Origin of the sequence: Nevskia sp., assembly GCF_021732705.1 — a bacterium.
Taxonomy (GTDB): domain Bacteria; phylum Pseudomonadota; class Gammaproteobacteria; order Nevskiales; family Nevskiaceae; genus Nevskia.
In genome coordinates this window covers 342,237-397,769 of record NZ_JAKFUM010000007.1, presented here as the reverse complement: position 1 = coordinate 397,769, position 55,533 = coordinate 342,237, and the positions used below count along the sequence as shown (strand labels likewise).

Genomic DNA, 55,533 nt, shown 5'->3' with positions numbered 1-55,533 from the left:
CGGCTTCCGCGCCGGCGACGTCGCGCTGCGGGATTACCTCACGGTGATTCCGGCATTTCAGGAAAACGGCAAGTTCTCCGCGCAGAAGTATCGCCAGTTGCTGGCGCAGGTCGGACAGACGCCGGATGGCTTCGAATCGCAGCAGCGCGAAGCCCTCATCGTCGAACAGCTTCGCGATCTCGTTCTGGGCACGTCGGTGGTGACCACGGACGAAGCCGCGCTCGCGACGCGTCTGGCCAAGCAGGAGCGCGAATTCGCTTATCTGCAGTTCGAGCCGGCGAAGTATCTGCCGGCGGTCGAGGTTTCGGCCGAGCAGGTGCAGGCGCGATATGACGAGAAGAAGGCAAGCTTCCAGGCGCCGGAGCGAATCAAGCTCGCGTTCGTCGAACTGGCGTTGAGCAAGCTGCCGAAGGCCGCGCCACCAACGGCCGAAGTCCTGAAAACCCTGTACGAGTCTGAAAAGGCATCGCGCTTCACGACGGCTGAGACGCGCAAGGCCAGCCATATCCTGATCAATTTCGGTGCCGACAAGGCTGCCGCCAAGAAGAAGGCAGATGATCTGTCGGCACAGCTGAAGGCGGGTGGCGACTTTGCGGCGTTGGCCAAGACCAGCTCCGACGATGTCGGCAGCAAGGACAAGGGCGGCGACCTCGGTACCGTCAAGCGTGGCGACAGCGTGCTCCCGCCGAAATTCGAGGCGGCGCTGTTTGCGATGGCGAAGGCGGGTGATGTCAGCGAACCGGTCGAGACCGAATTCGGCTTCCACCTGATCAAGCTGGAAGAACTGGTGCCGGGACGCGTTCAGGCATTTGAAGAAGCCGAAGTGCAGAAGACGCTGACCGATCTCTACATCAACAAGGAACAGCAGGCGAATCTGCAGGAAAAGACCAAGCTTCTCGAAGATCTGGCGTTTCAGAACGAAGGAACGCTGGAGCCGGTCGCCAAGGAACTGGGCCTGACGATCGAGACGACGGATTGGTTCACGCGTGCCGGTGGTGCCGGCATCGCTGCCACGCCGGCCGTGGTCGAGGCTGCGTTCGGTCAGGACGTGCTCAGCGACAACGTCAACTCGAAGCCGATCGCGATCGATGGCGATCGTCTCGTCGTCGTGCGCAAGGCCGAATACGAAGCGCCGCGTCAGCGTGAGCTTGCCGAAGTTGAGCCGGCCATCCGCGAAGAGCTTCGCAATGAACAGGCGAAGGCCAAGGCGGCCGCGGACGCGGCGACGGCGCTGGCGGAACTGAAGGCCGGCAAGAGCATCGACGACGTCGCCAAGGCGATGGGTGCGACCGTTCAAAATCCTGGCCCGAGCACGCGCGATCGCAGCGGCATTGGCCTGGAACTGCTGAAGTCCGTATTCAAGCTGCCGCGCCCGAAGGATGGCGGCAGCAGTTTCGGCGAGGCAACGCTCGAGGGCGGCCCGATTGCGGTGGTCGTGCTTACCGCCGTTCGCGATGGCGCGGCGAAGTCGCCGAGCGATACGGGCAGCGAAGTGGCGAGCATCCGCGATGCACGCGCCGGTGCCGAGTTCAATGCCTATCGTGAAGCGCTCAAGAAGCGCATCGCGGTCGACGTCAAGCCGCTGGCTGCCGAAGAACCGATCACTCCATAACGCTGCCGCCTCATCGGCAGCGGCCACCACTGACGCAGCAGGGATCGCATGAAACTTCACTGGCAGATTGCGATTGCACTGGGATTGGCGGTGGCCGTCGGTTCACTGGTTCCGGCTGACAGCGATGTGATCCGCTTCTGCGGCTTCATCGGCGGCCTGTTCCTGAACGGTCTGAAGATGGTGGTGGTGCCGCTGATCGTGTCGTCGATCATCGTGGCGCTGCTGGGCTTCGGCGACGTCAGCTCGCTGGGCCGGATCGGTGTGCGGTCGATGGTGTACTACATCGTCACCTGCTTCCTCGCGGTCGTCACCGGCCTGGTGATGGTCAACCTGTTCGAGCCGGGCATCATCGATGGCAAGCCTGCCGGCGAACTGCTCGGGTTGTCGGCGGGGGCCTCGAAGGTCAGCGAACAGGTGTCGAGCGCCAAGCTGGCCGACATCGGCGACGTCTTCTATCGGATGGTCACGCCGAATCCGATCAAGGCCGCGGCGGAAAGCGACCTGATCGGTCTGGTGTTCTTCAGTCTGCTGTTCGGCTTCTTCGCATCGCGCCTGCCGGGCACCATCGGCAAGACCCAGCACGAGTTCTGGGAAGGCGTGCGCACGACGATGATGGGCATCACCGGATTCGTGATGCGCTTCGCGCCGCTCGGCGTGTTCGCGCTGGTGGCGAAGGCCTTCTCGACGACCGGCATCGAAGCGATCCGCCCGCTGGCCTGGTTCTTCGTCGCCACGCTGTGCGGTCTGGCCATGCACATGTTCGTCATCATGTCGCTGGTCCTGTGGGGCGTGGCGCGGGTGTCGCCGCTGCGGATGCTGCAGGCGATGTTGCCGGCGTTGCTGACCGGATTCTCGACCTCCAGTTCGGCTGGCACGCTTCCCGTGACGCTGGACTGCCTGCGCAACCGCGCGCACGTGTCCGAGCGCGTCACCGGCTTCACCCTGCCGCTGGGGGCCGCGATCAATCTCGACGGCACGGCGCTGTACGAATGCGCCGTCGCAATGTTCCTCGCGCAGGCTTATGGGCTTCATCTCGATTTCACGACGCAGTTCGTGATCGTCTTCCTCGCCGTGATCACCTCAATGGGGGTGACCGGCATTCCGTCGGCCAGTCTCGTCGCGATCGCCGTCATCCTCGGCGCCTTGGGCTTGCCGCTGGAAGGCATCGGCGTGATTCTTGCTGTTGATCGGGTGCTCGACATGTGTCGCACCGCGGTCAACATCTACGGTGATGGCTGCGGCGCGGTGGTCATCGGCCGGCTTGAAGGCGAGCAGGACATCCTCAAAGCGCCGGCTTGACCCGCGGTGCGTGGCGCCGCCACGCACGCGCATCCGCGATTCGATGTTCGATCGCGTTGACCGTTGTTCCGGTCATTGCTGCCGCTGCGTCTATATGACGTTCTGATTAAGCGGCATCAATTGCGCGCTTGATCACTCGCAGTACTCTCCACGGGTAGGTTGTTTAAACCACCGGTTTTGACCGTTTCAAGCTTGAAATTGTTCAGGTTTTGTGAACGTCTTGATTCCGGCCAACGACACGCCAGTGATTAGGGAGAAACCATGGAACAGTATCATCAGGCCCCGCAACGGGCCCAGCGGCGGACAGCGTCACGCGGTTTTGCCGTAGCAGCAATTGCAGCTGGAATTTCGATGTTCAGCCTGTCCGCAGCCGCCAAGGACGGATTCCCGCAGCAGATCATCGTCAAGTACAAGGACAGCGCGCTGGTCTCCAAGAAGCAGGAGACGGCGATTGGCGACAAGCTTCGCGCCATTGGCGCGCGCCGCGGCATGCTGCTGCAGCGCATGCGCACGATGGGCACCGGCGCGGAAGTGATTCGCGTTGATCGCGATCTCGACGCTCGCGACCTCGCCGATGTGCTGGCCGAGTTCAAGTCCGACCCGCGCGTCGAGTACGCCGAGGAAGACATCATCGTCAAGCCGTTCCTGACGCCGAATGACACGCGCTACAACGAGCAGTGGCACCACTTCGAGAACGCGGCCGGCATTCGTTCGCCCACCGCCTGGGACGTCAACACCGGGACCGGCGCGACGATCGCGATCATCGACACCGGTCATCGCCCGCATGCCGATTTCGCGGGTGCGATCGTTGGCGGTTACGACTTCATCTCGTCGACCACCAACAATGACGGCAACGGTCGCGATTCCGATGCCAGCGATCCGGGCGACTACAACTCGGCCGGGCAGTGCGGTGTGGGCTCGCCGGCTTCGAACTCGAGCTGGCACGGCACTCACGTGACGGGCATCGCCGCCGCGCGCGGCAACAATGCGCTCGGTGTTGCCGGCGTGGCCTACAACGCGCGGATCGTTTCGGTCCGAGCGCTCGGCCGTTGCGGCGGTTCGATCTCCGACATCGCCGACGCCATCATCTGGGCTTCCGGCGGCACGGTCTCTGGCGTTCCAGCCAACCCGAACCCGGCGCAGGTCCTGAACCTGAGCCTCGGCGGCGGCGGCGCTTGCAGCGCAACCTCGCAGGCGGCCGTGAACAGCGCCCGCAGCCGCAACTCGACGGTCGTCGTGGCCGCCGGCAACTCGAACCAGAACGCTGCCAACTTCAATCCGGCCAGCTGCACGGGCGTGATCACGGTGGCGTCGCTGGGTCGTACCGGCGCGCGCGCGGGCTATTCGAACTTCGGCGCAACGGTTGAAATCGCGGCCCCGGGCGGCGATCAGTCGACGGGCACGGCGAACGGCATCCTGTCGACGCTGAACAGCGGCACCACGGTTCCGGGTGCGGACAGCTACGCGTTCTACCAGGGCACCAGCATGGCATCGCCGGTGGTCGCTGGCGTGGCCGCGCTGCTGTACGCGCAGAATCCGTCGATCACGCCGGATCAGGTCCTCGCGCGCATCCAGAGCACGGCCCGCGCATTCCCGGTGACGTGCAGTGGCGGTTGCGGCGCCGGTGTCATCAACGCGACTGCAGCGCTGACCGGCACCACGCCGCCTCCGCCACCGCCGCCGAGCTGCCCGACCGGCTACACCAGCTACACCGGCACGGTCAGCACGGTGAACGGTTCGGTCTACGCGCCGAACACCACCGGCTTCACTGTGGCCACGGGTACGGCGCTGAACGGCATCCTCACGGGCCCGGCCGGCACCGACTTCGACCTGTATCTGCAGCGTCGTTCGTCGACGGGCACCACCTGGTCGAATGTGGTGTCGGCGACGACGACCTCGTCGTCCGAAACGATCAACTCGACGGGCGGCTCGGGCTTCAACTACCGCTGGAGAATCTACTCGTACGCCGGCACGGGCACGTTCACCTTCTGCGGTCGTCCGCAGTAAGGCTCCAACGCGCTGAAGTGGTTTGAAAGACAAGGCCCGGGACAGTTCGCTGTCCCGGGCTTTTTGTTGCCCGGCAGTTCTTGCCGCGGCCGCTGCACGCTTCACATGCAAAACAAAAACGCCCCACCGGTTTCGCCGGCGGGGCGTCGGATGCTGCAGGCGTTTGAGGCGCTGGATCAGCCGGCGGCGATCGCGTCGAGCGAAAAGCCCATGATGCTGAAGCCGGCGTCGACATAGATGATCTGACCGGTGATGCCCGAGGCCAGATCCGACGACAGGAACGCCGCCGTGTTGCCGACTTCATCGGTCGAGACATTCCGCTTCAGTGCCGAGCCTTTCTCGGCATGGCTCAGCATGCCGCGGAAGCCCTTGATGCCGGCAGCAGCCAGCGTCTTGATCGGCCCGGCGGAAATGCCGTTGACGCGAATGCCTTCCGGACCGAGCTCCGCCGCCATGTAACGCACGTTGGCTTCGAGACTGGCCTTGGCCGGCCCCATCACGTTGTACATCGGCACCGCCTTCTCTGCCCCGAGATAGCTCAGCGTCAGCAGACTGCCCGCGCGACCCTGCATCAGCGGACGAGCCGCCTTGCCGAGTGCAGCGAACGAGTAGGCGCTGATGTCATGGGCGAGGGCATAGCCTTCGCGGGTCACCGTTTCCAGATAGCCGCCGGCCAGCAGTTCGCGCGGCGCGAAGCCGATCGAATGGATGACGATGTCGATGCCGTTCCACTGGCTTTTCAGCGTGTCGAACACGGCGCTGATCTCGGCATCGCGCGTCACATCCAGCGGCAGGACGATGTTCGAGCCCTGCTCGTGGGCGAATTCCTCGACCCGGCTCTTGAGCTTGTCGCCCTGATAGGTGAATGCCAGTTCCGTGCCTTCACGACGCATGGCTTCGGCGATGCCGGTTGCGATCGAGCGCTCGCTGGCAACACCGGTGATGAGTGCTTTCTTGCCCTGAAGGAAACCCATGCCGCTCCTCGTTCTTGCTGTTCTTGTGGGGTGCCGCGCTGCAACTTACTGCGGAATGAAGTAGATCGGGTAATCGGTGGTGTACACCGGCACGTTCTTGGCGCCGAAATTCAGCAGCTTCGCCCGCTGGACGATCTTGTTCTCGAAGTCCGGCTCGTTGTACGTGCTCGACACCAGGGTGCACGAGGTCACGGAGCCATCGGGGGCGATCACCAGCTTGATCCGGATGGTGCCGCGCGCGATGTTCGGATTCTCGCGCGAAAACCGGTTGAAGATCGCGTAGAACGGGCCGGCATTCTTGTCGAAGGTCAGCTTGATCTCGTTGAGCGTGCGGCCACTCGGCGGCGGCCCGCTGCCTTTGGGACCCGTGTTGCCGGTGGCCAGAGGACTCTTGACCGTGCCGGTGCGCCGACTGCCGACGCCACTGCCGCTCTGGGTCGACGTCACATCGCCGCTGCCGGCGCTGCCGATGCCGCCGCTGCTGGACGAGGCCGAAGCGGCGATCGCGTCGGCCGACGCGCCACTCGCGGCGCCAATGCCACCCTTCGACGTGATGGCCGACGTATTCAGCGGCTGATCGTTGGTCGCCGTCGACAGGCTCTGGTCGCGCAGCGTGCTCAGTTCCTTCGACAGCGCCAGCAGGCCGGACTTGGCCGCGACATCGCGGGCGGTTTCGACCGGCTTGGTCGGTGCCGGCGGCTTCTCGACCGGCTTGACCTGCGGCTTTTCCGGCGCCTTGGCCTGCTTCGGCGGCTCCGGATCATTGCGCTCGGCTGGAGCCGGCGTTTCCGGTTCCGGCGTGACTTCGCCGGCATCCGGCAACAGTTCCACGTACTGCGAGGTGTCGAACTGCGGCGTGGCCGAAACCGCGACATCGCCCTGGAACACGCGGCTCAAGATGACCAGCACGATGGCCGGAATGCCGACGTACAGGACGATGCAGCGGAAGCGACGGTCGGCTTCCTCGCTGAGCTGCCACGATTCCCAGCGGATCGTGTGATCGAACAGGCGGGCGTTCATCGAGCCGCTCCCTTGGCCAGCGAGCGATGGTTCACCGACAGCGAGATTCGCGCGAACTTCGCTTCGCCGCAGGTGGACATGATCTTTTTCAGCAGGGCATACGGGATGCCCTTGTCGGCGAGGATGTTGATCTCGCCCCGGGTCAGGGCCCCCGGCGCGCCGCCTTGAATCGAGACCAGCGGCGCCAGCAGCAGCTGCGCCTTCAACGGCGCCAGGACATTGCCGGCGCTGGCCTCGGCATCGGCCAGACTCATCACGGGCGTGCCCTGCCACAGGATGCCTTCCGGGGTCACCGTCAGCACCGGCGTGTCGTTCGGCGGCTGGCTGGTGGCCGACAGCGGCAAGGTCAGCGACTTCGGACTGCGCAGGGTCTGCACCGTCGTCGACGTCAGCATCAGGAAGATCAGCAGTGATGTGAAGATGTCGATCATCGGCACGAGGTTCAAGCCGACCGAATCCGGTCGCTCGGCCTTGCGCAGGATTCGCTTGCGCTTGGCACCGCTCCGCAGGCTCATGGCGTCACCTTCGCAGCATTGGCCGGCGCATCACCGAGCGAGATCAGTGGAAACAGCTCGACCGTCTGGGAACCGGTGGCAGTCAGATCGACGCGGACTGCGTCCATCGCCGACACCAGCACCTCATACGAAATGCCCGGCTCGGACAGCAGCGTGATCTTGGTTTCGCCCGGCAGTCGCTTCTTGGTTTCGCGCATCAGGTCGGCGAGGCCCGGGAAGTTGTAGGCGCCGTTCGCCGACGGCACGGACTTCACGATGAAGCCGTTGTCGGTCAACGTCAGGTCGTCCTTGCGGATCAGCACCGCAAGGTTGTGGGCTGGCGGTTCGGCCGACGAGGCATTCGCATCCGGCAGGTTGATGCCCAGGATCGAGACGCCGATCGAGTTCACCAGCAGGAAGAACATCAGCACGGTCAGGATGTCGATCATCGACACCAGATTGAGTTCGGTGCTGCGCTTGCGCTTGACGCGGCGCAGTGCGCGCCGCGTTTCGCGGGAAATTCCCTGCATCATCGGCTGATCGCCTTCAAGGTTCCGGGGGACCCGCAGGCCATTACTTCTTCAGGCCGAGACTGTTCAGGAACTTGACCGACGCCATTTCGAGGCTGTCGACCAGTTCGTCGGTCTTGGTCACGAGCCAGGCGTGAATCAGCAGCAGCGGGATCGCCGTCATCAGGCCGAACGCGGTGCAGTTCATCGCGATGGCAACGGCGGACGACAGCTGGTCCTGCTTCTGCGCCGGGTTGACGCCGGACACCGCTTCGAAGCCATTGATCAGGCCGATGATGGTGCCGAGAAGGCCGAGCAGCGTGGCGACGTTCGCGAACGTGGCGAGGTAATGGGTGCGGCGCTCGAGCTGCGGCGTGACTTCCATCAGGCTTTCTTCCATCGCCAGCTCGACGTCTTCGCGCGAGGTCGCGCCGCGCGAACGGGCGAGGCCATAGCCCAGCACGCGGCCGATGGCGGTGGTGGACTTCGAGGCCACGTTTTCGGCTTCGTCGTGCTTGCCGGCGTTGACCAGCGGCATCAGCGTCGACCAGACCTCGCGGTTCTCGGCCAGCGCCCGGCGCAGATACAGCACGCGCTCGATGGTGATGGCCAGACCGAGCACCAGCACGGCCAGGATCGGGTACATGAACTCACCGCCGGCCTGGAAGAAGCGGATGACGGTGGAAAAGAACTCCATGGGGATTCCTCGTTTGCAGGTTGCGGTGACGAAAGGGGACAGCGGAAGACGCGGACAGCTGGAAGCGTTCGATCAGGGGGCCGGTGCCGCATCCGGCGCAGCGGCAGGCGGTGCGGCCGGTGCCACCGCTTCGCTGGCCTGCTGCTGGCCGCGCCGGTAGGCGGTGATCGTTTCGTAATACTTGATCTGGCGGCGGAACGTCGCCGGATCGATCGGCTCCATGGCTTCATCGAGCAGACGAGCAGGCCGGTCGAGGCCGCGTTCGGCGAACTCGTCCTTCCACGGCGTGATGTACAGACCGATCGGCGACTCGGTGTCGCCGATGATCGTCGTGCCTGGATCGGCGGGGGTGCTGACCGTCTCGTCCGCCGGCTTGGCTGGCGAAGCCGCGGCCTTGGCCGGCTTGGCTGCGGCAGGCTTGCCCTGTGCCTGAACCGCGGCGTTTGGCAGTGCGATCAACGCGGCGAGGATGGCGATTCGGATCGGCATCATGGCGTGGCTCCAGCGGCAGGTGCGGGGGCAGCGGTCGGCGCCGCAGCCGGGGCGGGCGGCGGGACCTGGGATTCCAGATCGCGGATCCACGCGGCCACGATCAGACGTTCGCCATTGGTGATCCGCTGGTATTCGCGATAGTGCGTCAGCGCCGTCTGCGGACGACGGAGGTAGACGTCGTTCAGGATGCCGAGGTTCAGGTGAGCGGCGGCGTAGTCAGGCTTGATTGCGAGCGCCGATGTGTAAGCGGCCTCGGCTTTCGGGAAGTCGTTGCCTTCGCGGTACAGCGTGCCGAGCCAGTTCCACGCCAGCGCGTTTTGCGGGTTCAGGCGCGTCGCCTTCTCGAAGTTGGCGATCGCGAGCTGCGGCTGCTTCGCCTGTGCCTGGACGATGGCGAGGTCGGCGAACGGTCCGGAAAACTCCGGGAAGTCCTTGGCCAGGTTGAAGAACGCCTCGCGCGCTTCCTTCGACTGTCGATCCTTCAGCAGCTTCAACGCCGCCTTGAAGCGTTCGTCGGGATCGCCTTTCGACGGCGCGGCCGGCTTCTGGACCGCGACCGGCGGGCTTGGCTCGGCCTTCGGTGCTGCCGGCTTGCTCGCCGGCGCCTGGCAACCGGCCAGCACCGCGGCAGCCACGACGGTCAGCAGCCAGCGACTGGCTGCCGGATGACGCGAAGCGATTGGAAAGCGCATCGTTGGCTCAGCGCAGCGTGTCATAGGATTCCTCGCGGCTTTCGCGCTTGCCGTACTTGGCTGGCGCCAGTTCGCCCAGTGCCTTGGCACTCTTCGCGATCGATGCATTCCACAGGTCCTGCTTGACGCGCTTCAGGTTGGCTTCGTGGGCTTCGATCGCCTTCTGGTCGAACGGATCGGCCTGTTCCTCGAGCAGGATGTTGTACTGCTCCAGTTCATCGGCCTTCAGATTCTTCGGGCGCTCGGAGTCGAGCAGCGCGCGGCTGAAATCGCGATAGACATTGCCGAGTTCGTAGGTCGCCGCCGTCGTGGTGTCGGCATAGCCGTAAGCGGCGGCACGGGTCAGCGCCTGCACCGCAAGTTCGGTTGCGCCCTTGCGAGCCGGCAGACTCTTTTCGACCGGCAGGGTCAGCTTGATGTTGCGGGCATCGGCCGTCGCGATCAGCGCGAGTTCCAGGCTGGCCTGGGCGGCGGCGAGCTTGCTCACTTCGCTGCGGCCGGCACCGGCGTTGTTGTCGGCCGTGACCAGGTCGCGCAGCCAGTACTGGTAGCGGGCGCGGTCGTTGGTTTCCTTCGCGAGATCGGCCAGGCGCCGGCGTCCGGCGACACTGCGGTCCAGGGGCTGCGGGAAGTTCGTGACATAGAACTCGTAGGCACGCGCCATCGCCGGGCGATCCTTGGCCTGATCGAACAGCGTGGCCGCGAGCCACGCCGATTCGCGCCGGGTATCGACCGATTCCGAGGCCCGATTGGCGATGCGCGAATAGGCCGCCGCGGCCTGCGCCGGCTTGTTGTCCTTCTGGTAGGCCGCAGCCAGTTTCTTGTCGACATCGGCCAGCAGCGGGTTGGCCGGATAGCGCGTGCGGAAGGCTTCGAGTGTTGCCGTGGCAAGCGGCCAGTCCTCGAGCGACAGGTAGGCACTGGCGGCGTCGTAATCGGCATTCGGTCGGATGGCAGCATCCGGAACCGTGCTGCCGACACGCAGGAAGGCCTCGGCGGCGGCGCGCAGGTTGCCGGCATCGCGCGCGGCTTCACCCTGCTTGTAGATCGATGCGGCCAGCTGTTCGACCACCAGCTTCCGCTCCGGCGCGGTCGGCGCCAGCAGCTTCAGCAGCGTGCCGTAGGCGACTTCCGCTTCCGGATACTTGCCCTGTGCGTAACGGGAGTCGGCCACGACGCCGAAGGCGATCTTGCGCTCGTCGGCGGAGGCCGGCGGCGTGCGCGCGATCAGGCGTTCGGAGACGGCAATGGCTTCGTCCAGTGCCTTGATTTCGTAGAGATCCTGCGCGGCACGAGTGACATCGAGCGTCCACTGCGGATGTGCCGGGAACGTATCGGCGAGCTTCAGGCTGGCATCGATCGAGCGACGCAGCGCCGCCGGACGATCCGCCGCCGGCACTTCCTTCGCCAGCTTCTGCAGCGACTGCACGGCGGCATGTGCGGCCTCGGTCGCCTTCGGATGTTCGCCGTAGCCATAGGCGGTCTTCAGGTACTGCTCGGCGGCATCCGAGGTCTTGCCGCCATCGAGCAGCGCATCGGCGTACAGGAGATTCACTTCCGCGACCTTCGGATCGGCCGGGAAGTTGACCAGAACCTTGTTGTACCAGCCGGCGGCTGCGAGGAAATCGGCCTGCGCCGCCGGACGGTTGCCGGCCTGGGCACGCGCCTGATAATGGCGGCCGAGGTCCTCGAAGCTCTTGCGCAGTTCGGTCAGCACCTCGGGCGTCGGCTGCCGGCCGGCCCAGTACGCGGCCGATGGCTCGTAGGCGGTGACGTAGCGTTCCTTCTCGCGAATGACGTTGTCGTTGAAGCCGCCCTGATCGTAGGCGCCGATCACGCGGGTCTGGAACTTCGGCGCGCTGGGATGCTGCGGATAGCGCTCGATGAACGCGGCGTAGCTCGCCGCGGCATCGCTGAAGCGACGCTTCTCGGCGAACAGGCCGCCGAGCGCGTTGTAGATCAGCGCGTAGAAGCGTGGCTCGCCGCCGTTGCGCTTGAAGGTGTCGTTGATGGCCGAACCGCCGCCCTGCGCCGCGAACGACAGGCTGCAGACGCGCAGGCTCGAAGCCGCAAGATCGGCCTTGTTCTTGTCGACGGCCGCCAGCGCCGCATCCGGATCCTCGAGCTCGCCCGGCGGCAGTTCGCGATCGAGGATCGAGAAGAACACCGGCAGCGCCGTGTCGTACTTCGCCTGCTTGAACAGTGTCCAGCCGTACTTGTACTGCGCGGACTCGAAGAAGCTCGCCGTGTTGCCGAGGCCGAGCACGAACTCGTATTCCTTCTCGGCTTCCGCATAGCGGCCGAGGTTGTACAGCAGCTCGGCATTGCGGAAGCGGGCATCGCCGATCAGTGCGGAGGTCGGATACTCGTCGGACAGCTTGCGCAGCGTGGCGATCGCGTTGTCGGTCTGGCCGCTGTTCTCGTAAGCCCGGGCAAGCCGGTACAGCAGGCGGTCATTGTTCCTGTCGCCCGGGCGCTCGGCGATCAGCTGCCGATAGGTCTCGATCGAGCCGGTCAGCGCCTTGCCATCGGCATTCCCCTTGCTGTCCTCGACCTGCACCTGAAGGTCGGCGAGGCGGCGCAGTGCTTCCACGCGGGTGTCGTCGTCCGGCTTCAGCTTCAGCAGTTCGCGGTAGTTCGCGAGCGCCTTGTCCGGATCCGGCGCCAGCGGCTCGGAGCGGATGATCGGCAGCTTGTCCTGCGACGGTGCCGATTGCTTGGTCAGCGTCTTGATCGACGGAGTTGCCTTCTGGTCGACCGTGGTCGCGCAGCTGGCAAGAAACAACGCGGCAACCGAAACGGTCAGCGGCAGTCTGAGTCGGGCGTCCGGCCGCATCACTGAGTGTCTCCCTTGAGGTTGCGGTCGTAGATTCGGGCCAGCGCGAAGCGGGCTTCGATCAGATACTTCTCGGTCGTCCGGCGCTGTTCGGCAAGATCATCGAGCGCGAGCTTTTCGATCAGCTTGGCCTGCTGATCGGCAGCGGCCGAGACCTTCGGACGAACGGCAGCAATCCGATCCTCGATCTTCTGCAGGCGCTCGAAGATCCCGTCGAAAGCCGTCGGTGGCGGCGTCTCCGAGGTCTGCAGCGCAACGGCAGATTCCGGCGTCGGCGCCGGCGTGGCCGGTGCATCCGGCACCGTCAGATCCTCGGCCGCCTTCAGCTCGACCGGCGGGGTTGCCACCACCGGCAGGTCGGCGGCGTCATCGGCCGCGCCACGCTCCAGCTGGCGCGTGACCAGCACGTCGGCCGGCACGGCGGGCTGTTCGCGCTTGGCGTAGGACGCCTGCAGTTCGTCGATGCGCGCCGACCAGGCTTCGAGATTGCGCCGCATCAGCAGGCTGTCGCGATAGTTCTTCAGCGGTTCCTGGAAGCGGTTCTCGGAGATCAGCGTCTGCAGGAAATCGGTTTCCTGCGCGTCCGGCAGATCCTTCAGCTCCCAGGTCCAGCCGGATTCGGCGTCAGCCGTGCGCCGGACCATGGTCGTGATCATGCGGCCGCTGCGGACGTAGGTCGCGGTTTCGTCGATGCGCTTGCGACCGGATTCCAGCGCTTCGATCGCGCGCTCGTAGAACTCCTGCGCCTGGATGTGCGCGCCCAGACGGTCCAGCGTGTACGGAATCGCGAGCAGGCCTTCCTGCACGGCGGGGTCGCGCGGGTCACGGCTGACCAGTTCGATCCACGGCACCAGCGCACGCTTCAGCGCCGCTTCCTCTTCCTGCGAGGCCTTGCTCAGGCGGAACGATCGGAGACCGGCACGGCGGTAGATGTCGTCGTCGAGGAACCCCGGCCGCAAGAGCACGCCGATGGTCGAGAACGACTTGAAGGCATTCAGCTCGTTCGGCACTTCGTCGCCGACGGCCTGCTTCTTCTGGCGATTGCCGGTTGGCGCCAGATAGGCCCAGCCCAGGCCGAGCAGCGCCCGGTTCGACAGCGGCCCGTCGCTGCGGATGCGTTCGAACACCGGCACCGCGGTTCCGCCCTGCTGCTGACGCAGGAAGTGGTAACCCAGCGCGAGGTTCGCCTTGTCGCGAATCGCGAGGTCGTCGTCGTCCTTCGCCGCCATCTGGCCGATGCGGTCCAGCACGTTGATGCCCTGCGGCGCCTTGCTGTCGTTGATCAGCGCGACACCCAAGTTGAACCGCGTATAGGCGCGCTGCGGGCCGGCATCCTTGATTTCCAGCAGCACCTGCGCGGCGTCTGCGTAGCGACCCTGTGCGAGCAGCGCACGGCCGAGCGTGTCCTGCCATTCGAGGATCGCGGCCTTCGGCAGACCCGGACGCAGCGCGTTCAGGTCCTGGATCGCTTCGTCGTAATGGCCGCGCTGGTACAGGAATTCGGCGACGCGAATGCGGGCGCGGGCGAGCGCGACCGGATCGGTCGAATTGGCGCCGAGTTCCCGGTAGATGGTGTCGGCGCGCTGCTGCATGCCGAACGACAGCGTCGCCTCGGCCAGTCGCCGGTAGAACGCCGGTGCCAGCTGGCGATCGGGCTGTTCGCCGAGCTGCTGCAGCAATTCCGCGGCGGCGCTGAAATAACGTTGGTCGCCGATCAGGAAATCCGCTGACCGGACATGGGGATCGTTGTCGCTGCCCGGCACGTACAGATCGACGGCCTGCGCGCTGCCGGCCGCCACGAGGGCTGCCAAGGCGGCGGTGACAAGCCGTTTGACCGAGCCGGTCCCGGCGCGCGTTGGTGCGATCACTGAGCCGTTCTCCAGTCGCGCAGCTTGATCACGGGGACCTTGCCGTAGCCCTCGACGGCGATCAGCACTTCGAGATCGCTGGGCTTCGTGGTCTTTTCGAACACCGCTTCGTAACGGCCGCGAAACGGCGGCGTGTTCGGCTGGGCATCGGCATAGCGGGCGGAGAATTCGGCGCGGATGCGGTGTGCGCCCGGTGCCGCGTTCAGGCGCACGGCGCGGTACAGCCCCTTGCGCTGCAGGGCGATGGCTTCCAGCGTGTCGAACTTGCGCTGCGTCGGGGTTCCGTCATCGACGGTGATCGTCAGATCCTCGATCAGCAGGCCCTGCGCCTTGACGCCAGCGTAGATCGTCACGCGCGTTGCATCCGGATACAGGAATGCCGCCTCGGTGCTGAGCGCCCGCTGGTTGATGTCGAGTACTTCCGCCTTGAGCTCCTGGATGACCCGATCCAGTTCCTGCGATCCGGGATCGACCGGTTCCACCGCGGCTGCATGGGCCAGACCCGGCAGGCATGCCATCAGTGCGCACCGCATCAAGCGGTTCGACGGGGTAAAAACCATTTTGGTCCGGGGGCGGAAACGAGGAGGGCGCGAGTCTAGCAAATGGCCTGCGGACGACGGAAACCGACGTTCAGTTCACCGGACGCGTGGTCGATGTCCGTCTTTCCAACGGCGCAAGGCACCAAAAATCTCGATCGGATTCCCCAACTTTTGGCTGGCCTCCTCGCCAGCCTGCGCGACGACCGCGGCAGTCACCTCGGCGCTGCGCGCCCGGAGGAACGGATTCAGCCGGCGCTCGTGCGCGATCGTGCTCGGCACGCTCGGGACCCCGGCTGCCCGCAGTGCCTGAACGCGAGCCATTTCTTCGGCCAGCGCAAGGTTGTGGGGCTCGACCGTGGTCGCGAAGTCGAGATTCGACAGCGTGTACTCGTGAGCGCAGTAGACCGCCGTCTCCGGCGGCAGCGCGGCGAGGCGGTCGAGCGACTCGAGCATCTGCGCCGGCGTACCTTCGAACAGCCGGCCGCAGCCGCCGACGAACAGCGTGTCGCCGCAGAACAGCAGACGCTGCGTCGGCTCGAAGTAGGCGATGTGGCCGAGCGTGTGACCGGGCACCGCGATGACCTGCAGCGTGATGCCGAGCGCGTCGAGCCGCACCTCGTCATGGTCATCGAGCAGATGCTGCAAGCCCTTGATCTTGCTGCTTTCAGCGCGCGGTCCGTAGACCGCAGCGCCGGTTTCCGCAGCCAGCGCCAGCAGTCCGCCGATGTGGTCGGGGTGATGGTGCGTGATCAGGATGGCGGCCAGCCGAAGGCCACGGGCGGCGAGGCCGGCGCGAACCACCTCGGCATCGCCCGGGTCGACCACGGCGGCATGGCCACCGGCATCGAGCAGCCACAGGTAGTTGTCGGTAAACGCGGGCAGGGCAGTGACGGTTATCATGGCGGCATCCTGTCCACGCTCGTGCGGTGCGTCAACCATGCCCAACCGACTTGCGGTCAGCGGCGGTCAGCCGTTCGATCGCCAGGCCCTGCAAGCCTGGCTCACCAGCCCGCGCGGCAAGCGCCTGCTGGACCTCGAAAATCAGGAACTTCAGCGGGTGCTGCCGTCGTTGTTCGGGCGCCACATCCTGCAGATCGGCAACTGGGGTGGCCAGAGCCTGCTGGCATCCGCCGACATGCTGCACCGGGCCGTGCTCGGCACGCTCGATGACAATATCGGCGACACGCAGGCCGTGACCCAGCTGGAGTCGCTGCCGATCCTGAGCCAGAGCGTCGATGCCGTGCTGCTGCCGCATACGCTGGAGTTCACGCCGTCGCCGCACAACCTGCTGCGCGAGGTCGATCGCATCCTCACCGATCGCGGCCGGTTGATGGTGCTGGGCTTCAACCCGTGGAGCCTGTGGGGCCTGCGCCGCGTGCTCGGCCTCGGCTATCGCGCCTTCCCGCCGGGCGCCCGCTTCCACGCGACCGGCCGCCTCGGCGACTGGCTGGAACTGCTTGATTTCGAGATCAGCGAAGTTCGCCGCTTCGGCGTGGGCTTTCCGTGGAACCGGCCGCGCAGCGCCGGCGCGCCGTTCGATCTCGGCAGCCTGACCATGCCGCTGATGGAGTGCTACCTGATCGTCGCGAAGAAGCGCGTGATCCCGATGTCGCTGGTCACGCGCCTGCCGCGCGCCCAGGTGCGGCAGCTCGTCGGCCGCGCGCTGGGCGGCGTGGCCACCACTCCGGGTCCGACGCCGGACCTCAAGACCCCGGCTGAATGAAAGAAGTCATCGCGTACACCGACGGCGCCTGCCGCGGCAATCCGGGCCCCGGCGGTTGGGGCGTCTCACTGAAATACGGCAATCACATCAAGGAGTTGTGCGGCGGTGAAGCGCCGACGACGAATAATCGCATGGAGCTGATGGCGGCGATCTCGGCGCTGGAGAGCCTGCGCGAGGCCTGCGCCGTCAAGCTGCATACCGATTCCAAGTACGTGCTGCAGGGCCTGACCGAATGGCTGCCCGGCTGGAAGAAGCGCGGCTGGAAGACGGCCGACAAGAAGCCGGTCAAGAATCAGGATCTGTGGCAGCGCCTCGATGCCGCCGCGGCCCGGCACACGATCGACTGGTGCTGGGTCAAGGGCCATTCCGGTGATCCGGGCAACGAGCGCGCGGACCGTCTGGCTAATGAAGGGCTGGAAAAGCATCTGGCAGCGCCGGCAACGCCAGCCGCGCCGTCCGGAGCCCCGGCATGAGCGACCTGCGCCAGATCGTGTTCGATACCGAGACCACCGGCATCGAGAACAGCGAGCACCGGGTGATCGAGATCGGCTGCGTGGAGCTGCGCAACCGCCGCTTCACCGGTGACCAGCGCTGGTACCTGAACCCGGACCGCGACAGCGACCCGGGCGCGCTGGAAGTGCACGGCCTGACCACGGCGTTCCTGGCCGACAAGCCGCGCTTCGGCCAGTTGGCGGACGAGATCATCCAGTATCTGCGCGGTGCCGAGCTGATCATCCACAACGCTGCGTTCGATGTCGGGTTCATGGATCGCGAGTTTGAACGTGCCGGGCGGCCGGAACGGATCGCCACGCTGTGCACCGTGACCGACACGCTGCGCATCGCCAAGCGTCTGCATCCGGGCCAGAAGGCGAGCCTGGACGCGCTGTGCAAGCGCTACGGCGTCGACAACTCGCATCGCGAACTGCACGGTGCGCTGCTCGACGCGCGGCTGCTCGCGGAGGTCTATCTGGCGATGACTGGCGGCCAGTCGGCGCTCGGGCTGGTCGACGAGTCGTCGGCAGGAACCGCTGCGGCCAGTGCACGCCTCGGCATCGTGTCGTCCGACAACAGCCAGCCGCTGCGCGTGATCCGTGCCAGCGATGACGAGATCGCGGCGCATCTCGATCGCCTCAAGACGCTGGTCAAGAAGAGCGGCAAGTCGCTGTGGCCGGGCGAACTGCCGGATCCGCCCGCCGTTCACTAGGGCACCGGTCAGGGCCGGCAACCGCAGGATCGCCGCCTGAAACGAAAACGGGCGGCCCGAAGGCCGCCCGTCCTGTGCCGCGTGAAGGCTTACTTCGGCAACAGCACCTTGTCGACCACGTGGATCACGCCGTTCGACTGGTAGACATCGGCAATCGTGACCTTGCCCTTGCCGCCGTTCTCGTCGGTGATGATGACGTCCTTGCCCTCGATCGACGCGCTGAGCTTGCCGCCGGCCACCGTGGTCAGCGAAGCCTTGCCGCCGCCGGCCTTGATCGCAGCCACCACGGCCGTCGAGTCGAGCTTTCCGGCAACCACGTGGTACGTGAGGACGCCGCTGAGCTTGGCCTTGTTCTCCGGCTTCAGCAGCGTTTCCACGGTGCCGGCCGGCAGGGCGGCGAATGCGGCGTTGGTCGGCGCAAACACCGTGAACGGGCCTTTGCCTTTCAGGGTTTCAACCAGACCGGCCGCCTTCACGGCGGTGACCAGCGTGGTGTGGTCTTTCGAGTTCACGGCGTTGTCGATGATGTCCTTGGTCGGGGACATCGGCGCGCCGCCGACGATCGGATCAGCAGCAAAAGCGGACATCGACAGCATCAACGATGCCGCCGACAGCAGTACGAGCTTCTTCATGGGAGTATCTCCGGGATGGTTTCACGCTCTAGCGAAGGCGGGGGCCAGCGCTGTGTCATGGACACATCCGGGATTACGCGTCGCGTCGGCGATTGGACGCGCTAAATCCATGAATCTTTTGTGACTTTTGCATTTTCATTCACGGTTTCTATGCGCCGTGATTGAGCGTTTCTACTGCGGCTTCTGGTGCGGCTTCTGCGCCAGTGCGGTCACCACCTCGAAGTATGGCGGCCGCGGATCGCGCGACGTCACGCGGCACGATTCGACCACCAGACCGGCCTTGCGCAGCCATTGCTCGAGCGTCGCGGCGGTGACGCCGAGATTGACGTGATCGTAGGCCTGCATCGCGGCTTCGTGGCCGTGCTCGTTCAGCGTGGCGACGATCAGCCGGCCACCGGGCCTGAGGCAGCGCGTGGCCTCGACGATCGCCGCCTGCGGATCGCGGGCATAGCTCAGCGCGTGCATCAGGAACACGTGATCGAAGCGCGCACTCGCGAACGGCAGCGACGCCATGTCGGCCTGCGTGAAGTCGACGTTCGGCAACTCGCCGATGCGCCGCCGGGCGGCCGCCAGCACCTTGGCGCTGACGTCGGCGCAGGCCACGCTGCGGGCGCGTTCGGCGATCAGCTCGGCCAGCACGCCGTCACCGGACGCCACGTCGAGCACGTCGCCCAGATTCAGCAGGCCGATCAGCGCCCGCGCGGTCGCTTCCCAGGTCCGGCCCGGCGAATAGTGCAGTTCCATGCGGCCGGCGACCGATTCGGCCCAGGTCTGTCCATGCTTGCGCACCCGCACCACTTCGCTGGCGCGTTCGCGATCGACCAGCGCCTGCGGGTCGTCGAGGCGCTCGCGCATCACTGTCCACAATTCCGCGGCCCGCCCTCGATCCGGGTTCAGGCTGTACAGCGCGCCACCGCCGCTTCGGCTGGCCTGCACCAGGCCGGCGCGCTTCAGCCGCGCGAGATGGGTCGAGACGCGGCTCTGCGCAAGCCCGGTGATCTCGGTCAGCTCCGCCACCGACAGCTGATGCGCTTCCAACAGCAGCAGCAGGCGCAGGCGGCTGGCATCGGCCAGCAGACGCCACAGTTCGGTGCTTTGGGCGATGCTCAGTTTCATGCCGTCGGGTTAAGGGGCGCTGCAGACTTCATCGGAGCTTCATGCCTTGCATCGGAATGGCGAGTGAAACAAAAAGCCTGCCGACGCAGCGTCGGCAGGCTTCCGGTACGGCGGAATGACGGAGCTCAGCCCTGCGATTTCACGGCATCGGTCACCGTCGTCACGGCCTTGTCGACGGCTGCACTGGCGCTGTCGACAGTGGCCTTCGCCGCTTCCACCGCATTCGAGGCCGCGGCGCTGGCGCTGTCCACCACCTGCGTGACGACCTTCTTCGCGGCGCTGGTCGCGCGGCTGGCGCGCGAGTTCGGCGATGGCGTCGGCACGCGGGCGGCGATCTTCCGGGCCTCGGCAACGCCCGCCTTGGCGGTATCACCCACCGCCTTCTCGACCGACTTTGCCGCGTTCACCACCTTCTTCTCGACTGTCTTCACAGCCTTCTTCGCGGCCTTGACGTCGGTCTTGATCGTCTTCTCGATCTTCTTGACCTCCGCCTTGACGTCCTTCTTGACCGACTTGGCATCCGCCTTGAGCGTCTTCTCGACCTTGGCGACTTCCGACTTGATGTCTTTCTTCGCGTCCTTCACGGCCACGCTGGCCTTCTTGCCGGCTTTCTGAGCTTCGGCCTTGACCTTCGCGAGCGCCTTCTGCGCCGGCGCGATCGCCTTTTCCAGCTTCGAGACCGACACCGCGGCGCCATCGGCGCTGCCCTTGACCAGCTTGGCCAGCTCGGCGCGGGCATCGGCGACCACGGTCAACGACGCACGGGCGTTGCCGATCAGCTTGTTGACCGCTTCCTGCAACAGATCGGCCTGCTTCTGCGCCGTCGACTTGATGTCCTTGCCACCCCGCGCACTCTTGAGCGACGAGACCGCCGACTTGTAATAGTCGTTCAGCGCCTTCAGTTCCTGATCGGCGAGCTTCTGCACGCCGCCGTAGACGATTGTGTTGGCATTGCCCAGCGTGTCCAGCGATTGTCTGGCCAGCGCCAGCAAATCATTGATCGGCTTGGTGAAGGTCTTCTTGTCGGCCATGTCGCGTTTCCCCCGGCGGTGAACGAGCTTTGATTCTAGGGTGGCGCTTGCAACAGCGTCAAAATCCGGTTTTCGAACGGAAATCCGGGGTGAAGCCGGCTTCCGACGCCATTTTTCAAGCCTTCCGGTCGGCCGGCGCGCTGCCCGTCGCGATTCGGCCATCCGCCGGGCTGCGCGGCTTGCGGATTTCACGTAACCCGGCTTCGCGCGGCCAGGTCTTTCCGCGACCATGCTGCGGCACACCATCGTCGTCATTGCGCCGGTCGAACATGGTTATAATCCGCGCTCCATACGGTACCGAATGGCGCATGCACTGCCGCCGCGCTGCCGACCCGAACAACCCCACGAGGACGTACGCCCCATGTTTCAAGGCAAATCCATCCAGGTCACGCGGCTCGACGGCGATGTTGCCGAGCTGAAGTTCGACCGCACCGGCGAATCGGTCAACAAGTTCGATGCCGCGACGCTGGCCGAACTGAAGGAAGCGGGCAGCCTGCTCACGGCGGACACCTCGCTGAAGGGCCTGATCGTGACCAGCGGCAAGGACGTGTTCATCGTCGGCGCCGACATCACCGAGTTCGGCAAGAGCTTCCAGTTGCCGGAAGCCGAGATCGCCGCGTGGGCGGTCGAGACCAACAAGATCTTCTCGACCATCGAAGACCTGCCGTTCCCGACCGTCACTGCGATCAATGGCATCGCGCTCGGCGGCGGCTTCGAGATGGCGCTGTCGACCGACTACCGCGTGATTTCGGCCAAAGCCGCGATCGGCTTCCCGGAAGTGAAGCTCGGCATCATCCCGGGCTTCGCCGGCACCGTTCGCTTCGCCCGTCTGTGCGGCGCCGACAACGCCATCGAGTGGATCGCCAGCGGCGACCAGAAGAAGCCGGAAGCGGCGCTGCCGATCAAGGCGGTCGATGCCGTCGTGCCGCCGGAAAAGGTCCGTGAAGCCGCGCTCAAGCTGCTGGCGCTGGCCCAGAACGGCGCCTTCGACTGGAAGGCCCGTCGCGAGCAGAAGAAGGGCAAGCTCAAGCTCGGCCCGATCGAGTCGGCGATGGTCTTCGAGACCGCCAAGGGCTTCATCGCCGGCAAGGCCGGCAAGCATTTCCCGGCGCCGCTCGCAGCCGTGTCCGCGATCCAGAAGGCCGCCGGCAAGACCCGCGATGACGCGATCGCGATCGAAGCCGCCGCTTTCGCCAAGCTGGCCAAGACGCAAGCGGCCGACTCGCTCATCGGCCTGTTCCTGAATGACCAGCTGCTGAAGAAGAAGGGCAAGGCTTACGCCAAGATCGCCCGTCCCGTGAAGCAGGGTGCCGTGCTCGGTGCCGGCATCATGGGTGGCGGCATCGCCTACCAGAGCGCGGTCAAAGGCACGCCGGTGGTGCTCAAGGACATCGCCGATCCGGCGCTGGCGCTCGGCATGGGTGAAGCGAACAAGCTGCTGTCGGCGCAGGTCGGCCGCAAGAAGCTGACCCCGGAAAAGGCCGGCGCGGTGCTGGCGTCGATCCGCCCGACGCTGAACTACGGCGACTTCAAGGGCGTCGACGTCGTCGTCGAAGCGGTCACCGAGAACCCGAAGGTCAAGAAGATGGTGCTGGCCGATGTCGAGGCCGCGGTGCGTGACGATGCGGTGATCGCCTCGAACACCTCGTCGATCTCGATCGATGTGCTGGCCGAAGGCCTGAAGCGCCCCGAGAACTTCCTCGGCATGCACTTCTTCAATCCGGTTCACAAGATGCCGCTGGTCGAGGTCATCAAGGGCGCCAAGACCTCGCCGGAAGCGGTCGCCACGATCGTCGGCTACGCCTCGGCGATGGGCAAGACGCCGATCGTGGTCAACAACTGCCCGGGCTTCCTGGTCAACCGCATCCTGTTCCCGTACTTCGGCGGCTGGAGCCTGCTGCTGCGCGACGGCGGCGACTACCAGAAGATCGACAAGGCTGCCGAGTCCTTCGGCTGGCCGATGGGCCCGAGCTACCTGCAGGACGTGGTCGGCATCGACACTTCACACCACGTCGGCGACGTGCTGGCCGAGGGCTATCCGGACCGCATGGGCCGCGAATTCCGCACCGCGCTCGACGTGATGTACGACGCCAAGCGCTACGGTCAGAAGAACGGCATCGGCTTCTACAAGTACGAGACCGATCCGAAGGGCAAGCCGAAGAAAGTCGTCGTCGCCGACACCTACGAGCTGATCGCGCAGGTGCAGCCGAACGGTCAGAAGGACTATTCGGACGAGGAGATCATGGAGCGCCTGATGCTGCCGATGATCATCGAGACCGCGCGCTGCCTCGAAGAGAAGATCGTCGACACCGCGAACGAGGCCGACATGGGCCTGATCATGGGCGTCGGCTTCCCGCCGCATCTCGGTGGCGCGCTGAAGTACGCCGACGCCATCGGCCTCGCCAATGTCGTCGAGAAGTGCGCGAAGTACGCCTCGCTCGGCAAGCTGTACGAGCCGACCGCGACGATGAAGGCCATGGCTGCTGCCGGCCAGCGCTACTACCCGCTGTAAGCGCGGCCCCGAACCGAATACTGGAGACAAGAAATGACTGATGTCGTCATCGTTGATGCCGTCCGCACCCCGATGGGCCGCTCGAAGGGCGGTGTGTTCCGCAATGTCCGCGCCGAGGCGCTGTCGGCCGAACTGATCAAGGCGCTGATGAAGCGCAATCCGTCGGTGAATCCGAAGGAAATCGAGGACGTGATCTGGGGCTGCGTGCAGCAGACCAAGGAGCAGGGCTTCAACATCGCCCGTCAGGCGAGCCTGCTCGCCGGCCTGCCGATCGAAGTGTCGGGCCAGACCGTCAACCGCCTGTGCGGCTCGTCGATGACCGCGATCCACGCGGCCGTCGGCAGCATCCAGGCCGGTGCCGGTGACATCTTCATCTGCGGCGGCGTCGAGCACATGGGCCACGTGCCGATGGACTACAACTTCGACGGCAACCCGGAACTGTCGGTCACCACGGCGAAGGCCGCGGCGATGATGGGCCTGACCGCTGAAATGCTCGCCACCGCATTCCAGTTGCCGCGCGCCAAGCAGGACGAGTTCGCGCTGGCTTCGCACCAGAAGGCGGCGGCTGCTCTCAAGAACGGCGGCTTCAAGAACGAGATGATCCCGGTGGCCGGCCATGATGCCGACGGCCTGCCGATCCTCGTCGACTTCGACGAAGTCGTTCGCGCCAATGCCAACATCGAAGACCTCGGCAAGCTGAAGCCGGCGTTCAATCCGAAGGGCTCGGTCACCGCCGGCAACAGCTCGGCGATTTCCGACGGCGCCTCGGCGGTGCTGGTGATGAGCGCCGAGAAAGCCGCGGCGCTGGGTCTGAAGCCGCTGGCGCGCATCGTGTCGATTGCCTCGGCCGGTTGCGATCCGTCGACGATGGGCCGCGGCCCGGTGCCGGCGACCCTGAAGGCGCTGAAGCGCGCCGGCCTGACCCTGGCCGACATCGACTACTTCGAGCTCAACGAAGCGTTTGCCGCGCAGGCGCTGGCGGTGATGACGGAACTGAAGATCCTCGATCGGATGGACCGCGTGAACCTGAAGGGCGGCGCGATCGCCCTCGGCCACCCGCTGGGCTGCTCCGGTGCCCGCATCACCGGCGCGCTGGCGCATGTGCTGAACGAGAAGCAGGGTCGCTATGGTCTGGCGACGATGTGCATCGGCATGGGTCAGGGCGTGGCGACGATCATCGAACGCCTGCATTGATGCCCGGGCGGCGGGCGCGATGCCCGCCGCCGTGACGGCTTCGAACGGCCCCCGCATCGCAGGATGCGGGGGCTTTTTCGTGGCGGTGCAGGTTTGGAATCGGGAATCGGACGCCGGAATTCGAAGCTGCTCCAACATCCTTCCGCAACTATCTGATCGGGCAGGCGATGTACGGAGGTGACAGTTCGTACATTCTGGCGCTCAACTTGCTAAAGTTTCGATTGAGCCCATCGATCAACCGCCCGAACCGAATCCGCCGTGATTGCTCAATCTTCCGCTCGGCGACTGATTCGCCTGCTGTCCCGGTCGCTGACCTCGGCCGCCTTCATGCTCGTCGCGATCAGTGCCGCGCCGGTGGCTGAAGCCGCGTCCGTCGCCGCGACGTCGACCAAGGCGACGACGTCAGCTGCGCCGGGATCGTCGCGCAAGGCGACCTCCGTGCGTTCGACGTCGAAACGGACCGCCGCCAAGCCTCGCGCGTCGGCGTCCAAAGGCAAGAGCCGCGGCAAAAGCCGTCGTGCGCGCAAGCCGAGCACGCAGGCGACACTCGTTCCGGCCAATCTCGACAAGGACCTCGCGCTGAAGTCGAACGCGGCGTTCGTGGTCGATCAGGACACGGGCGAGGCGGTCGTCGCGAAGAATCCGGACACCGTGCTGCCGATCGCCTCGCTGACCAAGCTGATGACGAGTCTGGTCGTGGTCGAGTCGAATGCGCCGCTGGATGAACTGCTCGAAGTCACGCAGGACGATGTCGACACCGAGAAGCGCACGCACTCGCGGCTTGCCGTCGGCACCAAGCTCAAGCGCGAGGAAATGCTGCTGCTGGCGCTGATGGCGTCGGAGAATCGTGCCGCTTCGGCGCTCAGTCGGCACTATCCGGGCGGCCGTCCGGCATTCATCGCGGCGATGAATGACAAGGCAAAGGCGTTGGGCATGAGCTCGACCCGGTTCGCCGATCCCGCTGGCCTGTCGAGCCAAAGCGTGTCGACCGCGCGCGACCTGAGCCGTCTGGTCAGCGCGGCCTACGCGCAGCCGATGATCCGCAACTTCAGCACCCATCTCGAAACGACGGTTGCCGTTCGTGGCCGCGCCACGACCTTCGGCAATACCAATCGTCTGGTGCGGAGCGAAGGCAACTGGAACATCGAACTGCAGAAGACCGGTTTCACCAACGAAGCCGGCCGTTGTCTGGTGATGCAGGTCACGCTGGCCAGCCGCCGACTGGCGATGATCTTCCTCGATTCCGACGGCACGCTGACCCGGTACGCCGACGCCGCCCGCGTCCGGCGCCGGCTGGAACTGGAAGCGCTGCAACCGAAGTCGGTATCGACCTCGACGTTCTCGGCGAGCGGTGCGCCGCCGACCAAGGCAGCCCTGGCCCGCTGATCCTGCGGCCGTCGCACGCCGTCGGGTCTGCTGACGTCGCAGCGCGGCGCCGGCTGAACGGTGTCGGCGCGTTGCGCGCCGAGCCGTGCCATCGCGGCGCTGGCATGCTGTAGCGCTGATGAACTGCGAACACTTCCGCGCCGGCCGCTGCCGCTCGTGCACCGAGCTTGCGCAGCCGTATGCGATGCAACTTGCCGGCAAGCTCGAACACTGCCGCGCGCTGCTGGCATCGCATGCTTCGATCGACTGGCTACCACCGGTGGCGAGCGTGGCGTCGGGCTTTCGCAACAAGGCCAAGATGGTGGTCAGCGGATCGGCCGTCGCACCGATCCTCGGCATTCGCGATGCCGCCGGTCACGGTGTGGATCTGGGCGACTGTCCGCTGTATCCGGCGTCGTTGCAGCAGTGCTTTCCGGCGATCCGGGCGTTCATCAGCCGGGCAGCGCTGGATCCTTACGATCTCCAGACGCGCCGCGGCGAGCTGAAGTTCGTGCTGCTGACCGAGGCCCCGGATGGTGGCCTGATGCTGCGCTTCGTCCTGCGTTCGGAAGCGGCCATCGCCCGCATTCGCAAGCATCTGCTGTCGCTGCACGAGGACTTGCCGCAGTTGCAGGTGGTATCGGCCAACCTGCAGCCGGAGCACAAGGCGGTGCTTGAGGGCCCGCGCGAAATCCTGCTGAGCGCGCAGCCGCGGCTGCTGCTGCCGGTCAACGAGGTGCTGCTGCATCTTCGTCCGCAGAGCTTCTTTCAGACCAACACGGCGGTGGCGGCTGCCCTGTACCGGCAGGCGCGCGACTGGATCGACGAACTGCAGCCGGCGGCGGTCTGGGACCTGTACTGCGGTGTTGGTGGCTTCGCGCTGCACGCGGCGCGTGCAGGCCGACGCGTGACCGGCATCGAGATCGAAGCCGAAGCCATCGCAAGCGCCGAGCTGGGGCGGCAAGCCGCCGCGCAGGCCGGACATGCAGGCGCTGCGTCGCTGTCGTTCGTCTGTGCCGATGCTGCAGTCTGGGCGTCGGCACAAGCGACGACGGCGCCGCTGGTGATCGTCAATCCGCCGCGACGCGGCATCGGCCCGGTGCTTGCGGACCTGCTGGAGCATGCAAGCGACACGCGCCACGTGCTGTATTCGAGCTGCAACGCGGAGTCGCTGGCGCGTGACCTGGCAGCGATGCCGTCATTCACGGCGCGTCGCGCACGCGTGCTCGACATGTTTCCGCAGACGCGCCACTACGAGGTCATCGTGCTGCTGGAACGCAGCGCTTGAGCGCTCAGACAGCGGGCGGTCCGTGGCTCAGGTCTGGACCACCGTCATGCCGGGCGCGATGCCCGGGCCCATGCGCGAGCGCACGCCGCTGAGGCCGAAGGTCTGGATGCCTTCGGTCAGCAGGCGTGTGGCGAACTGCGCGGCCTGATCGGGATCGCTGCGGCCCTGTTCGCAGATCACGCGTCCGATCTCGAAGCCGATGCCGTACAGCGCCGCCGCCAGCAGATCGACATCGAGCTCCGGAAACAGGCCGCGCATCATCGCGTTGCGCAGGTCATCCTTCAGCGTCGACAGCGGAATGCCGACAACGGTTTCCTTGAACAGGCCGCGCACCGTGTGCTCGTTGCGCAGGATCAGTTCGAAGAAGCACGGCTCTTCGACGATCTTGGCGAACAGGGTGCGGAAGGCGCCGAAGACGAACTGTTCGAGCGTCGTCGCCGACTCGCGCAACTGGTGCATGCGCTCGGTGATTTCGCTGATCCGCTCTTCGAGAATTTCCCGGAACAGGGTTTCCTTGTCCGGGAAGTAGTTGTAGAACGTGCCCTGCGACAGACCGCTTTCGCGAACGATGTCGCGCACGGTCACGGCATCGAAGCCCATGCTGATGAAGCAGCTTCGCGCCGCCGCGATCAGCGTCGAGCGATTGGCCTGCTTGTTGTTCTCGCGCTTGTTGTCGCGCAGCGCGGCCGGCAGTGGCGTGCCCATGAAGCGCGCGCCGGCTTACTGGAACTTCGAGAAATCCGGTTTGCGCTTGCTGATGAAGGCCGTCATCGCTTCCACCGCTTCCGGCATCCGCAGCATCGGAATGAAGTGATCGGCTTCGAGCTTGATGGCATCGGTCACTTCCTTGTCGGACCAGCGCTTCATCAGCATCTTGGTCACGCGCAGCGCATTCGGCGGCTGCCCGGCGAGTTTCAGCGCGCGCTCGAGCGCATGGGCTTCGACCTGATCGTCCGCCAGCACTGCATTCGCGATGCCCCCGTCGACGGCAACCTGCGCGCTGAACGGTTCGCCCAGCAGCAGCAGTTCCGCCGCCTTCACGTGGCCCATGAAGCGCGGCATCAGGAAAGTGGACGCGAACTCGGCACAGATGCCGATGTTGACGAACGGGAACTGCAGGCGCGCCGAGCTTCCGACGTAGACCAGGTCGCAATGCAGCAGCAGGGTGGCGCCGATGCCGATCGCCGGGCCGTTGACGGCGGCGACCACCGGCTTGGCGAACGTCGCCAGCGTGTTCATGAAGCGGGCGACCGGGTTGTCGCCGATCTTGTGGTCGAGCTTCAGGAAATCCTGGAGGTCGTTGCCGCTGGAAAACGCGCTGGGCGCACCGGTGAACAGGACCACGCGAACCTCGGCGTTCGACGCGGCATCGTCGAGTGCTTCCTTCATCGCCACGTACATGTCCTGCGTCAGGGCGTTCTTCTTGTCCGCCCGGTTGAGCCGGATGGTCATCACGCGATCCTTGACGTCGGTCAGGACTAGCGGGTTCTGGGGCTGGGTCATTCGAAGCTCCGGTAACGAAAATATCGAATCCGAATAATGCCTCAGCGTTGCACGAGGCGTCATTCGGTAATGTGGCTAACCGTTGATGGAAGCGACCTTGGACGCGGTGGAACGCGCGGCGGCCGGCTTCGGCGACACGTACATGCTGATGTCGGCTTCCATCACCACGGTGCCGGCGGTGTCGCGCACACGCACGGGCAGCACGACGTCGCCGCTGTAGTCATCGCCGAGGTCGGGCGTCCACTCGGCCACGGCCACGAGATCGGTCTCGGCCTTGCGCAAGTAGCGAACGGTCATGCCCTTCGGAATCAAGCGCAAGGCCTTCGGCAGACTGGAATCGATCATCAGCCCGCCAGCCATCTCGCAGAGGTTGCACATGGCGATCGCGTGCACCGTGCCGATGTGGTTCTGCACCGCGCGGCGCTTGGCCATCCGCACTTCGCAGCGGCCGATCTTCAGATCCTGCACCAGCGGCTGAATGCTGGCGAAATACGGCGCCTTGCGGCACACCGCCCAAGTGAACAGGCGGCGGCCCATCGGTTGCTTCGACAGCTTTGCGAAGATCTGCGCAGGTGTCGGCATCCGAAAACTCCGAGTGGGGCAGGGCGTCAGTCGACGTACAGCGAGCTGACCGATTCCTCGGCGCTGACGCGGCGAATGGTTTCGGCCAGCAGGCCGGCAATCGACAGCTGGCGAATCTTCGGGCAGGCCTTCGCTTCCGGCGTCAGCACGATGGTGTCGGTACAGACCATCGAATCGAGCTGCGAGTTCTGGATGTTGGAAATCGCCGGGCCGGACAGCACCGGATGCGTGACATACGCGACGACCTTGATCGCGCCATGTTCCTTCAGCGCCGCGGCGGCCTTGCCGAGCGTGCCGGCAGTGTCGACGAGGTCATCGATCAGCACGCAGGTCTTGCCGCTGACGTCGCCGATGATGTTCATCACCTGCGATTCGTTGGCGCGCGGGCGGCGCTTGTCGATGATCGCGAGGTCGGCTTCGTCGAGCTGCTTGGCCAGCGCACGGGCGCGGACCACGCCGCCGACGTCCGGCGACACCACGATCAGGTTCTCGTACTTCTGGCGCCAGATGTCGCCGAGCAGCACCGGGCTGGCGTAGACGTTGTCGACCGGAATGTCGAAGAAGCCCTGGATCTGGTCGGCATGCAGGTCGACCGTCAGCACGCGGTGCGCGCCGCATTCGCCGATCATGTCGGCCACGACCTTGGCGCTGATCGGCACGCGTGCTGAACGCGGGCGACGATCCTGACGAGCATAGCCGAAATACGGGACCACGGCCGTGATGCGGCCGGCCGAGGCGCGCTTGAACGCGTCGAGCATCATCAGCAGTTCCATGATGTGCTGATCGGTCGGGGCATGCGTCGGCTGGATCACGAAGACATCCTTGCCGCGGACGTTTTCGAGGATCTCGATCTGGACTTCGCCGTCGGAGAACCGGCCGAGCGCCATCTTGCCGAGCGGGAGGTGCAGATAGTTCGCGATGTCCTGCGCGAGTGCGGGATTGGCACTGCCGCTGAACAACATCAACTGGGCTGAACTGTCAGGCATGGGGCTCGAAAGTGGTGTGAAGCTGCGTGGCTTGCGGGAATCGGCGGGGCTCCGGTATTCGCCGGAGCAGTTTCCCTATGCAGCCGAAGACTTTGGCTGCATAGGGAAATTGGCTGGGGCGGATGGACTCGAACCACCGAATGGGAGGATCAAAACCTCCTGCCTTACCACTTGGCGACGCCCCAATTGTGCGGCGGATTATAGCTGCGGCGCCGGGCCGCTTCGACCGATTGCAGGTATTTTTTGCCGCGCTGCATCAGACCGGCGCGGCGACGGTGGTCACGGCGTGCCGGACCACTCGTCGATGACGATGCGGAAGCTGCGGCTGCCGTTGTTCAGCGTGAGCTTGCGCGGCAGCACCAGCGAGTTCACCGGCTGGTATTCGAGATAGTCGATCTGCCAGCCCGACTGCTTCAGCGTCAGCGCGCGTCCGGCGTCGTCGAGCTTCACCATCATCGGCTTCGGCAGCTCCCGCATCGGGGCCGGCACGCCAAGCGCCCAGTAGCGAAGCAAGCTCAGCGGCAGGCTCCAGCCGAGCTTTTCCTGCATGTAGGCCTCGGGCTCGCCCGTGACGATGACACCGTTCTTGCTGCGAATCTCGACCCCTTTCGGATCGCCGCTGATGGCCAGCGCACCGACGCCCAGCGGCCCGGAAACGCGGAAATCGAAGCGTTCACCGCTCTGGGTCCAGTCCAGATCACCGCGGGCGCCCGCGATGCCGGCTTCGGCCAGGCGGCCCTTAAGCGCAAAGCTCTGGACCCCGGAAATGTTGGCCTGCCGGATGCCCCAATTGCGCTCAGAAAAGTCGGTATTGAACGGCTTGACCGGCACCGAACTGCAGCCGCTCATGCCCATCGCAATGGCCATCGCCAGCGTCGCCGCGACGGCGCGCAGCGGCAGGCGCGGCAGCGAACCGCCTGCGCGAGACGCCATGCAAATCGTCACGGCATCAGCCGCTTGATCGTTTCGCGCAGCACGCCGTTGTTCGGCGATGCCTGCAGCGCTCGGTCCCACACCGCCTGGGCCTTGCCGCGATCGCCGCCGACCCACAGCGCTTCGCCGAAGTGCGCGGCGACTTCCGGATCCGGGAACACTTCATAGGCGCGGGCGAGCAGCAACAGCGCCTCCGACTGCCGGCCCTGACGGAAGCGCAGCCAGCCCATGCTGTCGATCACCGCCGGCTCTTCCGGCGTGATTTCCAGCGCCTTGGCGATCAGCTTCTCGGCTTCGTCGAGGCGGCTGCTGTGGACCACGAGCATGAAGCCGAGCGCGTTCAGTGCGCGGGCATCGGCCGGCGACGCCGTCAGCACCGTGCGCAGATCGGCCTCGGCTTCGTCGAGGCGCTTCAGACGCTCGAACACCAGCGAGCGGGCGTACAACAGATCCGGCTCGTTCTTGTGTTCCTCGAGCGCCCGCGAGTACAGCAGCAGCGCTTCGTCGGGCGTGCCGGCATCGTTCAGCAGCTGACCTTCGGCGAGGTAGAAGCGCGGCGACAGCGGCGGATACTGCCGCCGCAACTGCTCGAGCGTGACGCGCGCTTCGTCCAGCTTGCCGGTGCGGTACAGCATCTCGGCGCGGCGCACCGAGGCATCGAGCACCTGATTGCCGGCGTTGACCTGCGTGTATTCGCTCAGCGCATCGGCCCAGCGCCCACGCTGCTCGGCAATCCGGCCGAGGTAGTAGTGCGCCTCGTTGGCCCGATCCTTGGTCTTGACCAAGGTGCGGAACTGCGGCTCGGCCTCGTCGACATTGCCTTCGTCGAGGTTGATCAGACCGAGCAGATACAGCGCATCGGTGTTGTCGCCCGTGCCCTTCAGCACGCGCGTCAGCTGCAGGCGCGCATGCTCGCGCTGGTTCGATTCGATCAGCAGCCGGGCGTAGCCGAGCCGGATGTCCGACGCGATCGGATTGTTGCGAGTCTGGCCGTCGATGATCTGGTCGGCACCGGCGATGTCGCCCTTGCGGACCAGCGCGCCGGTCAGCAGCAGCGGCGCTTCCTTCGACGATGGATCGAGCCGCAGCGATTCGCGAGCCGACTTCTCGGCTTGTTCGATGTCGCCGAAGCGCAGCGCCAGCAGACCCTGCGCCTGCCAAGCGCCAGCCCGCTTCGGGTACTGCGCCACCAGCTTCGCTATCAGCGCCAGCGCCGCCGGGCCCTGCTGTTCTTCCTGTGCGAGCAGCAGCGAGACGTGGCGCAGGCCATCGTCGAGACCGCCCGGGTGATCCTTGACGATCGCCACGCACTGTTCGTACGCCTGATCGGTCAGCCCGGCGCGCAGAGACAGGCGGGTGATGACTTCGCGTGCTTCGAGGCTGGTCGGCTCGATGGTCAGCCACTTGCGCGCCGTGCTCAGCGCGAGCGTCGCGTTGTTCGAAGCCAATGCCAGCGACGTGGCGCGCGCGGCAAGCGCCGCATCGGGCGCGAATTCGAGCGCCTTCAGGAACTCCTCGGCCGCGACCAGTGGCTGATTGCGGCCGGCCGCCACTTCGCCCGCAAGGATGTGGTACTGCGCCTCGGCTGCGCCGGAACCCGACGAGCCCCGCCCGGAAACGTCCGCGGCGGCGGCAGCGGTGCTCAGCACACAGGCCCCGACGACAGACAGCACGACGCTCAACGAGGGCTGCAACGACTGACGGGAGACGTGCACGTGAGGGCTGGCTCGGCGGGAGATATCGGAAATAGTGTAGCGCCTGCACCGACGGTGCGCCGTCGGTCCGATCACGACCGGCAGTAGCCGCGACAGCAGCGGCGCAGGTCTTGCAAAATGCTGCGCAGATGCGCGCGCCGGTGCCAACTTGTCACGCGCGCTTGAAAGTTGGAAAATCAAGAGAACTGGACACTCGTAGCCAATGGCCCTTTTGACACTGGGACTCAGCCACCACTCCGCGCCGGTCGAAACGCGCGAGAGACTGGCGTTCACGGCCGCGGAGATCCCGGACGCGCTGACGCGTCTGCGAGCGCTGCCCGGAGTCTCCGAAGCCGCCATCCTGTCGACCTGCAACCGCACCGAAATCTTCGCGGTGGCGGCACCCGAGGAAGAAGGCCGCCTGCTGGACTGGTGGCAGCGCGAGCGGCAGGCGCCGGCCGGCACGGTTGAAAAGCATGCCTACGTGCTGCGCGATCGCGGCACCGTCCGCCACTCGCTGCGGGTGGCGTCGGGGCTGGATTCCATGGTGCTCGGCGAGCCGCAGATCCTCGGCCAGATGAAGACCGCGTTTGCACAGGCGCAAGGCGTGCGCGCGCTCGGGCCGGTGCTGTCGCGGCTGTTCCAGCATTCGTTTTCGGTGGCCAAGCTGGTGCGCAGCGAGACCGAGATCGGTGCCCATCCGGTGTCGATCGCGTATGCCGCGGTGCAGATGGCGAACCATATCTTTTCGGACCTGCGCAACCAGTCGGTGCTGCTGATCGGCGCCGGCGAGACGATCCAGTTGCTGGCGCGGCATCTGAAAACGCACGGTGTCGGCCGCATGGTCGTCGCCAACCGCAGCCTGGAGAAGGCGCAGGCACTGGCGACCACGCTCGGCGGCTACGCGATCGGCCTTGCCGAACTGCCGACGCACCTGCCGGAAGCCGATGTCGTGATCTCGTGCACGGCCGCGCGCGGCTTCATCCTCGGCAAGGAGCCGGTCGCGAACGCGATCTCGCGCCGCCGGCGCAAGCCGGTGCTGATGATCGATCTCGCGATTCCGCGCGATCTCGACCCCGCGATTTCCGGGCTCGAAGACGTTTACCTGTACACGCTGGACGATCTGAAGGCCGTGATCGCCGGCAACATGAAGCACCGCGAGAACGCCGCGAAGCAGGCGGAAGTGCTGGTCGAGGATCAGGCCGTCCACTTCGAGAAGTGGCTCGAAAGCCGCGATGCCGGCGTCACCATCCGCCGCCTGCGCGACCATGCTCGCGTCAGCCGGGACGACGTGCTGGAGAAGGCGCGGCGCAAGCTCGCCAACGGCGAATCGGCCGAAGCGGTGATGGCCTTCGTCGCCGACACCTTGACCAACAAGCTGCTGCACGCGCCGTCCAAGGCGCTGCGCTCGGGCGATGCCGTCGAGCAGTCGCAATTGATGGATGCGGCGGAAAAGCTGTTCGACCTGCCGCCGGTCGACGCGTGATCGTGGCGAGGCATCCGGCGAGTGGAATGAGGCGCACAAGCGACCAGGCTTAGCGAGCTTCGGCCCGCTGCTTCGCTGTTTGCCGTCTCCTGCTGCACGCCTGATCCCTGCACGCCCATGAAACCCAGCCTCCTCCGCAAGATCGAGACGCTCGCCGAGCGCCGAGCCGACATCGCTGGCGAGCTGTCATCGCCGGAAGTGCTCGGGGACTCCGACAAGTTCCGGCGCCTGTCGCAGGAATACGCGGCACTCGGCCCGGTGGTCGACGCCTTTGACGGCTACCGCGCCGCGCTGGACGAGATCGAAAGTCTGGAACTGCTGCGCAACGATGCCGATGCCGAAATGCGCGCACTGGCCGAGGCCGACCTGCCGGCGCTGAAGGCGCGCGCCGAGGCGCTGCAGGCGGAGCTGGAAAGCTATCTGGTTCCGAAGGATCCGCTCGACAACAACAACGTCTTTCTCGAAATTCGCGCCGGCACCGGTGGTGACGAGGCCGCGATCTTCGCCGGCGACCTGTTCCGCATGTACCAGAAGTACGCGGAAGCGCAGGGCTGGGCGCTGGAAGTGCTGTCCGAGAACGAGGGCGAGCACGGCGGCTACAAGGAAATCATTTCCCGGATCGCCGGCTTCGGCGCCTACTCGCGGCTGAAGTTCGAAAGCGGCGCGCATCGCGTGCAGCGGGTGCCGGAAACCGAGGCCCAGGGCCGCATCCACACGTCGGCCGCGACCGTCGCCGTGCTGCCGGAGATCGAGGAAGCGCAGGCGATCGACATCAACCCGGCCGACCTGAAGATCGACACCTATCGCTCGTCCGGCGCCGGCGGCCAGCACGTCAACAAGACCGAGTCGGCGATCCGCATCACGCACATTCCGAGCGGTGTCGTCGTCGAATGCCAGGAAGAGCGCAGCCAGCACAAGAACCGCGCGAAGGCGATGAGCCTGCTCGCGTCGCGCCTGCTCGACGCCGAACGCAGCAAGCAGGACAGCGAAATGGCCGCCACCCGCAAGAAGCTGGTCGGCAGCGGCGACCGTTCCGAGCGCATCCGCACGTACAACTTCCCGCAGGGCCGGGTCACCGATCACCGCATCAACCTGACCCTGTACCAGCTCGATCGGGTCATCGCCGGCGAACTCGATGGCGTGATCAAGCCGCTGCTGGCCGAGCATCAGGCCGAGCTGATGGCCAGCCTCGGCGATCAGGGATGAGCGAGGCGCCGTCGCCGTCGCCGCCCGCGGTCCTGCCGAGCGATGCCACGCCGCGTCCGGTGCCGGCCGTGCAGGGGCTCGCACCCGGCGTCATTGCCGACTGGCTGCGCTGGGGCACGTCCGAGCTGGACGCAGCGTCCGACAGCGCCCGCGTCGATGCCGAAATCCTGCTCGCGGCCTTGCTCGATTCCGAACGCGCCGCGCTGCGCCTGCGCCACGACGAGGCGATCGAAGCCGCAACGGTGCTGCGCTACGCCAGCTGGATCGAACGGCGCAAGCTCGGCGAGCCGGTGGCCTACATCGTCGGCCGACAGGGCTTCTGGACACTGGATCTGGTCGTCGACACCGCAGTGCTGATTCCGCGTCCGGATACCGAAACGCTGGTCGAGTGGGCGCTGAGCCTGCTGCCGGCCGGAAGCTCGGCCCGGGTGCTCGACCTCGGGACCGGCAGCGGCGCGATCGCGCTGGCCGTTGCCAGCGAGCGGCCGGCGGTGTCGGTGCTGGCGACCGATCTCTCCGAGGCCGCCCTCGACATCGCACGCGAGAACGCGCGGCGGAACGGCGTCAGCAACCTTTCCTTTGCCTGCGGTGCCTGGCTGGCGGCGCTGCCGGCCGAGGCCGCGCCGTTCGATCTGATCCTGTCCAATCCGCCGTACATCGCCGAAGGCGATATCCATCTCGCCGCGCTTCGCTACGAGCCGCGGCTGGCGCTGACCTCGGGCATCGACGGCCTCGACGCGATCCGCGAGATCGTTCGCGAGGCACCGGCGCATCTGACATCAGGCGGCTGGCTGCTGCTCGAACACGGTCATGATCAGGGCGCTGCGGTGCGCGCGCTTCTGACGGAAGCAGGTTTCGGGAACGTCGAAACCCGCCGGGATTTCGGTGGCAACGACCGCGTGACCGGCGGCGGGAAGCCATGAGCGATTACGCCCGCTACAGCCGCCAGATCATCCTGCGCCAGGTCGGGGTCAACGGCCAGAGCGTGCTGCGCGATTCCACCGCGCTGATCGTCGGCCTCGGTGGCCTGGGCGCACCGGCCAGCCTGTATCTGGCCGGCGCCGGACTCGGCCGCCTGATCCTGAGCGACCGCGACCACGTCGAGCGTTCGAACCTGCAACGGCAGATCGTCTACCGGAATGCTGATCTGGGTCGAGCCAAGCTCGACGCCGCAGCCGACAACCTGCGGGCCCTGAACCCGGACTGCCGGATCGAAACCCGGCCGGGGCCGCTCGATGATGACGCGCTGCTGGCCGCCGTCCGCGACGCTGATGTCGTGCTCGACTGCACCGACAATTTCCCGGCCCGTTTCGCGATCAATCGCGCCTGTGTCGCCGCCCGCAAGCCGCTGGTCTCCGGTGCGGCAATCCGCTTCGAAGGCCAGATCGCGCTGTTCGTGCCCGGCGGCCCTTGCTACGCCTGCCTGTTCGGCGAGGGCGGGGAAGCGGCGGAAACCTGCGAGGAGGCCGGCATCCTCGGCCCGGTGGTCGGCGTGATCGGCGCCATGCAGGCGCTGCTGGCAATCAAGGTCCTGCTCGGCATCGGCGACGACAGCGCGCGACTGCATCTGTGGGATGCGGGCAAACTGTCGTGGCGCAGCCTGACTGTGGCGCGTGACCCCCACTGCCGCGTCTGCGGCATTTACGACTGAATACGATGCCGACTCCGACCATCCCGATCCTGATTCCGCGCCGGTTCGCGATCCGCCTGCTGCATGAAGCGCAGATCGCCACCACGCCGTTCCTGAGTGCGGTGGTTGCCGACGAAGCGGGCGGCAGCGTGCCGAATGGCTGGATGCCGATCGTCGAAGGTGCCTCGGTGGCCGAGATGCAGGCGATGCTGCGCCAGCATGGCAAGCGCGTCTGGGCGCTGTACCGGCACCGGCCGGAGCTGCCGAATCCGCCACTGGCTGAGGATTTCGCCGATCACCCGGAACTGCTGCGCCTGACCGCCTCGCTGGCAATCAAGGGTGTGCTGCAGCTGCGCGGCTGGTGGTCGATCGACGGCGCGATCGTCGAACAGGAACTCGACGTCGAAGCCTGACGTCGCGGCCCACCATTCCTCGCTGCGATCAGCCGCCCGCCACTGCGCCGGGCTGGCAGAATATCGAAACGATTGTTCACAACGACAAGACCACCGAGAGGAGCCGTCATGACCGAAGTCGCCGCCGCCGCCCCGAAGATCCTGACCGAACGCCGCGGCCATGTGCTGCTGATCACCTTCAACCGGCCGGAAAAGTACAACGCCTTCGACCTGGAGATGCACCACCAGCTCGCCGCCGCTTACGGCCTGCTCGATACGGATCCGGAACTGCGCTGCGCGCTGGTCTCGGCCAACGGCAAGGCATTCACCGCCGGCCTGGAACTGACCCAATGGACGCCGGCGTTCGCCTCCGGCAAGTGGCCGGATCTTGCCGAGCACGAGCGCGACCCGTTCGGCCTGATCCCGGAAAAGCGCGTCTCGAAGCCGATCATCTTCGCGATGCACGGCATCTGCTTCACGGTGGCGATCGAACTGGCGCTGGCCGCCGATATCCGTGTGGCCGCAGAAGACTGCCGCTTCGGGCAGATCGAAGTGAAGCGCGGCATCTACGCGGTCGGTGGCGCGACGGTGCGCATGGTTCAGGAATTCGGCTGGGGCAACGCCCAGAAGTACCTGCTGACCGGTGACGAGTTCAACGCCGCCGAAGCGCTGCGCATCGGCCTCGTGCAGGAAGTGGTGCCCGTCGGCCAGCAGTTCGAGCGTGGGCTGGCGATTGCCGAGCGCGTCGCCGCGCAGGCGCCGCTCGGTGTTTATGCATCGCTGAAGTCGTCGCGCATCGCCATCGAGCACGGCGATCAGGTCGCGATCGAGCGGCTGGTGCGCGATCTCGCGCCGATCATGGGCAGCGATGACGTCAAGGAAGGCGTGGCGTCGTTCGTCGAGCGTCGGCCGGCGAAGTTCACCGGGCGCTGATCCGCAATCTTGCGCGAGCCCTGCTCGCGCGCGGATCAGCGCGCCCGGCCAGGGATGGCCGGGCCGGGGCCAGCGGGAAGAGGACATGGCCTCGCCATGGATGGCATGACGCGACACATCGACTGAGGTGCGCGAGCCCTGCTCGCGCGCGGATCAGCGCGCCCGGCCAAGGACGGCCGGGCCGGGGCCCCCCGAACAAGGACATCGCCCCGCCATGGATGGCATGACGCGGCGCATCGACTGGCGAGCATGAACCCTGCTCGCGCGCGGATCAGCGCGCCCGGCCAGGGATGGCCGGGCCGGGGCCCGCCGAACAAGGACATGGCCTCGCCATGGATGGCATGACGCGGCACATCGACTGGGGTGCGCGAGCCCTGCTCGCGGGCGGATCACCGCGCCCGGCCATGGAAGGCGAGGCCGGCGCTGGCCAGACAGGGGCGCGCGCCACGCAAGCACGACGCCCCGCCCATCGTTGCGCGTGGCAACGCGAGCAGACCTCGCACCCGCAGACACGGGGCGGCACCGGCGCGCGAACGTTACAATCCGCGCCGGTCTATCACCGCACACCAGCCCCCATGCGCCTGTCCCGCTTTCCGCTGTCGACTTCGAAGGAAACCCCGGCCGATGCCGCCGTCGTCAGCCATCAGCTGATGCTGCGTGGCGGCTTCATTCGCCAGTTGGGCTCGGGTCTGTATTCGTGGATGCCGATCGGCGTGCGCGTGCTGCGCAAGATCGAAGCGATCGTCCGCGAGGAAATGAACGCCGCCGGCGCGATGGAGATCGTGACGCCGACGGTGCAGCCGGCCGAGCTGTGGCAGGAGTCCGGTCGCTGGGCGCAGATGGGCGACGAGATGCTGCGCATCAAGGACCGCCACAAGAACGAGTTCTGTTTCGGCCCGACCGCCGAAGAAGTGGTGACCTTCCACGTCCGCCAGGACATCCGCAGCTACCGTCAGCTGCCGGTCAACTACTACCAGATCCAGACCAAGTTCCGCGACGAGCGCCGTCCGCGCTTCGGCGTGATGCGCTCGCGCGAGTTCGTCATGAAGGACGCCTACAGCTTCCACATGACGGAAAGCTCGCTGGCCGCCGAGTACGACAACATGCGCGCCGCCTACGCCAAGGTGTTCACCCGCGTCGGCGTCGACTTCCGCATCGTCAAGGCCGACAGCGGCAACATCGGCGGCTCGCGCTCCGAGGAGTTCCACATCCTGGCCCAGTCCGGCGAAGACCTTTTGGCGGTGTCCGATGCCGGCGATTACGCGGCCAATGTCGAAGCCGCCGAGACGCGCGCCAGCGGCACGCCGCGTGCGGCCGCCACGGCCGCAGTCGAGAAGGTGTCGACGCCGGGCCAGAAGACCTGCGAGCAGGTCTCGAAATTCATGAAGGTGGCGCTCGATCACAAGGTCAAGCTGCTGGTCGTGAAGGGCGCCGAAGGGGGCTTGGTCGGCATCGCGCTGCGTGGCGATCACCAGCTCAACGAGATCAAGGCGGCCAAGCATCCGAAGATCGCCGATCCGTTCCAGATGGCCACGCCGGAAGAGGTCAAGGCCGTGTTCGGCTGCGAAGTCGGCTACCTCGGCCCGGTCGCTTGCCCGATTCCGGTTATCGCCGATTTCGCGGCCAGCGAGGTCGCCGATTTCGTTTGCGGCGCCAACGAGGACAACCATCACCTGAGGGGTGCCAATTGGGGCCGCGATGCCGCCGAGCCGGAAACGGCCGACCTGCGGATGATCGTCGAAGGCGATCCGAGCCCGGACGGCGTCGGCACGATCAAGCTGTATCGCGGCATCGAAGGCGGTCACGTGTTCCAGCTCGGCAAGAAGTACACGAAGGCGATGAACCTGACCGTGCTCGACGAGAACCAGCAGCCGGTGACCCCGGAAATGGGCTGCTACGGCATCGGCGTGACCCGCATGGCCGCCGCGGTGATCGAGCAGCGCAACGACGCCAATGGCATCCTGTGGCCGGACGCGATCGCGCCGTTCCGGGTCATCGTCTGTCCGATCGGGCTCGACAAGGCCGATACCGCCGGGGCCGTGAAGGCGGCCGCCGAAACCCTGTACGCGGAATTGCTTGCTGCCGGCATCGACACCGCGATCGACGACCGCGGCCTGCGCCCGGGCGAGATGTTCAAGGACGCCGACCTGATCGGCATCCCGCACCGGATCATCGTCGGCGCCAAGGGTCTGGCCACGCAGCAGTTCGAGTACAAGCGCCGCGACGCCGCTGGCGCCGAGATGATCGCCGCGACGACCAGCGCCGTGCTGGAGAAGCTCGGCGGCTGATCGCGCCGGGCGACGGCGTGCTGGAATAGCGGCTGACCATGCCAGCGCCGATCACTCGCCAGCCGCCGTTGAAACCCGCAAAGCCGCTGCGCTGCGTCGTCTGCGCAGCGGCTTTCCTGTTCGCGCTGAGCGCAAGCGCAGCACCGACCCGCGAACCCGAGCCCGAACTGCGGCTCTTGATGAAGCAGGCGATCGAGTCGGCCACGAGCTTCGATGATCCGCAGCTGGCGGAGATCTGGCTGACCGACATGGCGGGCCGCATGGCGCGCTACGTGCCGAAGGCGATGCCCGATCTGGCGACCCGGTTGCGCTTCCTGCGACTGCTGCATGCGGAAGCGACTCGAGCCGGCGTCTCGCCGGAACTGGTGCTGGCGACGATCGATGTCGAATCGCGCTTCGAGCGCTTCGCGGTGTCCAGCGTCGGCGCGCTCGGCTACATGCAGATCATGCCGTTCTGGATCGAGGAGATCGGCCAGAAGGGCGACAACCTGTTCCACACGCCGACCAATCTGCGCATGGGCTGCACCATTCTCAAGTTCTATCTGGACAAGGAAAAGGGCAGCTACGTCAAGGCTTTGGCGCGCTACAACGGCTCCATCGGCAAGCCGGACTACCCCTATCTGGTGCTCGATCGCCTGACGCGGCGCTGGTCGCGCTGACGCGGCGGATCGCGGCTGCGGCGGTCCGTCAGCGGCGATCCAGCGGGTTTCGGCGCGCGTAGTCCAGCGCTTCGGCAACCGCGCTCAGGCTCGGGAAGCGCGGAATCCGGAGCTTCTGGCCGCGCAGCACGCGCGTCGGGTCCTTCAGCGCACCGGCGTTCGCGCGCCAGATCAGCGGCCACAGCAGCGCGTTGCCATAGGTTTCCGGCTGCGACGCGATCTGCCACAGCCCCTCGCCGCGGGCGACGACATGGCTGCTGGCCGCGTTGTCGAACTCCGTGTTCAGCGCCGCCAGCGCCCGCAGCGCACCGGAACTGTCGCCGGCGGCGATTTGCTGTTCGATTGAACGGATGCGCGTGAGTTCGGCGTCGCCCAGACCGGTGCGCTCGCTCGCGCGGCGCAGTTCGGACGCCACCGAGCCGGTTTCGATCTTCGGTTCCACCGGTAGCGGGTTGCCGGCGGCGTCCAGCGGCGGTGCCGACAGCGACTCGCCCGGCGCAACGATGCGTGGCGGGATGCCGGCGGCGGCCGGTGCCGGCGTGACCGCGGCAAGCTCGGTCGGCGCGGCCTCCCGAACCAGATTCGGCAGTCGCGGCAGCGGAATCGCTGCCAGCGCCCGACGTTCGGCGTCCGAAATCGCTGGCTGGGCCAGCGGGTCCGGCGCAACGGCGGCCGGCGCTGCGGATGCGGGAGGCGTCGTCGCCACCGTCGTCGCGACTGACGGCACCGGCACCGGCATCGGCGCTGGCGCTGGCGCTGGCGCGACGTCGGCCGGTGCCGAAGTCGCGTCCGGAGCCGCCGTCACCGGTTTGGCCGAGGCCGACGACAGGACCGGCGGCGCGGCAGGCGGCGGGATCGCGGCGCTGCTCGGCTCGACCTTGTCTTCGGCCTTTACCGCATTCGGCGGCGGCGGGACTGCGGATACGTTCGCCGGCTGGGTTGTCGCTGCCACCAACTCGGCCGCAGCTTGGGGCGGCTCGGCGACGTTCGTCGCGACGTCCTGTTTCGGCTCGGGGGCCGATGGCAACGTGGGCTTGGGCGCTGCCGCAGGGGCCGTCGGTACCGGCGCCGGTGGCGAGCCTGCGGCGGTGACGGTGGCGGGTTCCGGCCGCGGGGGCGCCGCCGCAGTGGCGGCCGACAGCGCTGGCGCCGGCTTGCTCGCGACGTCCGGCACGTCCTGCGCCGGCGTGCGGGCGGGGTGCGCGGCGGCTGCCGTCGGCGCTGCCGCGCTTGCCTTTGTCGCTTCGCCGCCGACGGAAGACTTGGCCGTGGCTGCTGCCGTGCCCGCGGCGGGGGGCGATTTCGTGTCGGCGATCAATGCAGATGGCGCGGACGTGCTTGCTGCGTCGGTTTTGGGCGCTGCGGCGGCCGTCGGCGAGCCGCTTGACGCGGTGGTCGCGGCCGCCTCGTTGGCGCTGCTGGCGGTCGATACGCCGGGATTGCGCGGAATGACGATCGTCACCGACGGCAGCCGCTGGTTCGATGGCGGCGAGCGCGGCTTCGTTGCCGCAGCGTTGGCCACGGCGGTCGGAGCGGCGGCGATCGGCGGACCGATGTCGAGCGCGGACGGCGCTGCGACGCCGGCATTCGGTGCCGGATTCGGCACGGCCGCCGCCGGCGTCTTCGGCTTGGTCGTCGCCGGCTTGGTGGCGGCCGTGGTCGGCTTGGCTGCCGCCGGCTTTCCGGCGGCCGGTTTGGTCCCGCTGGCAGCCGTGGTGCCAGCTTTCGGTTTCGCCGCCGTGGTCGCCGGTGGCTTTGCGGCCGCCGGTTTCGGCTTCGCGGCGGGGGGTGATTCCACACGCGCCGGCACTGCGGAACACGACACGAGGGAGCCGAGCAGCGCCAGAAGCGCGAGCTTGCGAAGGACGGAATGTGACATGGCGGCGAGCCTAGCCAGCGGGGCGGGTGGGGTCAAACCGCGCGAGGCTGCGGAGCCTGCGACCACAGGATTTTCGAGTCGGCGCAAAGCCTTACAATCGCGCTCTCCTTTTGATCGCGCATCGCGCCCGTCCTTCATGATCGACATTCTGGTCCTCTATTACTCCCGACACGGGGCGACGCTCGCGATGGCGCGGCAGATCGCCCGCGGCATCGAAGCGGTGCCTGGCGTGCAGGCGCGGCTGCGAACGGTGCCGGCGGTCTCCCCGACGATCGAAGCCACGCAGCCTGCGGTACCGGACGACGGCGCGCCGTTCGCCACATCGGCGGACCTGCGCGAATGCGCCGGCCTCGTGCTCGGCAGTCCGACGCGCTTCGGCAATATGGCGGCGCCGCTGAAGTACTTCATCGACGGCACCTCGGACCTGTGGCTGTCCGGCGCGATGGTCGGCAAGCCTGCAGCGGTGTTCACGTCGACCGGCAGCCTGCATGGCGGCAACGAGTCGACCTTGCTGACGATGATGCTGCCGCTGCTGCATCACGGAATGCTGCTGGTCGGCCTGCCGTACAGCGAGCCGGCCCTGTCGGCGACCGAGACCGGTGGCACGCCGTACGGCGCGAGCCATGTCGCCGGCACCGGGGGCAAGCCGCGGCCGCTGAGCAAGGACGAGATCGCGCTGTGTCAGGCGCTCGGCAAGCGGGTGGCGGAAACGGCCGCGAAGCTCGCCGCATGAAGACGCCATTGAGTCAATTCGCATGGGCTCTGGCGCTGGTGCTGCACATCGCGCTGATTGGCGGCATCTGGTGGTGGGCTGGCCTTGCCGTCGGTTTCCTGCTGATCCTGCCGCTGATGGCCGCAGTTCGCGGCCTGATCCGGAAAAGCCGCTATACGGCGGGCTGGATGACGCTGCTCGTATCCGGCTACTGCGCGGCGCTGTTGGGCGAGGCCTACGCCGTGCCGTCACGGCATCAGGTCGGCGTGGCGCTGGCGCTGGTCGCAGCGGTCGAGTTCGCGGCGCTGACGCTGTTCGTGCGCTGGTCGGCGCGCGAAAACGGTGTGGCGCGAATCTGACGCCGACTGATTGATTGCCTGCGGAATCGTGTCGTCGGTCCGGCTAACGCCGGACCGACCGTCGTTGCTGCGTTCAGCGCTTCGCTGATGGCGCTGCGCGTTTCAGATCGACGCGGCCGAGGTCCAGATCGTCCGCGGCGATCACGGTCGGTTCGAAGCCGGCCTGCTTCAGGCCGTCGACGAACTGCTTCGCGTCGCCGACGACGACCAAGGTCATCGCATCGAGCTTCAGGTGGCTTTCGGCGTAGGCCTGCACCTGCGCGGCCGTGATGGCATTGACGTGGCCGATGACCTTGCCGATCTCGTCCGGCGCGACGCCCAGCGCGACATTGCGGGCGATCAGCCCGGCGAGCCCGCTCGCGGTTTCCAGCCCGCGGGCGTAGCCGCCGAGGTAGCTGGCCTTGCGCGCAGCCAATTCGGCATCGCCGACCGGCTCGGTCGCCAGCCGCTGCAGTTCGCCGCGGATCAGGCTGGCGACCTCGGCCGCCGACGGATTCTTGGTCAGCGCACTGGCGTATAGCGCGCCGGCATCGCGCTGCACGTCGAACTGCGCGCCAGCGCCATAGCTAAGGCCGCGCTTGATCCGGATCTCGCTGTTCAGGCGCGAGGAATAGCCGCCGCCGAGTACGTTTCGCGTGACCAGACCGGCGTAATAGTCGGCGGCCGAGCGCGGCGGCAGCGGCAGCGCTGCCATCACCGAGGCCTGACCGGCGTCCGGCAGGTCGATCACGACGACGCGGGCGGTCTTCGCAGTGGCTGCGGCATCCGCAGCCGATTCGGGTGCTGCGAGCGTCGGCAGCGGATCCTTCGGCGTCGGCCAGTCCCCGAACACCTGACCGGCCAGCGCGAAGCCCGTATCGGCGTCGAGTCCGCCGGTCAGGATCAGCACCACATTGTCCGGACGGTAGTGGCGGCTGTGCAGCGCCCGCAGGTCGCCGGCCGCGATCTTCGCGACCGATACCGGCGTGCCGCTGCGCGGGTGGCCGTAAGGCGCGTCGCCGTGGATCAGCCGGGCGGCGACCAGCGGCGTCAGATCGGCCGGATCGCTGAGGCTGACCCGCAACGCGTCCAGCGTCTGCGCGCGGTAACGCTCGACTTCGGCCTTGGCGAACGCCGGGCGACGCACGACGTCCCCGAGCAGGTCCAGCGCGGCGGCGAGCTTCGGCGTGGTGACGGTGATGCCGACGCGCGACGCGTTCCAGCCGGCCTGCGCCTTCAGGCTGCCGCCGAGCGCCTCCGCCGCCTGCGCCAGCTGCGGCGCGGATTGCGTCGTGGTGCCCTGCGTCAGCAGCGAGGCGGTGAAATCGGCGAGGCCGGCGCGATCCGGCGGATCGACTTCGCCGCCGGACAGCACCAGCAGTTCGGCATCGACGAGGGCGGCCCCGGCGCGCGGCAGCACGATCACGCGCAGGCCGTTGGCCAGCCGCTGTTCGATCGCGCTCGGAATCACCGCCTCGCGCGCCGGGCCGGGCGCGGGCGGCTGTTCGAGCGCGGTGGCGGGTGCGGCGGTGGCCGCCTCGGCATTCGGCGCTGTCTTCTGGCGACAGGCACCGAGGGCCAGCGCGGCCAGAACGATGGCGGTGACGGCAAGCGGCCGAGTGGCTGCATCCACCCGCGTCAGGTCAGGGCGCGTCATTTCGCGGCTCCGGTCGAAGCCGGGGCTTCGTCGAGGTATTCGAGCGTCAGCCGGCGATGGCCGAGGATCTGCTGCTTCAGCACGCGCTGGACATCGGCTGCGGTCACCGCGAGCAGCGCGGTCAGCGAGGTGTTGGCGGCCTTGGCGCTGCCGGCCTGCAGCCAGGCTTCGCCGATGGCGTAGGCCCGGCCCTCGACCGTTTCACGCTGCGTCAGCAGCCGCGTCAGCAGCACGGTGCGAGCCTTGTCCAGCTCGGCGGCCGGAATCGGGCGATTGGCGAGGCGATCGATCTCGTTGAGGAAGGCCGTCTCGATCTTCGCCAGCGGCTGGCCCGAGGCCGCGACGACCGACGCCATCACCAGCCCGCGGTCGACGTTGTCGAGGTAGGTGACATCGACCTGCTGCGCGACCTGCAGACGGTAGACCAGCGCCTGATGCAGCCGCGACGATTCGCCATCGGACAGCAGGCTGGCGGCCAGCTTCAGCGCCGGAACGTCGGCATCGTTCGGCGGTGGTGCGAGCCACGAGAAGCCGAGCGCCGGCAGCGGCACGTTCGGTGCGCGCACGGTGACGCGGCGATCGGCCATGCGTTCCGGCTCGACCGCGGTCACGCGCTTGATCGTGCCGGCGGGCTTCGGCAGCTTGCCGAAGTAGTGGTCGACCCAGGCATCGAGCTGCTGCGGGTCGAAGTCGCCGGTGACGACGAGCGCGGCGTTGTCGGTGCGGTAGTAGTCGCGGTGGAAGGCGCGCACGTCATCGAGCGTGGCGGCGTCGAGATCCTCGATGCTGCCGATGGTCGAGCGCTGGTACGGGTGCACGGCCCACGAGTTCTGCTGCATCGCGTATTCGAAGCGGCCGTACGGCGGCGTCAGCACGCTGGTGCGGAATTCCTCCTGCACCACGGCGCGTTCGGACTTGAAGTTGCCTTCGTCGACGGTCAGGTTCGACAGCCGCTCGGCCTCCGCCCACAGCAGCCGTTCGAGGTGGTTCGACGGCACGACGTTCAGGTAGTTGGTGACGTCGTCGCCGGTCGAGGCATTGTTGGCGCCGCCAACGTCCTCGGTCATCCGGTCGAACTGCTCGTCGACGAGGTTCTTCGTGCGCTTGAACATCAGGTGCTCGAACAGGTGCGCGAAGCCGCTGCGGCCCTGCGGATCGTCCTTGGCACCGACGCGATACCAGACCTGGATCGCCGTCGTCGGGCTGGCGTGGTCTTCGAGGCTCAGCACGGTCAGGCCGTTGGCGAGCACGCGTTCGCGGACGTCGAGCGGCGGGATGTTCAGCGCCGGCTCGGCGCGCGCCGCACCCGCCAGCGCGGCGAGAACTGCCGCCGCGAGCACGCTCGACAGGCGGCGCATCGTGTTCATCGACATCAGTGAACGCCTCGGAAGTGTTGGATATGGCTCACGGGATTTGGATGCGAGCGAGGACTGGACTGCGTTGCGTCGGCGGGCTGTCGACCATGGGTCGAGGCTAGCGCGTTTCCGGCTGGGGTTGAGCGCTTGCAGTCAGCACCTGCTGCACGAACGGCAGGGTCGGGCGCCGACGGGCGGCGAGCGCGGCACGGTCGATCCGGGCCAGCGCGGCGAGCAGGCTGGAGGTGTCGCGCGGCAGGTGCGTCAGCATCCAGTGGATGGTCTCGTGCGGCAGCGCGAGGCCGAGGCGCTGGGCCCGCGCTTTCAGCATCGCGGCGTGTTCGTCGTCATCGAGCTTGCGCAGCGCGAAGCTGGCGCAGGCCGACAGCCGCGTGCGCAGGTCGGGCAGGCGCGCGATCGCGAGGCGATCCGGCGGCACCGCGGCACTCAGCAGGCAGCGGCCGCCATGGGTCTTCACCGCGTCCAGCAGGCGCAGCAGGCCCTGTGCCCAGTCGCGGTCCTGCAGCGGGGCGTCGACGTCGTCGAGGCAGACCAGATCATAGTGCTCGAAGCCCTGCATGACGGCGGGCTGCTCGGCCGCGAACGAGCCGAGCGGCAGATAGGCCGCGCGCTGGCGCCGGGCCAGCGCATCGCGCGAGCAGGCCTGCAGCAGGTGCGTCTTGCCGCAGCCGTGCGGACCGTGGATCAGCGTGGTGCCGCCTTCGCCCAGCCCGAGCTCGCGCAGCGCCGCGAGCGCCTGCGCGTTCGGGCCGGCGTGGAAGTTGTCGAAGCTGGCGCTGTCCGGCAACTGCACCGACAGCGGCAATTGCTCGCCGATCACGGGATGGCCGATGGTTCCGATTCGCGGGAAGCGGGATCGACCGACCCTGACGGTGCAGGCGGCTCGTGAGTATCGATATACAGCGGGCTGCGTGCCCAGCGGCGCAGCGCATGGCGCACCAGCACCGCGAGCACCGCCGCCACCGGCAAGGCCACCAGCACCCCGACGAAGCCGAACAGCTGCCCGCCGGCGAGGATCGCGAAGATCACCGCCACCGGATGCAGGCCGATGCGGTCGCCGACCAGCATCGGCGTCAGCACGCCGCCTTCGAGCATCTGGCCGACCGAGAACACGGCCAGCACCCAGACCACCGGCAGCGCCGCCTGCTCCTGGATCAGCATCGCGATGCTGGCCGACAGCAGGCCGCCGACGAAGCCGAGATACGGCACGAAGCTGACCATGCCGGCGACGATGCCGATCAGCAACGCGACCTTCAGCCCGACCAGCCACAGCCCGAACGAGTAGATGAACGCCAGTGCCAGCATCACCAGCAGCTGCCCGCGGATCAGTGCGTTCAGCACGTCGTTGGTTTCTTCGGCGAACTGGATCGCGTGCGGCAACACGCGGCGCGGAATCAGGTCGCGGACCTGGTGCACCATCCGGTCCCAGTCGCGCAGCAGGTAGAAGGTGACGATCGGAATCAGGAACAGGTTGGCGACGAAGCCGAGCAGCGCGGGCGTCGACCGGCCGACGTAGCTGAACACGATCAACGCGACATCGGTGGCGCCATCCCAGTGCGAGGCCACGAACTTGCGCAGGCCGGCGGCGTCCAGCTCGATGCCGCGCGGCAGGCTCAGGCCCAGCTTCGGCAGCGCAACGGTCTGCACCCACTGCAGCATCGCCGGGAAGTTGTCGATCAGCGACAGGATCTGCACCTGCAGGATCGGCACCAGCAGCACCAGCGCCAGCACCGCGAGGCTGGTGACGACGAAGAACACGACGGCGACGCCGGCCGTGCGCGACAGCTTGAACCGCTCCAGCCGGTCGACGATCGGATCGCCGAGGTAGGCGAAGGTGGCGCCGATCGCGAACGGCGCGAGGATGGGCCCGAGCGCGATCATCAGCGCAAGGATCGCGGCCACCAGCAGGTACCAGCCCCAATGGTCGCGCAGCAGCGACAGCGCCGATGGCGAGGCATCGCGGAGGATCGAAGCAGGCTCAGTCGGCATGGTGGTCGGGCAGGGCGCGGGGAGGGGCGCGGGAACGGGTAAAATCATACGGTTCCCAGACTGCCTTCGCTCATGACCGCTGCCGAAAAGAACAAGAAGTCCAAGCCTGCCGCCGCTCCGGCGCCCGTCAAGGCTCCTGCCAGGGGCTCCGCCCCGCGTAAGTCGATGGCGAAGCCGGCAGCCAGCAAGTCGCTGAGCTATGCCGACGCCGGTGTCGACATCGACCGCGGCGATGCGCTAGTCGATGACATCAAGAAGATCGTCAAGTCGACGCAGCGGCCGGAAGTGATGGCCGGCGTCGGCGGCTTCGGCGCACTGGTGACGATTCCGACCAAGTACCGGCAGCCGGTGCTGGTCTCCGGCACCGATGGCGTCGGCACCAAGCTGCGGCTCGGCATCGACAGCGGCCGGGTCGAAGGGCTGGGTCAGGATCTGGTGGCGATGTGCGTCAACGACGTGCTGGTCAATGGCGCGGAGCCGCTGTTCTTCCTCGATTACTACGCCACCGGCAAGCTCGACAACCGCGTCGCCGGTGCCGTGATCAAGGGCATCGCCAAGGGCTGCAAGCTGGCCGGTGCCGCACTGGTCGGCGGCGAAACGGCGGAAATGCCGGGCATGTACGCGAAAGGTGACTTCGATCTGGCCGGCTTCTGTGTCGCCGTGGCCGAGAAGAAGAAGCTGATCGACGGCGCCAAGATCAGGCCGGGCGACGTGATCATCGCGCTGCCTTCGAGCGGCCCGCATTCCAACGGCTACTCGCTGATCCGCAAGATTCTCGAGGTCAGCAAGGCCAGGCATTCCACACCGCTCGACAAGGGCACCTTGATCGACGCGCTGATGGCGCCGACCACGATCTACGTCAAGCCGATCCTGGCGCTGCTCGATGCCGGCCTGCCGATCCGCGGCATGGCCCACATCACCGGCGGCGGCATCACCGGCAACCTGACCCGCATGTTTCCGGCCGGCACGGCGGCGGCGGTGGATCTCGCGAGCTGGCAGCGTCCGGCCGTGTTCCAGTGGCTGCAGGCCGCCGGCAACGTCAAGGAAGACGAGATGCGCCGCGTGTTCAACTGCGGCGTCGGCTTTGTCGTCATCGTGCCGCGCCTGAAGGCGGACGAGACGCTGGCCGCGCTGAAGGCGCAGAAGATCAAGGCCTGGATGCTGGGCGAAGTGGTCAAGGGCCAGCCCGACGACGTTCACTACGCTTGAACGACGCGGATTCGATTCCGGGAGCGCCACGCGCACGGCTCGTCGTCGTCATCTCCGGGCGCGGCCGCAACCTCGCAGCGCTGATCGCCGCGATTCGCGAGGGCCGGATCGCGGCCGATCTGGTCGCCGTGATCAGCAATCGCGCCGACGCGCCGGGGCTGGCGATCGCCGCGGCGGCCGGCGTGCCGACGACGGTCATTCCGCACGTCGACTTCCCGGATCGCGCCGCGTTCGATGCCGCGCTCGCGTCGTGCTTGCGCGCCTGCCGGCCGGACATCGTCGCGCTGGCCGGTTTCATGCGCATCCTCACCGAAGGCTTCGTGCGCGAGTTCGAAGGCCGGATGCTGAACGTGCATCCGTCGCTGCTGCCGCGCCACAAGGGCTTGAACACGCACGCCGCCGTGCTGCGCGCAGGCGATGCCGAACATGGCGCGACCGTGCATTTCGTCTCGCCGCAGCTCGATGGCGGACCGGCGGTGATTCAGGGTCGATTCATCGTGCCGGCGCATGATGATGTCCAGCAGTTGGCCGAGCGCGTGATGGACACGGTGGAGCGGAAGATCTATCCGCAGGCCGTGGCCTGGATGGCGCGAGGCGAGCTGCAGCTCGAGCAGGGCGTCGCCGTCTTTCGCGGCCGTCCGTTGCGGGAGCCGCTGACGCTCGATGATCTCGAGGAAGGATTCCGATGAACCGCCGCTTGATGTGGAAGTCCGTGCTGGCCACCAGCGCATTGTCGGTCGGCCTGCTGGTGCAGGCCGCCGATGCGCCGTTGCCGCCGATCCATCTGGTCTACAGCGTCAACTACGCCGGCATCGGCGCCGGTGATGCCACGATCAGCCTGAAGCCGGATGCGGTGGCCGGCTGCTACCGCTACGAGACAGTCACGCGCCCGAATGCCTTCGTCCGCGCGCTGTACGGCTCGCCGAACCAGTCGAGCCGCTTCTGCGTGAAGGATGGCGTCGTGCGCTCCCAGCGCTATGAGTCGGTGCTGGAGAACGACGACAAGCAGAGCTACGTGCTCGATTTCGATTACGCGAAGAAGACGGTCACCGACGAGAACGGCCTGGTGCGCGAGATTCCCGGCGACGCCGTCGACAGCTTCGCGCTGCAGCAGGCCGTGCGCCTGTGGGTGGCCAAGCACGCGAGCGATGCCGAACCGCCGCTGGCCGAGTTCACCATGGTCGATCGCAAGAATCTGACGCATTACCAGCTGAAGCTGGCGGGGCGCGAAACGATCGGCACGCCGGCCGGCAGCTTCGAGACGATCCGTCTGGAGCGCATCGACAATCCGGACAAGATCGGCCGCTTCTGGCTGGCACCGTCGCGCGACTTCATGCCGGTGCGGATCGAGACCAAGAGCGGGAAGAAGCCGACGGTGCTGCTGAACCTCAAGCAGTAGGCGGCACTTCGACGCGCCGCTCGCGGCTCAGGCCGCGAGCGCGCCTTCCGCCCGCAGCTTGGCGAGATGACTGTCGATGTTCATCCGCGCCAGCGGCACGAGGCGCGGATCGAGCCCGACATAGACCTCGTTCAGGATCTCGTCGAGCGACTTGCCGGCTTCGAACAGCGCCTTGACCTGCGCTTCACGCAGGCGCCGGTGCTTGAGCGTCTGCTCCAGATAGAACGTGCCGCCGAGTGCGCCGCCGTGCGACGGCCAGATCACTTTCGGCGCCAGCGCGATGATCTTCTCGAGCGACGCGAAGTACTTCGCCATGTCGCCTTCCGGCGCGGCGATGACCACCGTGCCGACACCCTGGATCAGGTCGCCGACGAGACAGAAACCCCGGTTGTCCGGCATCAGCGCGAGCTGGCCTTCGTCATGGCCGGGCACGGCGATCACGCGCAGCGGATGACCGAGCCAGGTGCCGACGACATCGCCATCGGCCTTCAGATCGACGGCGATGCCATCGAACCACGCCGGCTGCAGCCGCGAGATGCGCTGGTGGGTGTCGGCGCTGAGCTGCATCGGCACGCCGAGGTGCCGCGCCAGATCATTCGCGAACTGCCGATGATCCGGGTGGTGATGGGTCAGGAAGACGGCGGTTATGCCGCGGCCGGCCAGATGCGTGCAGAGCTTGTCGAACTCCGCCCGGTTCGCCGGCGACGGGTCGACGATGATCCGCGGGCCGCCGTCGTCGCCGAGGATGAAGGCGTTGGTGCGATCGGCCGGCGGCAGGGTGTTCGATGGAATCGGGCACTGGTAGACGCCGCGCAGCGGCTCGATCTGCGGTGTGCCGACGAACTCGTTGTAATCGCCGAGCTGCGTCACCCGGCGACTGTCCGGGTTCGCGGCCAGCGCCACCAGCACGTCGTGGGTCGGCGGGGCGACCAGCAGATCGCCTGCGTTGTAGCGGGCCATCCACTCGGCAGGAGTCGCCCAGGCGCCACCGGACAGCTCGCCGATCTCGATCGTGAAGGTGGGCTTCGCGCGCAGCTCGATCCGAAAGAAGCTGGTATCGAAGCGCACCGCGATGATCGGCGGCGAGATCGCGCTGCCCAGCTTGTCGATCGCCAGCACGTCGCCGGCGGCGAGCGCCGCGTCGAGATCGAAGCTCAGTTCCTCGCGCAGCTCGCGCGCCAGCGCATGGACGTGACGCGGCGTGAACGGGGCGAGAAGGGGATGAGCGTGCGCGTGGTCGGCTTCGCCCTTGTCGACCTTGCCGCCCGGGAATGCCTGGAAGCCCGGGAACGCGGTCAGGTGCGGTTGTCGATGGGTCAGGAAAATCTCGCCGTTGCAGACGAGCACAGCCGTCACGGCCTCGATGATCTTCATCGTCAGCCCGCCTTACTTCGGGGTATCGGATTCAGTCTCGAACGATTTCAGCGCCACCGAGTCGTTGCCGTAGGTCACCGTCAGCACCTTCTTGCCGGCGTGCCAGCGTTCCTTGCTGAGGCTCAGCAGGCCGCCGATGTCCTCGGCGTTGACGTCGTCCGGCTTGCCGAGAATCGCGTGCACTTCGGCGCGACTCATGCCGGGGCCGATCTTGTCGTAGTTCTCCGGCGTCACTTTCGATGAGCAGGCGGCGAGGGCGAACACGCCGGCGAGGGTCACGGCACGAAATGCGTTCATCGAAATCCAGTCAGGCAAGGCAGACGCTCAAGCATGCCACAGGCCGGGCGGCGCGCTGCCGGCCCGGCCTGCGGCGATCGTGCAATGCCGGCCCGTGGTCGATGCCGGCTCGAAGCGATCAGTGGTGATCGTGATGGCCGCCGTGATGCCGGCCGCCGCGGTAGCCGTCATGGCCCCGACGATAGTGCTCGCGATATCCGTACGCGCGCGGGTAGTAGCCGTAGCGCGGGCCGTAGTAGCGCGGTTCGTAATACGAGCGGTAGACGACGGTCGGGCCGTAGTAGGCCCGCGGCGGCGGGTAGTAGTACACGGGCGGCGGCGCGTACAGCGGCACGCCGATGTTGATGCCGACATCGACGCGAGCCTCGGCCGTCATCGGCGTCACCAAGGTCAGCGAAGCCAGCGCAAGACCGGCGACGGCAGCGAGCTTCGGAAGGGACAGGTTCATCGCGTGCTCCGGGTGTGACGATTCAGTGCGTCGAGGCTAAGACCGGGTCACTGAATCGTCCCTGAACCGTTCCGTTCAGCTTCGCAAACGTGTCGGCGCGCCGATCAGGCAGCCAGCGCCTGCCGCAGATCGTCGATCAGGTCGTCGGCATGTTCGAGGCCGACCGACATCCGCAGCAGGTCCTGCGGTGTCGTCGTGTGCGGGCCTTCGACCGACGCGCGATGCTCGATCAGGCTTTCGACGCCGCCCAGGCTGGTGGCGCGCGTGAACAGCGCGACCTTGGCCGCCACCGCCAGCGCCGCCTCCCGGCCCCCATGGAGCTGGAACGACAGCATTGCGCCGTAGCCTTTCATCTGCGCGCTGGCGAGCGCATGGCCAGCGTGGCTGGAAAGCCCCGGATAGTGGACGACGCTGACCGCCGGGTGGGCGGCGAGAAATTCGGCCACGGCCTGGGCATTCGCGACCTGCGCGCGCACGCGCAGCGGCAGGGTCGCGATCGAGCGCTGCAGCAGCCAGCAGTCGAATGGCGACGGCACCGCGCCGCCCTTGCCCTGATAGTCGCGAACACGGCCGAACAGCTCGTCCTGCCGACGCGCGATGACGGCGCCGCCGAGCACATCGCTGTGGCCGCCGAGATATTTGGTGGTCGAATGCATGACGTAGTCGGCCCCGAGCTGCAGCGGCTGCTGCAGCACCGGGGTCGCGAATGTCGAGTCGACGACGAGCTGCGCGCCGCTGGCGTGCGCAAGCTCGGCCAATGCAGCGATGTCGCTGACCTTCAGCAGCGGATTCGACGGCGTTTCGGCCCAGATCAGCCGCGTTTCCGGACGAATCGCGGCACGCACGGCGTCAAGCCGGGTGAGATCGATCAGCGAGTGGGTCAGGCCCCAGCGCGCCAGAAGCTCGCGCAACTGGGTTCGCGTGCCGTGGTAGACATCGTCCGGTGCGATGACGTGATCGCCCGGCGCAAGGCCCTGGAAAAGTGACAGCGATGCGGCGGAGCCGGACCCGAATGCCGCCGCGGCGACACCGCCTTCGAGCGCGGCGAGCAGCGCCTCGAGCGACGCGCGACCCGGATTGCTCGAGCGCGTGTAGACGTGACCGTGCGGGTATTCGCCGTGAACATCGCGGGCGAACGTGGTCGACAGGATCGGTGACGGGGCGACGGCACCGGTGGCGATGTCCGCCTCGCGTCCCGCATGAATGGCAAGCGTCTCGAATTTCACGGCGTCGGCAGGGGCCTGAGAATGGAGCGCAAGGCTACCGCGCCACAGGCCGCGGAACGAGACCGATCGGCAAACGCCTGCGTTTACCGCGACTTCACTCGGGCGAGGCGATGCACGACGCGTCCGGCTGCGGGCCGACAGCGATGCCCGATGCGCACTGGGCGGACGGTCCCGTCGAGCACGACGCCGGGCAGGCGCCGCAACGGTCAGCGCTGGACGCGGTGCAGGCGGCA

General features: G+C 66.9%; 55 protein-coding genes and 1 tRNA gene (2 of these 56 running past the window's edge). 23 read left to right on the top strand and 33 right to left on the bottom strand.

What is annotated here, in order from left to right; translation table 11 throughout:
- From QZ951_RS09070 to QZ951_RS09060, 3 genes are all read left to right on the top strand, one after another.
- Positions 1-1,612, top strand: partial view of a SurA N-terminal domain-containing protein gene (locus tag QZ951_RS09070; protein ID WP_293000224.1) — the 3' portion only. Its footprint begins 317 nt before the window's first position; the window shows 1,612 of its 1,929 coding nt (coding positions 318-1,929); its start codon lies beyond the left edge, outside the window; its stop codon occupies positions 1,610-1,612.
- Positions 1,613-1,660: 48 nt separating this feature from the next.
- Positions 1,661-2,911, top strand: coding sequence for a dicarboxylate/amino acid:cation symporter (locus QZ951_RS09065; protein ID WP_293000223.1), 1,251 nt, complete (start codon positions 1,661-1,663; stop codon positions 2,909-2,911).
- A gap of 351 nt (positions 2,912-3,262) precedes the next feature.
- On the top strand, positions 3,263-4,918 hold the full coding sequence (locus QZ951_RS09060) for a S8 family peptidase (protein ID WP_293000222.1): 1,656 nt from the start codon (positions 3,263-3,265) through the stop codon (positions 4,916-4,918).
- Positions 4,919-5,094: 176 nt separating this feature from the next.
- On the opposite strand, the gene QZ951_RS09055 is transcribed toward QZ951_RS09060, so the two are convergent.
- The 11 genes from QZ951_RS09055 to gloB form a co-directional block, all read right to left on the bottom strand.
- On the bottom strand, positions 5,095-5,892 hold the full coding sequence (locus tag QZ951_RS09055; RefSeq protein WP_293000221.1) for an enoyl-ACP reductase: 798 nt from the start codon (positions 5,890-5,892) through the stop codon (positions 5,095-5,097).
- Positions 5,893-5,937: 45 nt separating this feature from the next.
- Positions 5,938-6,912: a hypothetical protein gene (locus QZ951_RS09050; RefSeq protein ID WP_293000220.1), complete on the bottom strand. Its 975-nt coding sequence runs from the start codon at positions 6,910-6,912 to the stop codon at positions 5,938-5,940.
- Entirely contained in the window at positions 6,909-7,427 is a 519-nt protein-coding gene (locus QZ951_RS09045) for a biopolymer transporter ExbD (RefSeq protein ID WP_293000219.1), read from the bottom strand. Before QZ951_RS09045 ends, QZ951_RS09050 begins: the two co-directional genes overlap by 4 nt.
- On the bottom strand, positions 7,424-7,936 hold the full coding sequence (locus QZ951_RS09040; protein ID WP_293000218.1) for a biopolymer transporter ExbD: 513 nt from the start codon (positions 7,934-7,936) through the stop codon (positions 7,424-7,426). Before QZ951_RS09040 ends, QZ951_RS09045 begins: the two co-directional genes overlap by 4 nt.
- Before the next feature lie 43 nt (positions 7,937-7,979).
- Positions 7,980-8,612 (bottom strand): MotA/TolQ/ExbB proton channel family protein, encoded by a 633-nt coding sequence (locus tag QZ951_RS09035; protein ID WP_293000217.1) that lies wholly within the window; start codon positions 8,610-8,612, stop codon positions 7,980-7,982.
- Positions 8,613-8,684: 72 nt separating this feature from the next.
- Positions 8,685-9,104 carry a hypothetical protein gene (locus QZ951_RS09030; protein ID WP_293000216.1) on the bottom strand — a complete coding sequence of 140 codons (420 nt, stop codon included), beginning with the start codon at positions 9,102-9,104 and terminating at the stop codon, positions 8,685-8,687.
- Positions 9,101-9,796, bottom strand: a complete 696-nt coding sequence (locus tag QZ951_RS09025) for a tetratricopeptide repeat protein (RefSeq protein WP_293000215.1) — start codon at positions 9,794-9,796, stop codon at positions 9,101-9,103. Before QZ951_RS09025 ends, QZ951_RS09030 begins: the two co-directional genes overlap by 4 nt.
- A 7-nt stretch (positions 9,797-9,803) precedes the next feature.
- Positions 9,804-12,632, bottom strand: coding sequence for a tetratricopeptide repeat protein (locus QZ951_RS09020; RefSeq protein WP_293000291.1), 2,829 nt, complete (start codon positions 12,630-12,632; stop codon positions 9,804-9,806).
- A complete protein-coding gene (locus QZ951_RS09015) occupies positions 12,632-14,443 on the bottom strand; it encodes a tetratricopeptide repeat protein (RefSeq protein WP_293000214.1) in 1,812 nt (603 codons plus the stop codon). The genes QZ951_RS09020 and QZ951_RS09015 overlap by 1 nt, the downstream gene beginning before the upstream one ends.
- A 53-nt stretch (positions 14,444-14,496) precedes the next feature.
- Complete coding sequence (locus tag QZ951_RS09010) at positions 14,497-15,018, bottom strand: hypothetical protein (protein ID WP_293000213.1); 522 nt, start codon at positions 15,016-15,018, stop codon at positions 14,497-14,499.
- 117 nt (positions 15,019-15,135) lie between these two features.
- A complete protein-coding gene (gene gloB, locus QZ951_RS09005; RefSeq protein WP_366943852.1) occupies positions 15,136-15,936 on the bottom strand; it encodes a hydroxyacylglutathione hydrolase in 801 nt (266 codons plus the stop codon).
- Positions 15,937-15,976: 40 nt separating this feature from the next.
- On the opposite strand from gloB, the gene QZ951_RS09000 reads away from it, so the two are divergent.
- From QZ951_RS09000 to dnaQ, 3 genes are read left to right on the top strand one after another with little or no spacing between them, the layout of a single operon-like run.
- On the top strand, positions 15,977-16,762 hold the full coding sequence (locus tag QZ951_RS09000; RefSeq protein WP_293000211.1) for a methyltransferase domain-containing protein: 786 nt from the start codon (positions 15,977-15,979) through the stop codon (positions 16,760-16,762).
- Positions 16,759-17,235: a ribonuclease HI gene (gene rnhA, locus QZ951_RS08995; RefSeq protein WP_293000210.1), complete on the top strand. Its 477-nt coding sequence runs from the start codon at positions 16,759-16,761 to the stop codon at positions 17,233-17,235. Before QZ951_RS09000 ends, rnhA begins: the two co-directional genes overlap by 4 nt.
- Entirely contained in the window at positions 17,232-17,966 is a 735-nt protein-coding gene (gene dnaQ / locus QZ951_RS08990) for a DNA polymerase III subunit epsilon (protein WP_293000209.1), read from the top strand. Before rnhA ends, dnaQ begins: the two co-directional genes overlap by 4 nt.
- An 89-nt stretch (positions 17,967-18,055) precedes the next feature.
- Here the strand turns inward: dnaQ and QZ951_RS08985 are convergent, their stop codons facing one another.
- The 4 genes from QZ951_RS08985 to QZ951_RS08970 all read right to left on the bottom strand — a co-directional run bounded on the left by QZ951_RS08985 (position 18,056) and on the right by QZ951_RS08970 (position 21,016).
- Positions 18,056-18,598, bottom strand: coding sequence for a fasciclin domain-containing protein (locus QZ951_RS08985; RefSeq protein ID WP_293000208.1), 543 nt, complete (start codon positions 18,596-18,598; stop codon positions 18,056-18,058).
- A 171-nt stretch (positions 18,599-18,769) separates the two neighbouring features.
- Positions 18,770-19,714 (bottom strand): metalloregulator ArsR/SmtB family transcription factor, encoded by a 945-nt coding sequence (locus QZ951_RS08980; protein WP_293000207.1) that lies wholly within the window; start codon positions 19,712-19,714, stop codon positions 18,770-18,772.
- 125 nt (positions 19,715-19,839) lie between these two features.
- Entirely contained in the window at positions 19,840-20,745 is a 906-nt protein-coding gene (gene phaP / locus QZ951_RS08975) for a TIGR01841 family phasin (protein ID WP_293000206.1), read from the bottom strand.
- 115 nt (positions 20,746-20,860) lie between these two features.
- Positions 20,861-21,016: a hypothetical protein gene (locus tag QZ951_RS08970; protein WP_293000205.1), complete on the bottom strand. Its 156-nt coding sequence runs from the start codon at positions 21,014-21,016 to the stop codon at positions 20,861-20,863.
- A gap of 90 nt (positions 21,017-21,106) precedes the next feature.
- Here QZ951_RS08970 and fadB point away from each other — a divergent pair, with 90 nt between their 5' ends.
- Positions 21,107-23,257, top strand: a complete 2,151-nt coding sequence (gene fadB / locus QZ951_RS08965) for a fatty acid oxidation complex subunit alpha FadB (RefSeq protein WP_293000204.1) — start codon at positions 21,107-21,109, stop codon at positions 23,255-23,257.
- A gap of 33 nt (positions 23,258-23,290) precedes the next feature.
- On the top strand, positions 23,291-24,451 hold the full coding sequence (gene fadA / locus QZ951_RS08960; protein WP_293000203.1) for an acetyl-CoA C-acyltransferase FadA: 1,161 nt from the start codon (positions 23,291-23,293) through the stop codon (positions 24,449-24,451).
- A gap of 266 nt (positions 24,452-24,717) precedes the next feature.
- Here fadA and QZ951_RS08955 read toward each other — a convergent pair whose 3' ends face one another.
- Complete coding sequence (locus QZ951_RS08955) at positions 24,718-24,879, bottom strand: hypothetical protein (protein ID WP_293000202.1); 162 nt, start codon at positions 24,877-24,879, stop codon at positions 24,718-24,720.
- 10 nt (positions 24,880-24,889) lie between these two features.
- Between QZ951_RS08955 and pbpG the strand changes: the two genes are divergently transcribed.
- Complete coding sequence (pbpG, locus tag QZ951_RS08950) at positions 24,890-25,837, top strand: D-alanyl-D-alanine endopeptidase (protein WP_293000201.1); 948 nt, start codon at positions 24,890-24,892, stop codon at positions 25,835-25,837.
- A gap of 118 nt (positions 25,838-25,955) precedes the next feature.
- Complete coding sequence (gene rlmC / locus QZ951_RS08945) at positions 25,956-27,104, top strand: 23S rRNA (uracil(747)-C(5))-methyltransferase RlmC (protein WP_293000200.1); 1,149 nt, start codon at positions 25,956-25,958, stop codon at positions 27,102-27,104.
- 27 nt (positions 27,105-27,131) lie between these two features.
- Here the strand turns inward: rlmC and QZ951_RS08940 are convergent, their stop codons facing one another.
- The 7 genes from QZ951_RS08940 to QZ951_RS08910 all read right to left on the bottom strand — a co-directional run bounded on the left by QZ951_RS08940 (position 27,132) and on the right by QZ951_RS08910 (position 32,781).
- Complete coding sequence (locus QZ951_RS08940; RefSeq protein WP_293000199.1) at positions 27,132-27,809, bottom strand: TetR/AcrR family transcriptional regulator; 678 nt, start codon at positions 27,807-27,809, stop codon at positions 27,132-27,134.
- 15 nt (positions 27,810-27,824) lie between these two features.
- Positions 27,825-28,607: an enoyl-CoA hydratase gene (locus tag QZ951_RS08935; RefSeq protein ID WP_293000198.1), complete on the bottom strand. Its 783-nt coding sequence runs from the start codon at positions 28,605-28,607 to the stop codon at positions 27,825-27,827.
- A 75-nt stretch (positions 28,608-28,682) separates the two neighbouring features.
- Positions 28,683-29,189: a hotdog fold domain-containing protein gene (locus QZ951_RS08930; protein ID WP_293000197.1), complete on the bottom strand. Its 507-nt coding sequence runs from the start codon at positions 29,187-29,189 to the stop codon at positions 28,683-28,685.
- Between the two features lie 26 nt (positions 29,190-29,215).
- Positions 29,216-30,175: a ribose-phosphate diphosphokinase gene (locus QZ951_RS08925; RefSeq protein WP_293000196.1), complete on the bottom strand. Its 960-nt coding sequence runs from the start codon at positions 30,173-30,175 to the stop codon at positions 29,216-29,218.
- Between the two features lie 110 nt (positions 30,176-30,285).
- Positions 30,286-30,360 (bottom strand) — tRNA-Gln (locus QZ951_RS08920).
- A gap of 94 nt (positions 30,361-30,454) precedes the next feature.
- Positions 30,455-31,108: a lipoprotein insertase outer membrane protein LolB gene (gene lolB / locus QZ951_RS08915; protein WP_293000195.1), complete on the bottom strand. Its 654-nt coding sequence runs from the start codon at positions 31,106-31,108 to the stop codon at positions 30,455-30,457.
- Positions 31,109-31,116: 8 nt separating this feature from the next.
- Entirely contained in the window at positions 31,117-32,781 is a 1,665-nt protein-coding gene (locus QZ951_RS08910; protein ID WP_293000194.1) for a tetratricopeptide repeat protein, read from the bottom strand.
- Positions 32,782-33,025: 244 nt separating this feature from the next.
- Here QZ951_RS08910 and hemA point away from each other — a divergent pair, with 244 nt between their 5' ends.
- The 8 genes from hemA (at position 33,026) to QZ951_RS08870 (ending at position 41,396) form a co-directional block, all read left to right on the top strand.
- Complete coding sequence (gene hemA / locus QZ951_RS08905) at positions 33,026-34,288, top strand: glutamyl-tRNA reductase (RefSeq protein WP_293000193.1); 1,263 nt, start codon at positions 33,026-33,028, stop codon at positions 34,286-34,288.
- 117 nt (positions 34,289-34,405) lie between these two features.
- Positions 34,406-35,494, top strand: coding sequence for a peptide chain release factor 1 (gene prfA, locus QZ951_RS08900; protein WP_293000192.1), 1,089 nt, complete (start codon positions 34,406-34,408; stop codon positions 35,492-35,494).
- Complete coding sequence (prmC, locus tag QZ951_RS08895; protein WP_293000191.1) at positions 35,491-36,417, top strand: peptide chain release factor N(5)-glutamine methyltransferase; 927 nt, start codon at positions 35,491-35,493, stop codon at positions 36,415-36,417. The genes prfA and prmC overlap by 4 nt, the downstream gene beginning before the upstream one ends.
- Complete coding sequence (gene moeB, locus QZ951_RS08890; protein WP_293000190.1) at positions 36,414-37,145, top strand: molybdopterin-synthase adenylyltransferase MoeB; 732 nt, start codon at positions 36,414-36,416, stop codon at positions 37,143-37,145. The genes prmC and moeB overlap by 4 nt, the downstream gene beginning before the upstream one ends.
- Before the next feature lie 5 nt (positions 37,146-37,150).
- Positions 37,151-37,537: a hypothetical protein gene (locus tag QZ951_RS08885; RefSeq protein ID WP_293000189.1), complete on the top strand. Its 387-nt coding sequence runs from the start codon at positions 37,151-37,153 to the stop codon at positions 37,535-37,537.
- Positions 37,538-37,645: 108 nt separating this feature from the next.
- Positions 37,646-38,449, top strand: a complete 804-nt coding sequence (locus QZ951_RS08880; protein WP_293000188.1) for a crotonase/enoyl-CoA hydratase family protein — start codon at positions 37,646-37,648, stop codon at positions 38,447-38,449.
- A gap of 575 nt (positions 38,450-39,024) precedes the next feature.
- Entirely contained in the window at positions 39,025-40,737 is a 1,713-nt protein-coding gene (locus QZ951_RS08875) for a proline--tRNA ligase (RefSeq protein WP_293000187.1), read from the top strand.
- A gap of 68 nt (positions 40,738-40,805) precedes the next feature.
- Entirely contained in the window at positions 40,806-41,396 is a 591-nt protein-coding gene (locus QZ951_RS08870) for a lytic transglycosylase domain-containing protein (protein WP_293000186.1), read from the top strand.
- Between the two features lie 28 nt (positions 41,397-41,424).
- On the opposite strand, the gene QZ951_RS08865 is transcribed toward QZ951_RS08870, so the two are convergent.
- Complete coding sequence (locus QZ951_RS08865; protein WP_293000185.1) at positions 41,425-42,201, bottom strand: LysM peptidoglycan-binding domain-containing protein; 777 nt, start codon at positions 42,199-42,201, stop codon at positions 41,425-41,427.
- 1,210 nt (positions 42,202-43,411) lie between these two features.
- On the opposite strand from QZ951_RS08865, the gene wrbA reads away from it, so the two are divergent.
- Together wrbA and QZ951_RS08855 are read left to right on the top strand one after the other, a co-directional pair.
- On the top strand, positions 43,412-44,008 hold the full coding sequence (gene wrbA / locus QZ951_RS20390; RefSeq protein WP_366943851.1) for an NAD(P)H:quinone oxidoreductase: 597 nt from the start codon (positions 43,412-43,414) through the stop codon (positions 44,006-44,008).
- Entirely contained in the window at positions 44,005-44,346 is a 342-nt protein-coding gene (locus QZ951_RS08855) for a DUF2069 domain-containing protein (protein ID WP_293000183.1), read from the top strand. The genes wrbA and QZ951_RS08855 overlap by 4 nt, the downstream gene beginning before the upstream one ends.
- 73 nt (positions 44,347-44,419) lie before the next feature.
- Here the strand turns inward: QZ951_RS08855 and QZ951_RS08850 are convergent, their stop codons facing one another.
- From QZ951_RS08850 to QZ951_RS08835, 4 genes are all read right to left on the bottom strand, one after another.
- Positions 44,420-45,982 (bottom strand): pitrilysin family protein, encoded by a 1,563-nt coding sequence (locus QZ951_RS08850; RefSeq protein WP_293000182.1) that lies wholly within the window; start codon positions 45,980-45,982, stop codon positions 44,420-44,422.
- Positions 45,979-47,355, bottom strand: a complete 1,377-nt coding sequence (locus QZ951_RS08845; protein WP_293000181.1) for a pitrilysin family protein — start codon at positions 47,353-47,355, stop codon at positions 45,979-45,981. The genes QZ951_RS08850 and QZ951_RS08845 overlap by 4 nt, the downstream gene beginning before the upstream one ends.
- Before the next feature lie 100 nt (positions 47,356-47,455).
- Positions 47,456-48,178 carry a DnaA regulatory inactivator Hda gene (hda, locus tag QZ951_RS08840; protein WP_293000180.1) on the bottom strand — a complete coding sequence of 241 codons (723 nt, stop codon included), beginning with the start codon at positions 48,176-48,178 and terminating at the stop codon, positions 47,456-47,458.
- Positions 48,175-49,347, bottom strand: coding sequence for an AI-2E family transporter (locus tag QZ951_RS08835; RefSeq protein ID WP_293000179.1), 1,173 nt, complete (start codon positions 49,345-49,347; stop codon positions 48,175-48,177). Before QZ951_RS08835 ends, hda begins: the two co-directional genes overlap by 4 nt.
- 165 nt (positions 49,348-49,512) lie before the next feature.
- Between QZ951_RS08835 and purM the strand changes: the two genes are divergently transcribed.
- Genes purM through QZ951_RS08820 form a run of 3 tightly spaced genes read left to right on the top strand, consistent with a single transcriptional unit; the run spans position 49,513 to position 51,955 of the window.
- On the top strand, positions 49,513-50,556 hold the full coding sequence (gene purM / locus QZ951_RS08830) for a phosphoribosylformylglycinamidine cyclo-ligase (RefSeq protein WP_293000178.1): 1,044 nt from the start codon (positions 49,513-49,515) through the stop codon (positions 50,554-50,556).
- Positions 50,553-51,245, top strand: a complete 693-nt coding sequence (gene purN, locus QZ951_RS08825) for a phosphoribosylglycinamide formyltransferase (protein ID WP_293000177.1) — start codon at positions 50,553-50,555, stop codon at positions 51,243-51,245. Before purM ends, purN begins: the two co-directional genes overlap by 4 nt.
- Positions 51,242-51,955 carry a DUF3108 domain-containing protein gene (locus tag QZ951_RS08820; protein WP_293000176.1) on the top strand — a complete coding sequence of 238 codons (714 nt, stop codon included), beginning with the start codon at positions 51,242-51,244 and terminating at the stop codon, positions 51,953-51,955. The genes purN and QZ951_RS08820 overlap by 4 nt, the downstream gene beginning before the upstream one ends.
- 27 nt (positions 51,956-51,982) lie before the next feature.
- On the opposite strand, the gene QZ951_RS08815 is transcribed toward QZ951_RS08820, so the two are convergent.
- The 5 genes from QZ951_RS08815 to QZ951_RS08795 form a co-directional block, all read right to left on the bottom strand.
- Complete coding sequence (locus QZ951_RS08815) at positions 51,983-53,329, bottom strand: MBL fold metallo-hydrolase (protein ID WP_293000175.1); 1,347 nt, start codon at positions 53,327-53,329, stop codon at positions 51,983-51,985.
- Between the two features lie 12 nt (positions 53,330-53,341).
- A complete protein-coding gene (gene bamE, locus QZ951_RS08810) occupies positions 53,342-53,626 on the bottom strand; it encodes an outer membrane protein assembly factor BamE (protein WP_293000174.1) in 285 nt (94 codons plus the stop codon).
- A 118-nt stretch (positions 53,627-53,744) separates the two neighbouring features.
- Positions 53,745-54,002 carry a hypothetical protein gene (locus QZ951_RS08805; protein ID WP_366943850.1) on the bottom strand — a complete coding sequence of 86 codons (258 nt, stop codon included), beginning with the start codon at positions 54,000-54,002 and terminating at the stop codon, positions 53,745-53,747.
- 176 nt (positions 54,003-54,178) lie between these two features.
- On the bottom strand, positions 54,179-55,300 hold the full coding sequence (locus tag QZ951_RS08800) for an aminotransferase class V-fold PLP-dependent enzyme (protein ID WP_293000172.1): 1,122 nt from the start codon (positions 55,298-55,300) through the stop codon (positions 54,179-54,181).
- A gap of 94 nt (positions 55,301-55,394) precedes the next feature.
- Positions 55,395-55,533: the 3' end of a hypothetical protein gene (locus tag QZ951_RS08795; RefSeq protein WP_293000171.1), read on the bottom strand. The gene runs 143 nt beyond the window's last position; the window shows 139 of its 282 coding nt (coding positions 144-282); its start codon lies beyond the right edge, outside the window; the stop codon is at positions 55,395-55,397.

What these genes read in the sequence shown, in the direction of transcription:
- QZ951_RS09065 (WP_293000223.1), top strand. Translation starts at nt 1,661, where the DNA reads ATGAAACTTCACTGGCAGATTGCGATTGCACTGGGATTGGCGGTGGCC.
- QZ951_RS09060 (WP_293000222.1), top strand. Translation starts at nt 3,263, where the DNA reads ATGTTCAGCCTGTCCGCAGCCGCCAAGGACGGATTCCCGCAGCAGATC.
- QZ951_RS09055 (WP_293000221.1), bottom strand. Translation starts at nt 5,892, where the DNA reads ATGGGTTTCCTTCAGGGCAAGAAAGCACTCATCACCGGTGTTGCCAGC.
- QZ951_RS09050 (WP_293000220.1), bottom strand. Translation starts at nt 6,912, where the DNA reads ATGAACGCCCGCCTGTTCGATCACACGATCCGCTGGGAATCGTGGCAG.
- QZ951_RS09045 (WP_293000219.1), bottom strand. Translation starts at nt 7,427, where the DNA reads ATGAGCCTGCGGAGCGGTGCCAAGCGCAAGCGAATCCTGCGCAAGGCC.
- QZ951_RS09040 (WP_293000218.1), bottom strand. Translation starts at nt 7,936, where the DNA reads ATGCAGGGAATTTCCCGCGAAACGCGGCGCGCACTGCGCCGCGTCAAG.
- QZ951_RS09035 (WP_293000217.1), bottom strand. Translation starts at nt 8,612, where the DNA reads ATGGAGTTCTTTTCCACCGTCATCCGCTTCTTCCAGGCCGGCGGTGAG.
- QZ951_RS09030 (WP_293000216.1), bottom strand. Translation starts at nt 9,104, where the DNA reads ATGATGCCGATCCGAATCGCCATCCTCGCCGCGTTGATCGCACTGCCA.
- QZ951_RS09025 (WP_293000215.1), bottom strand. Translation starts at nt 9,796, where the DNA reads ATGCGCTTTCCAATCGCTTCGCGTCATCCGGCAGCCAGTCGCTGGCTG.
- QZ951_RS09020 (WP_293000291.1), bottom strand. Translation starts at nt 12,632, where the DNA reads ATGCGGCCGGACGCCCGACTCAGACTGCCGCTGACCGTTTCGGTTGCC.
- QZ951_RS09010 (WP_293000213.1), bottom strand. Translation starts at nt 15,018, where the DNA reads ATGGCATGCCTGCCGGGTCTGGCCCATGCAGCCGCGGTGGAACCGGTC.
- QZ951_RS09000 (WP_293000211.1), top strand. Translation starts at nt 15,977, where the DNA reads ATGCCCAACCGACTTGCGGTCAGCGGCGGTCAGCCGTTCGATCGCCAG.
- rnhA (WP_293000210.1), top strand. Translation starts at nt 16,759, where the DNA reads ATGAAAGAAGTCATCGCGTACACCGACGGCGCCTGCCGCGGCAATCCG.
- dnaQ (WP_293000209.1), top strand. Translation starts at nt 17,232, where the DNA reads ATGAGCGACCTGCGCCAGATCGTGTTCGATACCGAGACCACCGGCATC.
- QZ951_RS08985 (WP_293000208.1), bottom strand. Translation starts at nt 18,598, where the DNA reads ATGAAGAAGCTCGTACTGCTGTCGGCGGCATCGTTGATGCTGTCGATG.
- QZ951_RS08980 (WP_293000207.1), bottom strand. Translation starts at nt 19,714, where the DNA reads ATGAAACTGAGCATCGCCCAAAGCACCGAACTGTGGCGTCTGCTGGCC.
- phaP (WP_293000206.1), bottom strand. Translation starts at nt 20,745, where the DNA reads ATGGCCGACAAGAAGACCTTCACCAAGCCGATCAATGATTTGCTGGCG.
- QZ951_RS08970 (WP_293000205.1), bottom strand. Translation starts at nt 21,016, where the DNA reads ATGTTCGACCGGCGCAATGACGACGATGGTGTGCCGCAGCATGGTCGC.
- fadB (WP_293000204.1), top strand. Translation starts at nt 21,107, where the DNA reads ATGTTTCAAGGCAAATCCATCCAGGTCACGCGGCTCGACGGCGATGTT.
- fadA (WP_293000203.1), top strand. Translation starts at nt 23,291, where the DNA reads ATGACTGATGTCGTCATCGTTGATGCCGTCCGCACCCCGATGGGCCGC.
- rlmC (WP_293000200.1), top strand. Translation starts at nt 25,956, where the DNA reads ATGAACTGCGAACACTTCCGCGCCGGCCGCTGCCGCTCGTGCACCGAG.
- QZ951_RS08940 (WP_293000199.1), bottom strand. Translation starts at nt 27,809, where the DNA reads ATGGGCACGCCACTGCCGGCCGCGCTGCGCGACAACAAGCGCGAGAAC.
- QZ951_RS08935 (WP_293000198.1), bottom strand. Translation starts at nt 28,607, where the DNA reads ATGACCCAGCCCCAGAACCCGCTAGTCCTGACCGACGTCAAGGATCGC.
- QZ951_RS08930 (WP_293000197.1), bottom strand. Translation starts at nt 29,189, where the DNA reads ATGCCGACACCTGCGCAGATCTTCGCAAAGCTGTCGAAGCAACCGATG.
- QZ951_RS08925 (WP_293000196.1), bottom strand. Translation starts at nt 30,175, where the DNA reads ATGCCTGACAGTTCAGCCCAGTTGATGTTGTTCAGCGGCAGTGCCAAT.
- lolB (WP_293000195.1), bottom strand. Translation starts at nt 31,108, where the DNA reads ATGGCGTCTCGCGCAGGCGGTTCGCTGCCGCGCCTGCCGCTGCGCGCC.
- hemA (WP_293000193.1), top strand. Translation starts at nt 33,026, where the DNA reads ATGGCCCTTTTGACACTGGGACTCAGCCACCACTCCGCGCCGGTCGAA.
- prfA (WP_293000192.1), top strand. Translation starts at nt 34,406, where the DNA reads ATGAAACCCAGCCTCCTCCGCAAGATCGAGACGCTCGCCGAGCGCCGA.
- prmC (WP_293000191.1), top strand. Translation starts at nt 35,491, where the DNA reads ATGAGCGAGGCGCCGTCGCCGTCGCCGCCCGCGGTCCTGCCGAGCGAT.
- moeB (WP_293000190.1), top strand. Translation starts at nt 36,414, where the DNA reads ATGAGCGATTACGCCCGCTACAGCCGCCAGATCATCCTGCGCCAGGTC.
- QZ951_RS08885 (WP_293000189.1), top strand. Translation starts at nt 37,151, where the DNA reads ATGCCGACTCCGACCATCCCGATCCTGATTCCGCGCCGGTTCGCGATC.
- QZ951_RS08880 (WP_293000188.1), top strand. Translation starts at nt 37,646, where the DNA reads ATGACCGAAGTCGCCGCCGCCGCCCCGAAGATCCTGACCGAACGCCGC.
- QZ951_RS08875 (WP_293000187.1), top strand. Translation starts at nt 39,025, where the DNA reads ATGCGCCTGTCCCGCTTTCCGCTGTCGACTTCGAAGGAAACCCCGGCC.
- wrbA (WP_366943851.1), top strand. Translation starts at nt 43,412, where the DNA reads ATGATCGACATTCTGGTCCTCTATTACTCCCGACACGGGGCGACGCTC.
- QZ951_RS08855 (WP_293000183.1), top strand. Translation starts at nt 44,005, where the DNA reads ATGAAGACGCCATTGAGTCAATTCGCATGGGCTCTGGCGCTGGTGCTG.
- QZ951_RS08850 (WP_293000182.1), bottom strand. Translation starts at nt 45,982, where the DNA reads ATGACGCGCCCTGACCTGACGCGGGTGGATGCAGCCACTCGGCCGCTT.
- QZ951_RS08845 (WP_293000181.1), bottom strand. Translation starts at nt 47,355, where the DNA reads ATGTCGATGAACACGATGCGCCGCCTGTCGAGCGTGCTCGCGGCGGCA.
- QZ951_RS08835 (WP_293000179.1), bottom strand. Translation starts at nt 49,347, where the DNA reads ATGCCGACTGAGCCTGCTTCGATCCTCCGCGATGCCTCGCCATCGGCG.
- purM (WP_293000178.1), top strand. Translation starts at nt 49,513, where the DNA reads ATGGCGAAGCCGGCAGCCAGCAAGTCGCTGAGCTATGCCGACGCCGGT.
- QZ951_RS08820 (WP_293000176.1), top strand. Translation starts at nt 51,242, where the DNA reads ATGAACCGCCGCTTGATGTGGAAGTCCGTGCTGGCCACCAGCGCATTG.
- QZ951_RS08815 (WP_293000175.1), bottom strand. Translation starts at nt 53,329, where the DNA reads ATGAAGATCATCGAGGCCGTGACGGCTGTGCTCGTCTGCAACGGCGAG.
- bamE (WP_293000174.1), bottom strand. Translation starts at nt 53,626, where the DNA reads ATGAACGCATTTCGTGCCGTGACCCTCGCCGGCGTGTTCGCCCTCGCC.
- QZ951_RS08805 (WP_366943850.1), bottom strand. Translation starts at nt 54,002, where the DNA reads ATGACGGCCGAGGCTCGCGTCGATGTCGGCATCAACATCGGCGTGCCG.